The sequence below is a fragment of the Streptomyces sp. NPDC000410 genome (genome assembly GCF_040300305.1).
Taxonomy (GTDB): Bacteria; Actinomycetota; Actinomycetes; order Streptomycetales; family Streptomycetaceae; genus Streptomyces.
The window spans coordinates 1-57,035 of sequence record NZ_JBEPDM010000005.1 but is presented as its reverse complement, the minus strand read 5'-3'; the positions used below and the strand labels follow the sequence as shown (position 1 = coordinate 57,035).

The 57,035-nt window shown below is 72.2% G+C and carries 52 protein-coding genes, 2 pseudogenes and 1 riboswitch (1 of these 55 running past the window's edge); of the genes and pseudogenes, 41 read left to right on the top strand and 13 right to left on the bottom strand.

Features of this window, described 5'->3' with window-relative positions:
- The 9 genes from carB to ABT342_RS08625 all read left to right on the top strand — a co-directional run.
- A protein-coding gene (carB, locus tag ABT342_RS08665; RefSeq protein WP_351569047.1) for a carbamoyl-phosphate synthase large subunit crosses the window boundary here: on the top strand, positions 1-406 show its 3' portion. Its footprint begins 2,903 nt before the window's first position; only the last 406 of its 3,309 coding nucleotides appear in the window; its start codon lies off the left edge, out of view; the stop codon is at positions 404-406.
- Positions 407-475: 69 nt separating this feature from the next.
- On the top strand, positions 476-1,573 hold the full coding sequence (locus ABT342_RS08660) for a quinone-dependent dihydroorotate dehydrogenase (RefSeq protein WP_351569044.1): 1,098 nt from the start codon (positions 476-478) through the stop codon (positions 1,571-1,573).
- A 38-nt stretch (positions 1,574-1,611) separates the two neighbouring features.
- Positions 1,612-2,457, top strand: a complete 846-nt coding sequence (gene pyrF / locus ABT342_RS08655) for an orotidine-5'-phosphate decarboxylase (protein WP_351569041.1) — start codon at positions 1,612-1,614, stop codon at positions 2,455-2,457.
- A 252-nt stretch (positions 2,458-2,709) separates the two neighbouring features.
- The gene (locus ABT342_RS08650; protein WP_026246651.1) at positions 2,710-3,033 is read left to right on the top strand and encodes an integration host factor; all 324 of its coding nucleotides are present in this window, start codon (positions 2,710-2,712) and stop codon (positions 3,031-3,033) included.
- 37 nt (positions 3,034-3,070) lie between these two features.
- Positions 3,071-3,634: a guanylate kinase gene (gmk, locus tag ABT342_RS08645; RefSeq protein ID WP_351569038.1), complete on the top strand. Its 564-nt coding sequence runs from the start codon at positions 3,071-3,073 to the stop codon at positions 3,632-3,634.
- Between the two features lie 44 nt (positions 3,635-3,678).
- Complete coding sequence (rpoZ, locus tag ABT342_RS08640) at positions 3,679-3,951, top strand: DNA-directed RNA polymerase subunit omega (protein ID WP_005319902.1); 273 nt, start codon at positions 3,679-3,681, stop codon at positions 3,949-3,951.
- 90 nt (positions 3,952-4,041) lie between these two features.
- Positions 4,042-5,244, top strand: coding sequence for a bifunctional phosphopantothenoylcysteine decarboxylase/phosphopantothenate--cysteine ligase CoaBC (gene coaBC / locus ABT342_RS08635; protein ID WP_351569035.1), 1,203 nt, complete (start codon positions 4,042-4,044; stop codon positions 5,242-5,244).
- 266 nt (positions 5,245-5,510) lie between these two features.
- The gene (metK, locus tag ABT342_RS08630; RefSeq protein WP_351569032.1) at positions 5,511-6,719 is read left to right on the top strand and encodes a methionine adenosyltransferase; all 1,209 of its coding nucleotides are present in this window, start codon (positions 5,511-5,513) and stop codon (positions 6,717-6,719) included.
- An 88-nt stretch (positions 6,720-6,807) separates the two neighbouring features.
- The gene (locus tag ABT342_RS08625; RefSeq protein ID WP_351569030.1) at positions 6,808-8,970 is read left to right on the top strand and encodes a primosomal protein N'; all 2,163 of its coding nucleotides are present in this window, start codon (positions 6,808-6,810) and stop codon (positions 8,968-8,970) included.
- A 174-nt stretch (positions 8,971-9,144) separates the two neighbouring features.
- On the opposite strand, the gene ABT342_RS08620 is transcribed toward ABT342_RS08625, so the two are convergent.
- A complete protein-coding gene (locus tag ABT342_RS08620; RefSeq protein WP_351569027.1) occupies positions 9,145-9,684 on the bottom strand; it encodes a hypothetical protein in 540 nt (179 codons plus the stop codon).
- A gap of 221 nt (positions 9,685-9,905) precedes the next feature.
- Here ABT342_RS08620 and fmt point away from each other — a divergent pair, with 221 nt between their 5' ends.
- The 4 genes from fmt to ABT342_RS08600 all read left to right on the top strand — a co-directional run bounded on the left by fmt (position 9,906) and on the right by ABT342_RS08600 (position 14,303).
- A complete protein-coding gene (gene fmt / locus ABT342_RS08615) occupies positions 9,906-10,850 on the top strand; it encodes a methionyl-tRNA formyltransferase (RefSeq protein WP_351569025.1) in 945 nt (314 codons plus the stop codon).
- Between the two features lie 33 nt (positions 10,851-10,883).
- Positions 10,884-12,320 carry an RsmB/NOP family class I SAM-dependent RNA methyltransferase gene (locus ABT342_RS08610; protein WP_351569024.1) on the top strand — a complete coding sequence of 479 codons (1,437 nt, stop codon included), beginning with the start codon at positions 10,884-10,886 and terminating at the stop codon, positions 12,318-12,320.
- Positions 12,321-12,485: 165 nt separating this feature from the next.
- Positions 12,486-13,169, top strand: coding sequence for a ribulose-phosphate 3-epimerase (gene rpe / locus ABT342_RS08605; RefSeq protein ID WP_351569022.1), 684 nt, complete (start codon positions 12,486-12,488; stop codon positions 13,167-13,169).
- Positions 13,170-13,244: 75 nt separating this feature from the next.
- Positions 13,245-14,303, top strand: coding sequence for a sugar-binding transcriptional regulator (locus tag ABT342_RS08600; protein ID WP_351569019.1), 1,059 nt, complete (start codon positions 13,245-13,247; stop codon positions 14,301-14,303).
- A 45-nt stretch (positions 14,304-14,348) separates the two neighbouring features.
- Here the strand turns inward: ABT342_RS08600 and ABT342_RS08595 are convergent, their stop codons facing one another.
- Together ABT342_RS08595 and ABT342_RS08590 are read right to left on the bottom strand one after the other, a co-directional pair.
- Positions 14,349-15,467: an amidohydrolase family protein gene (locus ABT342_RS08595; protein WP_351569016.1), complete on the bottom strand. Its 1,119-nt coding sequence runs from the start codon at positions 15,465-15,467 to the stop codon at positions 14,349-14,351.
- A gap of 1,412 nt (positions 15,468-16,879) precedes the next feature.
- Positions 16,880-18,037 (bottom strand): annotated as a pseudogene (locus ABT342_RS08590) (type I glutamate--ammonia ligase); the annotation flags it as partial.
- A gap of 79 nt (positions 18,038-18,116) precedes the next feature.
- Between ABT342_RS08590 and ABT342_RS08585 the strand changes: the two are divergent.
- From ABT342_RS08585 to ABT342_RS08575, 3 genes are all read left to right on the top strand, one after another.
- Positions 18,117-18,503: a guanyl-specific ribonuclease gene (locus ABT342_RS08585; protein ID WP_351569013.1), complete on the top strand. Its 387-nt coding sequence runs from the start codon at positions 18,117-18,119 to the stop codon at positions 18,501-18,503.
- Positions 18,500-18,862, top strand: a complete 363-nt coding sequence (locus tag ABT342_RS08580) for a barstar family protein (RefSeq protein ID WP_351569010.1) — start codon at positions 18,500-18,502, stop codon at positions 18,860-18,862. Before ABT342_RS08585 ends, ABT342_RS08580 begins: the two co-directional genes overlap by 4 nt.
- Positions 18,863-18,966: 104 nt before the next feature.
- Positions 18,967-20,409, top strand: coding sequence for a GuaB1 family IMP dehydrogenase-related protein (locus ABT342_RS08575; RefSeq protein WP_351569008.1), 1,443 nt, complete (start codon positions 18,967-18,969; stop codon positions 20,407-20,409).
- Positions 20,410-20,467: 58 nt separating this feature from the next.
- Here the strand turns inward: ABT342_RS08575 and ABT342_RS08570 are convergent, their stop codons facing one another.
- Positions 20,468-21,463, bottom strand: a complete 996-nt coding sequence (locus ABT342_RS08570) for a GDSL-type esterase/lipase family protein (protein WP_351569005.1) — start codon at positions 21,461-21,463, stop codon at positions 20,468-20,470.
- Positions 21,464-21,658: 195 nt separating this feature from the next.
- Here ABT342_RS08570 and ABT342_RS08565 point away from each other — a divergent pair, with 195 nt between their 5' ends.
- The 7 genes and pseudogenes from ABT342_RS08565 (at position 21,659) to ABT342_RS08535 (ending at position 30,098) form a co-directional block, all read left to right on the top strand.
- Positions 21,659-24,205: a sensor histidine kinase gene (locus ABT342_RS08565; protein ID WP_351569002.1), complete on the top strand. Its 2,547-nt coding sequence runs from the start codon at positions 21,659-21,661 to the stop codon at positions 24,203-24,205.
- Positions 24,198-24,611, top strand: a pseudogene (locus tag ABT342_RS08560) (roadblock/LC7 domain-containing protein); the annotation flags it as partial. The gene ABT342_RS08565 and the pseudogene ABT342_RS08560, both read left to right, overlap by 8 nt.
- 105 nt (positions 24,612-24,716) lie before the next feature.
- A complete protein-coding gene (locus tag ABT342_RS08555) occupies positions 24,717-25,100 on the top strand; it encodes a DUF742 domain-containing protein (protein ID WP_351569000.1) in 384 nt (127 codons plus the stop codon).
- Positions 25,101-25,387: 287 nt separating this feature from the next.
- Entirely contained in the window at positions 25,388-26,869 is a 1,482-nt protein-coding gene (locus ABT342_RS08550) for an amino acid permease (RefSeq protein ID WP_351568997.1), read from the top strand.
- Between the two features lie 10 nt (positions 26,870-26,879).
- Positions 26,880-27,335, top strand: coding sequence for an Lrp/AsnC family transcriptional regulator (locus ABT342_RS08545; RefSeq protein WP_351568994.1), 456 nt, complete (start codon positions 26,880-26,882; stop codon positions 27,333-27,335).
- 189 nt (positions 27,336-27,524) lie between these two features.
- On the top strand, positions 27,525-28,337 hold the full coding sequence (locus tag ABT342_RS08540; protein ID WP_351568991.1) for a carbon-nitrogen hydrolase family protein: 813 nt from the start codon (positions 27,525-27,527) through the stop codon (positions 28,335-28,337).
- 45 nt (positions 28,338-28,382) lie between these two features.
- Positions 28,383-30,098 carry a flavin monoamine oxidase family protein gene (locus ABT342_RS08535; RefSeq protein ID WP_351568988.1) on the top strand — a complete coding sequence of 572 codons (1,716 nt, stop codon included), beginning with the start codon at positions 28,383-28,385 and terminating at the stop codon, positions 30,096-30,098.
- Between the two features lie 272 nt (positions 30,099-30,370).
- Here ABT342_RS08535 and ABT342_RS08530 read toward each other — a convergent pair whose 3' ends face one another.
- The 4 genes from ABT342_RS08530 to ABT342_RS08515 form a co-directional block, all read right to left on the bottom strand.
- Positions 30,371-31,300, bottom strand: coding sequence for an LLM class F420-dependent oxidoreductase (locus ABT342_RS08530; RefSeq protein ID WP_351568985.1), 930 nt, complete (start codon positions 31,298-31,300; stop codon positions 30,371-30,373).
- Between the two features lie 79 nt (positions 31,301-31,379).
- Positions 31,380-32,084, bottom strand: coding sequence for a DUF5995 family protein (locus ABT342_RS08525; protein ID WP_351568982.1), 705 nt, complete (start codon positions 32,082-32,084; stop codon positions 31,380-31,382).
- 171 nt (positions 32,085-32,255) lie between these two features.
- Positions 32,256-33,653 carry a uracil-xanthine permease family protein gene (locus tag ABT342_RS08520; RefSeq protein WP_351568979.1) on the bottom strand — a complete coding sequence of 466 codons (1,398 nt, stop codon included), beginning with the start codon at positions 33,651-33,653 and terminating at the stop codon, positions 32,256-32,258.
- 292 nt (positions 33,654-33,945) lie between these two features.
- Positions 33,946-35,178, bottom strand: a complete 1,233-nt coding sequence (locus ABT342_RS08515; RefSeq protein WP_351568977.1) for an MFS transporter — start codon at positions 35,176-35,178, stop codon at positions 33,946-33,948.
- 71 nt (positions 35,179-35,249) lie between these two features.
- Between ABT342_RS08515 and ABT342_RS08510 the strand changes: the two genes are divergently transcribed.
- The 13 genes from ABT342_RS08510 (at position 35,250) to ABT342_RS08450 (ending at position 46,917) form a co-directional block, all read left to right on the top strand.
- Positions 35,250-36,638: an ROK family transcriptional regulator gene (locus tag ABT342_RS08510; RefSeq protein ID WP_351568975.1), complete on the top strand. Its 1,389-nt coding sequence runs from the start codon at positions 35,250-35,252 to the stop codon at positions 36,636-36,638.
- Between the two features lie 251 nt (positions 36,639-36,889).
- Positions 36,890-37,384: a hypothetical protein gene (locus ABT342_RS08505; protein ID WP_351568972.1), complete on the top strand. Its 495-nt coding sequence runs from the start codon at positions 36,890-36,892 to the stop codon at positions 37,382-37,384.
- 30 nt (positions 37,385-37,414) lie between these two features.
- Positions 37,415-37,711: a hypothetical protein gene (locus ABT342_RS08500; RefSeq protein WP_351568969.1), complete on the top strand. Its 297-nt coding sequence runs from the start codon at positions 37,415-37,417 to the stop codon at positions 37,709-37,711.
- Between the two features lie 432 nt (positions 37,712-38,143).
- Positions 38,144-38,274: riboswitch (FMN riboswitch) on the top strand.
- A 197-nt stretch (positions 38,275-38,471) separates the two neighbouring features.
- A complete protein-coding gene (ribD, locus tag ABT342_RS08495) occupies positions 38,472-39,530 on the top strand; it encodes a bifunctional diaminohydroxyphosphoribosylaminopyrimidine deaminase/5-amino-6-(5-phosphoribosylamino)uracil reductase RibD (RefSeq protein ID WP_351569625.1) in 1,059 nt (352 codons plus the stop codon).
- The gene (locus tag ABT342_RS08490; protein WP_351568966.1) at positions 39,531-40,139 is read left to right on the top strand and encodes a riboflavin synthase; all 609 of its coding nucleotides are present in this window, start codon (positions 39,531-39,533) and stop codon (positions 40,137-40,139) included. It begins immediately after the preceding gene.
- Entirely contained in the window at positions 40,136-40,780 is a 645-nt protein-coding gene (locus ABT342_RS08485; RefSeq protein ID WP_351568963.1) for a nicotinamide mononucleotide transporter family protein, read from the top strand. Before ABT342_RS08490 ends, ABT342_RS08485 begins: the two co-directional genes overlap by 4 nt.
- Positions 40,777-42,057: a bifunctional 3,4-dihydroxy-2-butanone-4-phosphate synthase/GTP cyclohydrolase II gene (locus tag ABT342_RS08480; protein ID WP_351568960.1), complete on the top strand. Its 1,281-nt coding sequence runs from the start codon at positions 40,777-40,779 to the stop codon at positions 42,055-42,057. Before ABT342_RS08485 ends, ABT342_RS08480 begins: the two co-directional genes overlap by 4 nt.
- A gap of 58 nt (positions 42,058-42,115) precedes the next feature.
- Positions 42,116-42,601, top strand: coding sequence for a 6,7-dimethyl-8-ribityllumazine synthase (ribH, locus tag ABT342_RS08475; protein ID WP_351568957.1), 486 nt, complete (start codon positions 42,116-42,118; stop codon positions 42,599-42,601).
- Between the two features lie 33 nt (positions 42,602-42,634).
- Positions 42,635-42,907 (top strand): phosphoribosyl-ATP diphosphatase, encoded by a 273-nt coding sequence (locus tag ABT342_RS08470; RefSeq protein WP_030951748.1) that lies wholly within the window; start codon positions 42,635-42,637, stop codon positions 42,905-42,907.
- A gap of 67 nt (positions 42,908-42,974) precedes the next feature.
- Positions 42,975-43,823, top strand: coding sequence for an ATP phosphoribosyltransferase (hisG, locus tag ABT342_RS08465; protein WP_351568954.1), 849 nt, complete (start codon positions 42,975-42,977; stop codon positions 43,821-43,823).
- Positions 43,824-43,838: 15 nt separating this feature from the next.
- A complete protein-coding gene (locus ABT342_RS08460; protein WP_351568951.1) occupies positions 43,839-44,297 on the top strand; it encodes a PH domain-containing protein in 459 nt (152 codons plus the stop codon).
- 197 nt (positions 44,298-44,494) lie between these two features.
- Positions 44,495-45,835, top strand: a complete 1,341-nt coding sequence (locus ABT342_RS08455; RefSeq protein WP_351568948.1) for a hemolysin family protein — start codon at positions 44,495-44,497, stop codon at positions 45,833-45,835.
- Entirely contained in the window at positions 45,832-46,917 is a 1,086-nt protein-coding gene (locus ABT342_RS08450) for a hemolysin family protein (RefSeq protein ID WP_351568945.1), read from the top strand. Before ABT342_RS08455 ends, ABT342_RS08450 begins: the two co-directional genes overlap by 4 nt.
- A 46-nt stretch (positions 46,918-46,963) precedes the next feature.
- Here ABT342_RS08450 and ABT342_RS08445 read toward each other — a convergent pair whose 3' ends face one another.
- Positions 46,964-48,871, bottom strand: coding sequence for an AAA family ATPase (locus ABT342_RS08445; RefSeq protein ID WP_351568942.1), 1,908 nt, complete (start codon positions 48,869-48,871; stop codon positions 46,964-46,966).
- Between the two features lie 358 nt (positions 48,872-49,229).
- On the bottom strand, positions 49,230-49,874 hold the full coding sequence (locus tag ABT342_RS08440; RefSeq protein ID WP_351568939.1) for a uridine kinase family protein: 645 nt from the start codon (positions 49,872-49,874) through the stop codon (positions 49,230-49,232).
- Positions 49,875-50,035: 161 nt separating this feature from the next.
- On the opposite strand from ABT342_RS08440, the gene ABT342_RS08435 reads away from it, so the two are divergent.
- The gene (locus ABT342_RS08435) at positions 50,036-51,388 is read left to right on the top strand and encodes a C39 family peptidase (RefSeq protein WP_351568936.1); all 1,353 of its coding nucleotides are present in this window, start codon (positions 50,036-50,038) and stop codon (positions 51,386-51,388) included.
- Positions 51,389-51,463: 75 nt separating this feature from the next.
- Positions 51,464-51,604 carry an SCO1431 family membrane protein gene (locus ABT342_RS08430; RefSeq protein ID WP_351568933.1) on the top strand — a complete coding sequence of 47 codons (141 nt, stop codon included), beginning with the start codon at positions 51,464-51,466 and terminating at the stop codon, positions 51,602-51,604.
- On the opposite strand, the gene ABT342_RS08425 is transcribed toward ABT342_RS08430, so the two are convergent.
- Positions 51,582-52,616, bottom strand: coding sequence for a DUF6114 domain-containing protein (locus ABT342_RS08425; RefSeq protein WP_351568930.1), 1,035 nt, complete (start codon positions 52,614-52,616; stop codon positions 51,582-51,584). The genes ABT342_RS08430 and ABT342_RS08425 overlap by 23 nt on opposite strands.
- The gene (locus tag ABT342_RS08420; protein WP_351569622.1) at positions 52,607-53,155 is read right to left on the bottom strand and encodes a DUF6230 family protein; all 549 of its coding nucleotides are present in this window, start codon (positions 53,153-53,155) and stop codon (positions 52,607-52,609) included. The genes ABT342_RS08425 and ABT342_RS08420 overlap by 10 nt, the downstream gene beginning before the upstream one ends.
- Positions 53,156-53,327: 172 nt before the next feature.
- On the opposite strand from ABT342_RS08420, the gene ABT342_RS08415 reads away from it, so the two are divergent.
- Entirely contained in the window at positions 53,328-53,975 is a 648-nt protein-coding gene (locus ABT342_RS08415) for a TetR/AcrR family transcriptional regulator (RefSeq protein ID WP_351568927.1), read from the top strand.
- A gap of 188 nt (positions 53,976-54,163) precedes the next feature.
- Positions 54,164-55,336, top strand: a complete 1,173-nt coding sequence (locus ABT342_RS08410) for an acyl-CoA dehydrogenase family protein (RefSeq protein WP_351568924.1) — start codon at positions 54,164-54,166, stop codon at positions 55,334-55,336.
- Here ABT342_RS08410 and ABT342_RS08405 read toward each other — a convergent pair.
- Positions 55,299-55,649 (bottom strand): hypothetical protein, encoded by a 351-nt coding sequence (locus ABT342_RS08405; protein ID WP_351568921.1) that lies wholly within the window; start codon positions 55,647-55,649, stop codon positions 55,299-55,301. The genes ABT342_RS08410 and ABT342_RS08405 overlap by 38 nt on opposite strands.
- A 186-nt stretch (positions 55,650-55,835) precedes the next feature.
- On the opposite strand from ABT342_RS08405, the gene ABT342_RS08400 reads away from it, so the two are divergent.
- The gene (locus ABT342_RS08400; RefSeq protein ID WP_502965493.1) at positions 55,836-56,939 is read left to right on the top strand and encodes an Rv3169 family protein; all 1,104 of its coding nucleotides are present in this window, start codon (positions 55,836-55,838) and stop codon (positions 56,937-56,939) included.
- Positions 56,940-57,035 lie beyond the last annotated feature (96 nt).

Here is a 57,035-nt window from a genome sequence, read left to right as displayed (position 1 = left end):
CAACCGTGACAAGCGCTCGATGATCTTCCCCGCGCGCGAACTGGTCGCCCACGGCTTCGAGCTGCTGGCCACCTCCGGCACCGCCGAGGTGCTCAAGCGCAACGGAATCAACGCCACCGTCGTGCGCAAGCAGTCCGAGGGCGAGGGCCCGAACGGCGAGAAGACCATCGTCCAGCTCATCCACGACGGCCAGGTCGACCTCATCGTCAACACCCCGTACGGCACCGGTGGCCGCCTCGACGGCTACGACATCCGTACGGCGGCCGTGGCCCGCTCCGTGCCGTGCCTGACGACGGTCCAGGCGCTCGCCGCCGCCGTCCAGGGCATCGACGCGCTCAACCACGGTGACGTGGGCGTCCGTTCCCTCCAGGAACACGCCGAACACCTGACCGCGGCCCGCGCCTAGCAGCCCACGAGGGGGACACCGTCGAAACGGTGTCCCCCTCTTCGTGAGGACACACAGGACACCACTGAGATGTACAAATTCTTCTTCAACCTGGTCTTCAAGCGGATGGACCCGGAAGAGGCCCACTACCTGGCCTTCCGCTGGATCCGCCTGGCGGCCCGCGTCCCCGTACTGCGTACGTTCGTCGCCGCCGTCCTGGCCCCCCGCCACAAGGAGCTGCGCACCGAGGCGCTCGGCCTGCGCATGCACGGCCCCTTCGGGCTCGCGGCCGGCTTCGACAAGAACGCCGTCGCCATCGACGGCATGAGCATGCTCGGCTTCGACCACGTCGAGATCGGTACGGTCACCGCGCAGGCCCAGCCCGGCAACCCCAAGAAGCGCCTCTTCCGGCTCGTACCGGACCGTGCGCTGATCAACCGCATGGGCTTCAACAACGAGGGCTCGGCGGCCGTGGCCGCCCGTCTCGCCGCCCGTCGCGCGGTCTTCAGGACCGTCGTCGGCGTCAACATCGGCAAGACCAAGGTCGTACCGGAGTCCGAGGCCGCCGCCGACTACGTCACCTCGACCGAGCGCCTCGCCGCGCACGCCGACTACCTCGTGGTCAACGTCTCGTCCCCGAACACCCCCGGCCTGCGCAACCTCCAGGCCACCGAATCGCTGCGCCCGCTGCTCACCGCCGTACGCGAAGCCGCCGACCGCACGGTCACCGACCGCCGCGTCCCGCTCCTCGTCAAGATCGCGCCCGACCTCGCCGACGAGGACGTGGACGCCGTCGCCGATCTCGCGCTGGAGCTGGGGCTCGACGGGATCATCGCCACCAACACCACCATCGCCCGCGACGGCCTCGGCCTGAAGTCCTCTCCGGAGCTGGTCAAGGAGACCGGCGGACTGTCCGGCGCCCCGGTCAAGGAGCGCTCCCTGGAGGTGCTGCGCCGCCTGTACGCGCGCGTGGGCGACCGGCTCGTGCTCGTCGGCGTCGGCGGCATCGAGACCGCCGACGACGCCTGGCAGCGCATCCTGGCGGGCGCCACGCTCATCCAGGGCTACAGCGCCTTCATCTACGAGGGCCCGTTCTACGCCCGCGCCATCCACAAGGGCCTGGCCGAGCGCCTCGCCGCAAGCCCCTACGCCACCCTCGCCGAGGCGGTCGGCGCCGAAGCCGCGTGAGCCGAAGCCGCGTGAACACACCACGGAGGAATTCCCCCATGAGCGACACTCCCGAGCCCTTCGGCACCCGGCTTCGCCACGCCATGGACACACGCGGGCCGCTCTGCGTCGGCATCGACCCGCACGCCTCGCTGCTCACCGCGTGGGGCCTGGACGACGACATCGCCGGGCTTGAGCGCTTCACCCGTACGGTCGTCGAGGCGCTCGCCGACCGGGTCGCCGTCCTCAAGCCGCAGTCGGCGTTCTTCGAGCGCTTCGGCTCGCGCGGCATCGCGGTCCTGGAGAAGGCCGTCGAGGAGGCGCGGGCCGCGGGCGCGCTGGTGCTGATGGACGCCAAGCGCGGCGACATCGGTTCGACCATGGGCGCGTACGCCGCCACCTACCTCGACCCGCGCAGCCCGCTGTTCTCCGACGCCGTCACCGTCAGCCCGTACCTGGGCTTCGGCTCGCTGCGCCCCGCCCTGGACGCGGCCGTCCTGAACGGCTGCGGCGTCTTCGTGCTGGCCCTGACCTCCAACCCGGAGGGCGCCGAGGTCCAGCGCTCGGTGGCGAGCGGGGGTGTCTCGCTGGCCCAGCTCATGCTGAACCACATGGCCGACGAGAACGCGGGCGCCTCGCCGCTCGGCTCCGTCGGAGCGGTCGTGGGCGCCACCCTGGGGGACGCCGGCGTCGACCTGGCCATCAACGGTCCGCTGCTGGCCCCCGGGATCGGAGCCCAGGGCGCGACCCCGGCCGATCTGCCGGGTGTCTTCGGCTCGGCGGTGGGCAACGTGGTGCCGAGCGTCAGCCGAGGCGTACTGCGGCACGGTCCGGACATCGCGGCGCTGCGCGACTCGGCGGCACGCTTCGCCGACGAGGTGCGGGCAGCGGTCGAGGGCGCGTAGCCGGCGTCCCGCGGTCCTCACCGACGACTTCTTGACAGAAATCATGGTCGATCTGTCTGATATATCCAGGTCGGTCGATCCTGACCAGGACTTTTCCGCTGTTCTCGCTGACTGGAGCGGTCTTGGCCGCTAGTCTCCGACGAGAGTCAGCGTTGCAGCGGAGATTGCGTTGCTCGTTGCTCGCCTGGTGTGGGGCGACTAGGTTCCTCACCGGTCCGTATCCGACAGTTCGACATCCGAGGTGACGTAGGCGTGGCTCTTCCGCCCCTTACCCCTGAACAGCGCGCAGCCGCGCTCGAAAAGGCCGCCGCGGCTCGCCGGGAGCGGGCCGAGGTCAAGAATCGACTCAAGCACTCCGGCGCCAGCCTCCACGAGGTCATCAAGCAGGGCCAGGAGAACGACGTCATCGGGAAGATGAAGGTCTCCGCCCTGCTCGAGTCCCTGCCCGGCGTCGGCAAGGTCCGCGCCAAGCAGATCATGGAGCGGCTCGGTATTTCCGAGAGCCGCCGAGTCCGGGGTCTCGGCTCCAACCAGATCGCCTCTCTTGAGCGCGAGTTCGGCAGCACCGGCGCCTGAGTCGGGGGCACTGCCGAGAAACTGGAATAATCGCTGCATGGCAGCAGAGGTACGTCCGCGGCTGACCGTGCTCTCCGGCCCCTCCGGGGTGGGCAAGAGCACGGTCGTCGCCCATATGCGCAAGGTCCACCCCGAGGTCTGGCTCTCGGTGTCGGCCACCACCCGAAAGCCGCGCCCCGGCGAGCGCCACGGAGTCCAGTACTTCTTCGTCACCGACGAGGAATTCGACAAGCTGGTCGCCAACGGTGAGCTGCTGGAATGGGCAGAATTCGCGGGCAATCGCTACGGCACCCCACGCCGTGCGGTGCTGGAGCACCTGGAAGCGGGTGAGCCGGTGCTCCTGGAGATCGACCTCCAGGGCGCCCGGCAGGTCAAGGAGTCCATGCCGGACTCACAGCTGGTCTTCCTCGCCCCGCCGAGCTGGGAGGAGCTGGTCCGCCGGCTCACCGGGCGGGGCACGGAGCCCCCCGAGGTCATCGAGCGCAGGCTCGAGGCCGCAAAGGTCGAACTCGCGGCTGAATCGGAGTTCGACGTCACCCTGGTCAACACCTCCGTCGAGGACGTGGCACGTGAGCTGCTAGCCTTGATGTCAGTTGTTTGATCTTTTTCCTGTTTGATCTTTTCCCACCTTTCGGAAGGTAGAGCGTGTCCTCTTCCATCACCGCGCCCGAGGGCATCATCAACCCGCCGATCGACGAGCTGCTCGAGGCAACCGACTCGAAGTACAGCCTCGTGATCTACGCGGCCAAGCGCGCGCGTCAGATCAACGCGTACTACTCGCAGCTCGGCGAGGGTCTGCTCGAGTACGTCGGTCCGCTCGTTGACACCCACGTCCACGAGAAGCCGCTCTCGATCGCCCTGCGCGAGATCAACGCGGGTCTGCTGACCTCCGAGGCCATCGAGGGCCCGGCGCAGTAGGCGCCTTTGCACGTCAGTCCAGGCCCGGCGGAGCACCCGCCGGGCCTGTGGTGTGTCATGGATACCGAGTCGAGAGTGCGGGGAGAGGCTGTGGACAAGCCGAAGGTCGTTCTGGGGGTCACCGGCGGCATCGCCGCGTACAAGGCCTGTGAGCTGCTGCGGCGGCTGACCGAGTCGGGTCATGACGTGCGCGTCGTCCCCACCGCGTCCGCGCTGCAGTTCGTGGGCGCCCCGACCTGGTCGGCGCTGTCCGGGCACCCGGTCTCCACCGAGGTCTGGTCCGACGTCCACGAGGTCCCGCACGTACGGATCGGGCAGAGCGCCGACCTCGTCGTCGTCGCCCCCGCCACCGCCGACATGCTCGCCAAGGCCGCCCACGGCCTCGCCGACGACCTCCTCACCAACACGCTGCTCACCGCCCGCTGCCCCGTGGTCTTCGCCCCCGCGATGCACACCGAGATGTGGGAGCACCCCGCCACCCAGGAGAACGTCGCCACGCTGCGCCGGCGCGGCGCCGTCGTCATCGAGCCCGCCGTCGGCCGGCTCACGGGCGTCGACACCGGCAAGGGGCGGCTGCCCGACCCCGGGGAGATCTTCGAGATCTGCCGCAGGGTGCTGGCCCGCGGCGTCGCCGCTCCCGACCTCGCCGGACGCCACGTCGTCATCAGCGCGGGCGGCACCCGTGAGCCGCTCGACCCCGTCCGCTACCTGGGCAACCGCTCCTCCGGCAAGCAGGGGTACGCCCTCGCGCGCACCGCCGCGGCCCGGGGAGCCAGGGTCACTCTGATCGAGGCGAACACCGGCATGGCCGACCCGGCCGGCGTCGACGTGGTCCACGTCGGCACGGCCGTACAGCTGCGTGAGGCCGTGCTCAAGGCCGCCTCCGACGCCGACGCGGTGGTCATGGCCGCGGCCGTCGCGGACTTCCGCCCCGCCGCGTACGCCGAAGGCAAGATCAAGAAGAAGGACGGGCAGGAGCCCGCGCCGATCACCCTGATACGCAATCCGGACATCCTCGCCGAGATCTCCGCCGACCGGGCCCGCCCCGGACAGGTCGTCGTCGGCTTCGCCGCCGAAACCGACGACGTCCTCGCCAACGGCCGAGCCAAACTCCGCCGCAAGGGCTGTGACCTGCTCGTCGTCAACGAGGTCGGCGAGCGCAAGACCTTCGGCTCCGAGGAGAACGAGGCCGTGATCCTGGCGGCCGACGGCGGCGAGACACCGGTGCCGTACGGTCCGAAGGAAGCCCTCGCGGAGACGGTCTGGGATCTGGTGGCCCCGCGCCTGGCCTGATGTCGGTGCGTGAAGCTGGGATGAATTTCTCATTCATCCCGGCGGCGCCGCCAAAAGCCCGGAAAACCGGCCTTCCGTCCGCAGGGGAGGCCTCATCCGTGTGTCCGCGCGGGTACTTTCTGTCCAAGCGTGACTCCCACTTGGCGAGACACGTGGTCCAACCGTCGAATACGCCCGATAAACTGTTCTCGGAACGACGCGGGGCGCAGCCCCCCGGCCGGTCCGCCAATGATCAGCCAGCAGCCGCTGCAACCCCAGGGAGCGATGTGTCCCGCCGCCTGTTCACCTCGGAGTCCGTGACCGAAGGTCACCCCGACAAGATCGCTGACCAGATCAGCGACACGATCCTCGACGCACTGCTGCGCGAGGACCCGACCTCCCGCGTCGCCGTGGAGACCTTGATCACCACCGGTCTTGTGCATGTCGCCGGCGAGGTGACCACCAAGGCCTGGGCCGACATCCCGACCCTGGTGCGCAACAAGATCCTCGAGATCGGTTACGACTCCTCGAAGAAGGGCTTCGACGGCGCCTCCTGCGGTGTCTCGGTGTCCATCGGAGCGCAGTCCCCGGACATCGCGCAGGGCGTCGACACGGCGTACGAGAACCGGGTCGAGGGTGACGACGACGAGCTGGACCGGCAGGGCGCCGGCGACCAGGGCCTGATGTTCGGCTACGCGTGCGACGAGACCCCCGAGCTCATGCCGCTGCCGATCTACCTCGCGCACCGCCTCTCGCGCCGTCTCTCCGAGGTCCGCAAGAACGGGACCATCCCGTACCTGCGTCCGGACGGCAAGACCCAGGTCACCATCGAGTACGACGGCGACAAGGCCGTCCGCCTCGACACGGTCGTGGTCTCCTCGCAGCACGCGAGCGACATCGACCTGGACTCGCTGCTCGCGCCCGACATCCGTGAGTTCGTCGTCGAGCACGTCCTGGCGCAGCTCGTCGAGGACGGCATCAAGCTCGACACCGAGGGTTACCGCCTGCTGGTGAACCCGACCGGCCGCTTCGAGATCGGCGGCCCGATGGGCGACGCCGGCCTCACCGGCCGCAAGATCATCATCGACACCTACGGCGGCATGGCCCGCCACGGCGGCGGCGCCTTCTCCGGCAAGGACCCGTCCAAGGTCGACCGCTCGGCCGCCTACGCCATGCGCTGGGTCGCCAAGAACGTGGTGGCCGCCGGCCTCGCCTCGCGCTGCGAGGTCCAGGTCGCGTACGCGATCGGCAAGGCCGAGCCGGTCGGTCTGTTCGTGGAGACCTTCGGCACCGCCGCGGTCGACACCGAGAAGATCGAGACCGCCATCTCCGAGGTCTTCGACCTCCGCCCGGCCGCGATCATCCGCGACCTCGACCTGCTCCGCCCGATCTACGCCCAGAGCGCGGCGTACGGGCACTTCGGCCGCGAGCTCCCCGACTTCACCTGGGAGCGCACGGACCGCGTGGACGCGCTGCGCGCGGCGGCGGGTCTGTAGACCAGTCGCTCCGCTGTGCACGAGGGCCCCGGACCGGGATGGTCCGGGGCCTTCGGCGCTGTCAGTGCGGTTTGGTAAGAATGCAGCTGTGAGCAGCGACAACGAATCCGAGGCAGCGGGCGGACCGCCGGAGCAGCTCGCGCTCATCCGGGGGATGGTCGCCGAGGCGAAGGCGAAGGCGCCCAAGGCCAGGCCGCGCACGTGGCGTGGCGCACGGCTCGCCAAGCACCTGCCGGTCGCCAAGATCCTGGTCAACAAGGGAGTCCTGCACCTCGACCAGACGTGGGACTACGCCGTCCCCGAACAACTCGACGAGCAGGCTCAGCCGGGCGTCCGGGTCCGGGTGCGCTTCGGGGCGGGCGACCGCAACGTGCGTGACGGACGGCGCGAGGGCGGCGGCCTGATCGACGGCTTCGTGATCGAACGGGTCGCCGAGACGGACTACCACGGTCCGCTGGCAGCCCTGGCCCAGGTGGTGTCGCCCGAGCGCGTGCTGAGCCCGCAGATGCTGGCCCTCACCAGGGCTGTCGCCAACCGGTACGCGGGCAGCCTCGCCGACGTCCTGCAACTGGCCATCCCGCCCCGGCACGGCAAGGCCGAAGAGCGTCCCTCGCCGGACCCCCTGCCGCGACCGGCCGCGCCGGACCCCGGCGGCTGGGCGCGCTACCCGGCCGGGCCCGCCTTCCTGCGGGAGCTGGCCTCCGGCGCCGGTGCGCGCGCGGTGTGGACCGCGCTGCCGGGACCGGGCTGGCCCGACGAGCTGGCCCGCGCGATGGCGGCGACGCTGTCCGCGGGCCGCGGCGCACTCGCCGTCCTCCCGGACGGACGGGCGGTGGACCGGGCGAGCCGGGCGCTCACCGCACTGCTGGGACCGGGGCACCACGCGCTGTTGACCGCCGAGTCCGGTCCCGAGACGCGGTACGCGCAGTGGCTCGCCGTGCACCGGGGATCGGTCCGGGCGGTCATAGGCACCCGGGCCGCGATGTTCGCCCCGGTCCGGGACCTGGGCCTGGTGGCTCTCTGGGACGACGGCGATTCCAGTCACAGCGACGACCGCGCGCCTTTCCCGCATGCCCGGGAGGTGCTGGAGCTGCGCTCGATGACCGAGGGCTGCGGATTCCTCCTGGGCGGTACGAGCTGCACGGTGGAGGCGGCCCAGCTGGTCGAGACCGGCTGGGCGCGACCACTGATCGCGGACCGGGCGACCGTACGGGAGGCCGCGCCCCGGATCCGGACCGTAGGCGACGAACTGCTGGCCCGGGACGAGGCGGCGCGGGTCGCCCGGCTGCCGAGCCTGGCCTGGGAGACCGTACGGGACGGGCTGAAGACCGGCCCGGTGCTCGTGCAGGTGCCCCGGCGCGGCTATGTGCCACGGCTGGCGTGTGAGAGGTGCCGGACGCCTGCCCGCTGCCGGGAGTGCTCCGGGCCCCTGGAGGCGCCGGACGAGCGGGAGCTCGCATGCGGCTGGTGCGCGCGGTCGGAGCCGTCGTGGCACTGCGAGGAATGCGGGTCGTTCCGGCTGCGGGCGAGCGTGGTCGGGGCCCGGCGGACCGCCGAGGAGCTGGGGCGGGCGTTCCCGGCGGTGCCGGTGCGGACGTCCGGCCGCGACCATGTGCTGGAGCGGGTGCCGGACAGCCCGGCGCTCGTGGTCGCCACGCCCGGAGCGGAGCCGGTGGCCGACGGCCCGGGCTATGCGGCGGCGCTGCTGCTGGACGGCTGGGCGATGCTCGGCTTCCCCGACCTGCGGGCCGGTGAGCAGGCCCTGCGGCGCTGGATCGGCGCGGCTTCGCTGGTCCGGGGGGAGGGCCAGGTGGCGGTCATGGCCGAGCCGACCCTGCGGCCGGTTCAGGCACTGGTGCGGTGGGATCCGGTGGGGCACGCGCTGAGAGAGCTCTCCGAGCGTGCGGAGCTGCGGTTCCCGCCGGTGTCGCGGATGGCGTCGGTGGAGGGCAGAGAGGAGGCGCTGGCGTCGTTCCTCGCCGCGGCGGACCTGCCGGGGGACGCGGAGATCCTCGGCCCGGTGCCGCTGCCGCCGCCTTCCCCCGGGCGGCCCCGGAGAGCCGGGGACCCTCCCCTGGCTGCGCATGGGGGACCCCAGGCGGGGGAGCGGTGGGAGCGAGCCCTGCTGAGGGTCCCGCCGGGGAGCGGGGCGGCGCTGGCGACCGCGCTGAAGTCGGCGCAGGCCGCACGGCTGGCCCGGGGCGGCCCGGACCCGGTCCGCATCCGGGTGGACCCGCTGGACATCGGCTGAGTGGGCGCCTGCGAGGTGCGGGGCAGGCGGTGGTGGACCACCATCCGGGTGGCCCGGATCCCGTCCGCATCCGGGTGGACCCGCTGGACATCGGCTGAGCCGACGCATCCGAGGTGCCCGGCGTGCGGCCGCCCCGGCGTACCCGGTGGTACGGCGGGGCGGCCTGGGCGGAGGTCAGCCGTTGCGGGGGCCGGGGAAGGCGCTCGGGCGGACCTCGTCGCGCAGGGACGCGGCGCTCGACGTCGGCTGGGGCGGCATCGAGCGGGCCGCGGGGACGGCGGGCACCACCGGCACGGCCGGCGCGGCGACCGGCATCGTGCGGGTCGTGCCGGGCTCGGCCTCCGCCGCGACGGCGGGCTGCGGGGTCGCCCGCCGCGACCCGTACCGGCGGTGCACGGCCTGCTTCGTGACGCCCAGCGCCGAGCCCACCGCGTCCCACGAGAAGCCCAGCGAACGGTCGAAGTCCACCGCCGCGGTCACCAATGTCTCGACGCTGTCCCGCAGTTCCTGCGCGAGGCGGACGGTCGGGGCCGGAGCCCTTCCGTAGACGACGAAGCCCGTGGACGGGCCGGAGCGACGCGGACGGTAGACGTTGCCCAACTGGGCCGTGAGCGTGCGCAGTGCGTCCACCTGCCGGCGGACCCGCTCGATGTCCCGCACCAACAGATGCAGGCTTGCCCGGGCTTGGGCGTCGTGGGTTGCGTGGTCGGCCATGAACAAGCCTCTCGAACCGGCGTTGAAAAGGATCGGGCCGCACCGGGGCGGCCCGTTTCGGTCAATCTCTCTTGACCAACGCGCCACCCGGCGTTGTGGTCACGGTGCAGAGGTGCAAGGGCATATGCGCAGGGCGCGCGGACGTCTGTGCGCCCCCTGTCGGTGCGGCCAAATAGACTGGTGCGTCGCGCGTCCCCGGCATACAGAGCGAGGTATCTCCAGTGAAACTTGTCTTCGCAGGCACCCCCGAGGTCGCCGTACCCGCCCTGGACGCCCTGATCGCCTCGGACCGGCACGAGGTCGCCGCCGTCGTCACGCGGCCGGACGCTCCCGCCGGTCGCGGACGCCGGCTGGTGGCGAGTCCGGTCGCGCAGCGCGCCGAGGAAGCCGGGATCGAGGTCCTCAAGCCCGTCAAGCCCCGCGACGAGGAGTTCCTGGCCCGGTTGCGGGAGATCGGCCCCGACTGCTGCCCGGTCGTCGCGTACGGCGCGCTTCTGCCCAAGGTCGCGCTGGACATCCCCGCGAACGGCTGGGTCAACCTCCACTTCTCGCTGCTCCCCGCCTGGCGCGGCGCCGCGCCCGTACAGCACGCGGTCCTCGCCGGGGACGAGATGACCGGCGCGTCGACCTTCCAGATCGAGGAGGGGCTGGACTCCGGCCCGGTGTACGGGGTGATCACCGAGCAGGTGCGGCCGACCGACACGAGCGGTGACCTGCTCACCCGCCTCGCGTTCGCCGGGGCGGGGCTGCTCGTCGCGACGATGGACGGGATCGAGGACGGCACGCTCAAGGCCGTGCCGCAGCCCGTCGACGGCATCACCCTCGCCCCGAAGATCAACGTCGAGGACGCGCACGTGGACTGGGCGGCTCCGGCCCTGCGGGTCGACCGGGTGGTGCGGGGCTGCACGCCCGCGCCCGGTGCCTGGACGGTGTTCCGCGGCGAGCGGCTGAAGCTCGTTCAGGTCGCCCTGGTCCCCGACCGCACGGACCTCGCCCCCGGCGAACTCGCCGTCGGCAAGAACAACGTGTACGTCGGCACCGGCTCGCACGCCGTCGAGCTGCTCTGGGTCCAGCCGCAGGGCAAGAAGCCGATGCGTGCCGCCGACTGGGCCCGCGGGGTGCGGATCGCCCCCGGTGAGAAGCTCGCGGGCCCCGACGTAGGCTGAAAGGGCTGAACCCTTTCGAACGCGGAGCACCTTTTGAGCGAGCAGACCAGTCGCCGTCCCCACAAGCCGTACCGCCGCCCGAAGAAGGACGCCGTGCGGATCCTCGCCTTCGACGTGCTGCGGGCCGTCGACGAGCGGGACGCGTACGCCAACCTCGTACTGCCGCCGCTGCTGAAGAAGGCGCGCGAGCAGGGGGACTTCGACGGCCGCGACGCCGCGCTGGCGACAGAGCTGGTGTACGGGACGCTGCGGCGGCAGGGGACGTACGACGCGGTCATCAGCGCGTGCGTCGACCGGCCGCTGCGTGAGGTCGACCCGCCGGTGCTCGATGTGCTGTCGCTCGGGGCGCATCAGCTGCTGGGGACGCGGATCCCCACGCACGCGGCCGTTTCCGCGACGGTCGAACTGGCGCGGGTGGTCCTCGGGGACGGACGTGCGAAGTTCGTCAACGCGGTGCTCAGGAAGATCTCGGCGCATGATCTCGACGGGTGGCTGGAACAGGTCGCTCCGCCGTACGAGGACGACGCCGAGGACCACCTGGCCGTGGTGCACTCGCATCCGCGGTGGATCGTCTCCGCGCTGTGGGACGCGCTGGGCGGCGGCCGGGCCGGCATCGAGGACCTGCTGGAGGCCGACAACGAACGGCCGGAGGTGACGCTCGTCGCCCGCCCCGGCCGGGCGACGACCGCGGAGCTGCTGGAACTGCTCGGGGAAGAGGGCGGGCTGCCGGGGCGCTGGTCCCCGTACGCGGTCCGGCTCGTCGAGGGCGGCGAACCGGGCGCGCTCGACCCCGTGCGCGAGGGCCGCGTCGGCGTCCAGGACGAGGGCAGCCAGCTCGTGGCGATCGCCCTGGCCAACGCACCGGTGGACGGCCCCGACAAGCGCTGGCTCGACGGCTGCGCGGGCCCCGGCGGCAAGGCGGCCCTCCTCGGCGCGCTCGCCGCCGACCGCGGCGCCTTCCTGCTCGCCTCCGAGAAGCAGCCCCACCGTGCCCGCCTCGTCGACCGCGCGCTGGCCGGCAACCCCGGCCCGTACCAGGTCATCACGGCGGACGGCACCCGTCCGCCGTGGCGCCCCGGCTCCTTCGACCGGGTCCTCGTCGACGTCCCCTGCTCCGGCCTCGGCGCACTGCGCCGCCGCCCCGAAGCCCGCTGGCGCCGCCGCCTCGCGGACCTGGACGGCTTCGCCCCGCTCCAGCGCGCGCTGCTGCGCGAGGCGCTGGCGGCGGTCCGGGTCGGCGGCGTCGTCGGCTACGCGACGTGCTCGCCGCATCTCGCGGAGACCCGCATCGTCGTGGAGGACGTCCTGAAGGGCCGCGGCGGCGCGTCGCCGGTGGAGGCCGAGTGGATCGACGCCCGGCCGCTCATGCCGGGCGTACCGGCGCTGGGCGACGGTCCCGACGTCCAGCTGTGGCCGCATCTGCACGGCACGGACGCGATGTATCTGGCGCTGCTGCGACGGACGGGCTGACGGGCCGGCGTACAGGGCTGTGGGGAAGCGGGGCGCGCGTCGCGTGGCCGTGGACGGGGTGACCCACCGGTGGTGGCCGGATCCGTGGGCCCCCGCCCGCCCGCTGACCGGATCGTGATCCGGCCCGGGGAGGGGAAGCGGTCGCGGGCATGGCAGTCTTGGCACATGGCCCAGATCAACCCCAGCATCCTGTCCGCCGACTTCGCCCGCCTCGCCGAGGAGGCGAAGGCCGTCGAAGGTGCCGACTGGCTCCACGTCGACGTCATGGACAACCACTTCGTGCCCAATCTGACGCTGGGTGTTCCGGTCGTCGAGTCGCTGAGCCGCGCGACGGACACCCCGCTGGACTGCCATCTCATGATCGAGAACCCGGACCGCTGGGCCCCGCAGTACGTCGAGGCGGGCGCCGGCTCCGTCACCTTCCACGTGGAGGCGGCGGCGGCGCCCGTGCGGCTGGCGCGGGAGATCCGGGCCAAGGGCGCGCGCGCCTCGATGGCGCTCAGGCCCGCGACGCCCGTCGAGCCCTACGAGGACCTGCTTCCCGAGCTCGACATGCTGCTGATCATGACGGTGGAGCCGGGCTTCGGCGGCCAGGCGTTCCTGGACATCATGCTGCCGAAGATCCGGCGCACCAGGGAGCTGATCTCCAAGCACGGACTGGAACTGTGGCTTCAGGTCGACGGCGGTGTCTCCGAGGCCACGATCGAACAGTGCGCGGAGGCGGGCGCGGATGTCTTCGTCGCCGGCTCCGCCGTATACGGAGCCGAGGACCCGGCCGAGGCGGTGCGCTCGCTGCGCGAGAAGGCGGCCCGGACGATCGCCTCGGCACCCTGGGCATGCGACCACTGAGCCACAGCCAAGTGAACGGCCCCCGACAGGGCTGATCGATCACCCCGGAATCTGACAGGATGACGGTTCCGGAGTGTGAACAGCAGTGAGGAGATCGCGGTGTCTGGTATGTCGGCGGGACGACCAGCCCTGCGGATGGGACCCGCGGAACTGGTGCAGGCGGCGGCCATGGCCCGTCGCTTCTATCTCGAGGGCAAGTCCAAGATCCAGATCGCGGAGGAGTTCGGCGTCAGCCGCTTCAAGGTCGCGCGGGTCCTGGAGACCGCGCTCGAACGCGATCTCGTACGCATCGAGATCCGCGTCCCCGCGGAACTGGACGCGGAGCGCTCCGACGCGCTCCGCGCCCGCTACGGCCTGCGCCACGCGGTGGTCGTCGAGTCCCCGTCGTCCGAGGCCGGCGGCGAGGACGAGTCGTCCCCCGACCCGGAGAACCTGGGCGAGGTCGCCGCGGATCTGCTCGGCGAGCTGGTGGCCGAGGGGGACGTGCTCGGGCTGGCGTGGGGCCGCTCGACGATCCACATGGCGGCGGCGCTGGACCGGCTGCCGCCCTGCACGGTCGTCCAGCTGACCGGGGTGTACGACGCCGGTACCGCGGAGCGCGGCTCCGTGGAGGCGGTCCGGCGGGCCGCCCAGGTCTCCGGCGGTGAGGCGCACCCCATCTACGCGCCGATGCTGCTGCCGGACCCGGCGACCGCGGCGGCCCTGCGCAACCAGACCGGCATCGCCCGCGCCTTCGAGTACTTCGACAAGGTGACGGTGGCCTGCGTCTCCATCGGCTCCTGGGAGCCGGGTATCTCGACGGTGCACGACATGCTGACGGACGAGGAGCGGGCGCACTACGCCTCGCTCGGCGTCGCCGCCGAGATGTCTGCCCATCTCTTCGACTCGGAGGGCCGACGGGTCGGCCGTGACCTCGGGGAACGCTGCATCACGGTCGAGGCCGACAGGCTGCGGCGCATCCCGGAGGTCGTGGCGATCGCGGGTGGCCAGCGCAAGGCGGCGGCGATCGGGGCGGTGCTGCGGTCCGGGCTGGTGACCAGCCTGGTCACGGACACGGCGGCCGCGGACTTCCTCCTGACCGAGTCGGCGCCGGGCCCGCGCCCGGCGCTTGAGCGGTCCGACCCGGACGACTGACCGGGCGGACGGGCTGACCGAGGGCCGGGGCTGCGGTCCTGCTCCTCAGTCGGCCGTGAGTCCGTACAGACGGGTCGCGTTGCCTGCCGCGAGCAGGTGCGCGACCCGTTCCGCGTCCTGCGGCGACCAGGCGCCCGAGGACGTCCAGCCGTCGAGCAGACGGCCGAGCGCGTCCTCGAAGACCCGGGCGCCGACGACGTACAGCTCCGGAAGTCCGTACGCGTCGCTCGAGTACAGCAGCTTCCCGAACGGGGTCAGCTCCAGCGCCTCGGCCAGGACGGCCTCGGCCCGGGCACCCGTATGGGACAGCGCCAGGCCGACATCCGCGTACACATGTGTGAACACGTTGGCGAGGTACGCCGCGTGCCGGTGGTACGGGTAGCCGTGCAGCAGGACGAGGGGCGAGCCGCCGGGCCCCACGGCCCGGATGAAGTCCGTCAGCAGCAGCGGATCGCAGTGGTCCAGGCGCAGATCCGGATCGCCGAAGCCGGTGTGCAGCTGGAGGGGCAGCCCGGTGCCGACCGCCGACCAGAGGAGATGCCGCAGCAGCACGGGGTCGGTGAGCCGGCCGCCCGGCGGGCGGTCCTCGAGCCAGCGCTCGGCGGCGGCGTGGACCTCGCCCGCCGTGGGCGGGTCCGGCTCCAGGGCCAGGCCGTAGCGGTACGCGGCGATCGACTTGAACCCGGCCGCGGTCCGCGCGGAGGCTATGAAGGCCGTGCCGAACGTTTCGAGGAAGCCGTCGGGGTCGGGGGTCGCGTCCGCCGTCCGCTCGGCGAGCGACTCCAGCCGTACGATCACCCGCGCGGACCCGCCGCCGAGCTCCGCGAGCTCGCCGGGACCGGTGAGATCGCCCGGCAGGCCGGTGTCGACCAGATATGTGCCGGTCCCGCTCGCCCGCAGCAGCAGCCGGGCCGCTTCGGCGGACCCCAGTTCACGACGGCGCGCCAGATAGCGCTCCGGCGGGCAGTGCGGGTCGAGCCCGAGGAGCGGCGGGCACCAGCGGCGCACGGCGAAGCCCAGCTGGGTGTCGAAGAAGCTGGTGCCGGGGGCCGGCGGGGCGTTCGACTCCGTGAGGTAGGAGGTGAACGCCCCGTCGTCCTCCAGACCGTGACGCACGACGCCGTGGCAGTGGTGGTCGACCAGCGGTGGCAGGGCGAGCCGCATCAGTACCGCCCGCGGGTCGCGTCGGCGATCTCCTGCGGGGTGCGCCCCGCGAAGAGCTCGCTCTCCGCCCGGCGTACGGCGATGACCGCCTCGAACAGCGCCTCCCCGAGGGCCTCTCGCAGCACCTCCGAGCGGCTGAAGTGCGCCAGGGCCTCCGGCAGGGACCGGGGGAGCCGGGGCGGGCCGCCGCCGGTCGGAGGTTCGGCGGCGGTCCGGGTTCCATAGCCCGGTACGGGCTCGCCGGCGGACCTGTCCGACGTCGGTGCGTGGTCCGGGGCGGCCTCGCTGCCGGGTGCGGGGACGTTGTGCGCGGCGCCTGCGGGCGGGGTGGCTTCGCCGCCCGGTGCGGGCACGCTGCCGGAGACCGGGGCGGGGCCCGGCTGCGGCTCGTCGGCCGCCCGGGGAGCGGTCCTGTGTCCGTTGGCCGACGCCGCGTCCGGGGCGTTCGTGGGTTCGCCGCCCGGCGCGGGGACGGCCGCCGGGGCCGCGGCCTGCGGTGGTGTCGGCCCGCCTGCCGTTCCTGTGGAGAGGCTGGCGCGGGCCAGGGGCGGCGGTTCGGCCTCCTCGGGCGCCGGGCTTCCCTGGCGCGAGGCACCCTTGTTACGCGACCCCTTGCGGCCGGGCTCGATACGGGCGGTGACCTGGGCCGGGTGGCCTTCACCGGGCGCGGCGGCCGCGCTGACGGCCGCGTGCCCTCTGTCGGGGACCGGGTGAGGCTCTGCCGGTTCGGACGCGGCGCCCGCAGCCGGGTCGCCGGGGCCGAGTGGTGCGGCCGAGATGGCCGCCGGGTCGATCCCGGCCATCGAGACGGCCGCCGGGGCAGGCGCGCGCCCGGCTCCGGAGAGGTGGCTCGGCTCCGCCGGTCCGGGTACGTCACCCGCCGGCGCCATCGGGTCGCTCAGGACCGCCGGGCCGTCCGCGCCCGGCCGTGGCGCGCCACTCGCCGCAGCGCCCGACCCCGAGCCGCGGTGGGTCTGCCCCGTCGGGGCACCCGAACCCGTCTCGCGGTCCAGGCCCCCGGCGGAGCGGGCCTGACCCGCCGTGGCGGCGTCTGCGGCCGCCAGGGCCCCCGAAGCCGTCTCGCGGTCGGCCTCAGCCGCCCGGCCACCCAGGCCCACGACCGAGTTGCCCCGACCCGCCGGGGCGCCTGAACCCGTCTCGCGGTCGGCCTCACCCTCCAGCGCGCCCAGGCCCACGGCGGAGCGGGCCCGACCCGCCGCAGCGCCCGGCCCCGAGTCGCGGTGGGCCTGCCCCGCTGCGGCAGCGCCCGTGCCCGTCGGGACTCCCGAGCCCAGCTCGCGGTCGGCCTCGGCTGCCAGGGCGCCCAGGCCCGCGACCGAGTTGGCCCGGCCCGACGGGGTGTCGGGGTCCGAGGGGTGGTCGGTGGCGGCCGGCAGGGCGTCCGCGCTCGCCCCCGGGTCGCCCTGGACCGGGGGTGGCAGGGGTGGGCGGGAGTCGAGTCCCGCCAGGCCCGCCGCGATGACCGCGCCCGTGACGAGGTACGGGTTCGCCGCCGCGTCGAAGCACTTGACCTCGGCGTTGGCGGCGTCGGGGTCGTCGGGGGCGCCAGTGATGAAGCGCAGGGCGGCCTCGCGGTTCTCCAGGCCCCAACACTGGAAGGCACCCGCCCAGCGTGAGGGCTCCAGACGCAGGTAGCTCGCCGGGGACGGGGCGCCGATGGCCAGCAGGGCGGGCAGTGCCTCCAGCACCCCGGCCAGGAAGTCCTGGCAGTCGACGGTCATCCCGAACGGGCCCGAACCGCCCCGGCACAGGTTGCGGCCGTCGCGCCACAGGCTCAGATGCAGGTGTCCGCCGTTGCCGACGCTGCCCGCCACCACAGCGGGGCCGAACAGCGCCGTCAGACCGTGCCGCGACGACACCGCGCGGATCGTCTCGCGGACCAGCACCACGAGGTCCGCCGCGCCGACCGGGTCGGACGGCGCCACCGACACCTCGAACTGCCCGGGTGCGTACTCGGGATGGATCTGCAGGACGTCGACGCCCTGCGCGACCAGGCTCCGCAGCACCTCGTCCAGGTAGTCCGACAGCTCGACGACCCGGGCCATCCCGTACGCGGCCCCGGAGCCCGCGGGCTCCCCGTCCCGCAGCACGGTCCATTCGGTCTCGAAGCCCATCCTCAGCTCGATACCGCGCTCCGCCGCGCGCTGCGCCATCCGCCGCGCGAACAGCCGCTGACAGGCCGCGTACGGCTGTCCCGACTGGTCGAAGCGGTCGACGGGCGCCCACGCCCAGCCCGGCTGCGCCGCCAGGACCGTCAGCCGGTCCAGGTCCGGTACGAGCCGGAGGTCGCCGTCCGGGCCACCGATGTGACGGCTGGTGGTGATCGAGTCGTCCACCAGGAAGACGTCGAAGACGGGCGACATGCCGACGCCGCGCGTCGCGGCCTGCGGCAGTCGGTCGACGGGGATGGCCTTGACCCGGGTGATGCCCGCGTTGTCCACCCAGGTCAGCGCGACCCCGTGCACGCCCTCGGCAGTGAGCCGTGCCGCCTCGTGCCGCGCGGTCTGTTGTGTTTGCTGATGCGTCTGATCAATTTGCTGCACGGGCATTCCCTACCCATGGCCCCCCGCGTTCATCACGCGTGTGCCCCGTTCGCGCGTCCGGGCACCCGGTGGCACCATCGGCGCCATGCCGTACCGGCCCGTCCGCCTCGCCGCCCTGGTGCTCCTCGCCTGCCTGGGGATCATGCTGACCGGCTGCGCCACCGCCACCGACGCGCCGAGCACCCGCACCCGGGCCACGGCGACCGTCGGCGCGTCCGAGCTGCCCGCCGAGGCCCGCGAGACCCTGCGGCTGATCGACCGCGGCGGACCGTTCCCGTACGAGAAGGACGGCGCGGTCTTCGGGAACTTCGAGGGGCGTCTGCCGAAGCGGGAGCGCGGCCACTACCGCGAGTACACCGTCCCCACGCCCGGCGAGAGCGACCGTGGAGCACGCCGCATTGTCACGGGACGCGACGGCGAGATCTACTACACCGACGACCACTACGAGACGTTCAGGGAAGTGCTCCGATGAGGAACGGTCCCCTCGCCGCGCTGTTCGGTGCCGTCCCCGGCCGGAACGTCGTCGTGCTCGACCTCCACGGGGTCACGGACAAGGCGTCCCTCATGGACCGCTGCGCGAGCGACCTGGAGCTCCCGGCCTGGTTCGGCCGCAACTGGGACGCGCTCGCGGACTGCCTCACCGATCTGCCGGGCGACGAGGGCACGCTCGTCCTCGTGTCCCGCTGGCAGGGCTTCGCCGCCGCCCGCCCCCACGACTGGTCGATCGCCCAGGAAGTCTTCGCCCAGGCCGTCGACACGCTCCCGGGACGACTGGCCGTACTGATCGCCCTTGGAGGAACCGACGAAGGCAAGCCGCACGGTCCTGGATGAATGGCCGGGGTCGTTCCATCCCCCCGTCATGGGACAATGAAGTACGTGCGTTTTCCCCCGGATGAACTTCCGGGACCCCTCCGATCGACTGGGATGTACAGCACGTGCGTTTCCTCAATGACCTCAAGCCGCCGTACGACCTGACGTACGACGATGTGTTCATGGTGCCGAGCCGCTCGGCCGTGGGCTCCCGCCAGGGGGTCGACCTTTCCGCCCCGGACGGCACGGGTACCACCATCCCGCTGGTCGTCGCCAACATGACGGCGATCGCCGGCCGACGGATGGCCGAGACCGTGGCCCGCCGCGGCGGTCTCGTCGTCATCCCGCAGGACATTCCGATCGAGGTCGTCACCGACGTCATCTCCTGGGTGAAGACGCGTCACCTCGTGCTCGACACCCCGATCGTGCTGACCCCGCACCAGACCGTCGCGGACGCGCTCTCGCTGCTGCCCAAGCGGGCGCACAACGCGGGCGTCGTCGTCGACGCCGAGCAGCGCCCGGTCGGCGTCGTCACGGAGCACGACCTGTCCGGTGTGGACCGCTTCACGCAGCTGTCCGAGGTCATGTCCAAGGACCTGCTGCTGATCGACGCGGACATCGACCCGCGCGAGGCGTTCACGACCCTCGACAACGCCAACCGCAAGATCGCCCCGGCGGTCGACAAGGACGGCAGGCTCGCGGGCCTCCTCACCCGCAAGGGCGCCCTGCGCGCCACGCTCTACACGCCGGCCACCGACGCGAACGGCAAGCTGCGGATCGCCGCCGCCGTGGGCATCAACGGCGACTTCGTCGGCAAGGCCAAGCAGCTGCTCGACGCGGGCGTGGACACGCTCGTGATCGACACGGCGCACGGCCACCAGGAGTCGATGATCAGCGCGATCAAGGCCGTGCGGGCGCTCGACCCGCACGTCCCGATCGTCGCGGGCAACATCGTGGCCGCCGAGGGCGTCAAGGACCTCATCGAGGCCGGCGCGGACATCATCAAGGTCGGTGTGGGCCCCGGCGCCATGTGCACCACCCGCATGATGACCGGCGTGGGCCGCCCGCAGTTCTCCGCCGTCCTGGAGTGCGCCGCCGAGGCGAAGAAGTACGGCAAGCACGTGTGGGCCGACGGCGGTGTCCGTCACCCGCGCGACGTGGCCATGGCCCTCGCCGCCGGTGCGTCCAACGTGATGATCGGTTCCTGGTTCGCGGGTACGTACGAGTCCCCGGGCGACCTCCAGCACACCGCCGACGGGCGTCCGTACAAGGAGTCGTTCGGCATGGCCTCCGCACGCGCCGTGCAGAACCGTACGAGCGAGGAGTCGGCGTACGACCGGGCCCGCAAGGCGCTCTTCGAGGAGGGCATCTCCACCTCGCGCATGTTCCTCGACCCGCAGCGTCCGGGCGTCGAGGACCTGATCGACTCGATCATCGCGGGCGTCCGCTCCTCCTGCACGTACGCGGGCGCGGGCTCGCTGGAGGAGTTCGCCGCGAGGGCGGTCGTCGGCATCCAGAGCGCCGCCGGTTACGCCGAGGGCAAGCCGCTGCACGCCAGCTGGAGCTAGTCTCCATCGCTCTTTTGAACGGCCCCCGGGATGTCTTCCCGGGGGCCGTTCCCGTGCCTCAGGGCCTGACGAACCCCGCGGCGCGCAGGGCGTCCGCCACCGCCGACGCCAGCACGGCATGGCCCGCGTCGTTCGGATGGAGACCGTCCGCCAGGTGCTCCGCCGTCAGCAGGCCCCGGCCCGACAGCACCGCCAGCCGTGCGTCGCCCGCCGCGACCAGGTCCCGGGCCGCCTCCTCCATCGCCGTACGCAGCTCGGCGAGCGTGGCACCCAGCGCGTTGGGCGTCGACTCGGCCTCGGGGCGCGGCACGGGGGAGAGCAGCAACAGGGGCGTGCGCGGGTGTCCCTGCCGTACGAGCGTGACGAAGGCGCGGGTCGTCTCGTACAGCAGCGGGGCCGAGTACGGGATCCCGGACCAGCAGTTGGTGCCGAAGGCGAGGGTGAGCAGTTCGGCGGGGAGGGTCGCCAGCTGCTGTGCCACGGGGAGTTCACCGCGCGCCGCACCGGCGTAGCCGAGGTTGACCGGGTCCAGGCCGAGGGCGCGGCCGGCGGTCGCGGGCCAGGAGTGGGCGGGGCGGGTGGACCACCAGCCCTCCGTGATGGAGTCGCCGTGCACCAGCCAGCGGGGCCGTGCCGGCGCGGGCAGCACGCTCCCGCCCACCCCGCGCAGACCGAGGATCACGGGCGCGTGCGACTCGGGCGGATGGAGGGTGAACGGGCCCTCGTCGGGAGGGAGCTGGATCGTGACGGCCGTCTCCTCGGCGGGTGCGGCGAACGATTCGCCGACGCAGTGCCCGCCCCGCCACAGCGCGAAGCCGTGCGCGAGTTCGCGCAGCGCGTCGCCCGGTCCGGGCAGCCGGGCCCGGTAGCGCACCTCGATCGCCCGCGCCCCGTCCGGCACGGTGAACTCCAGCCGTACGCCTATGGGCAGTGCCGCCCGCTCGCAGATGTCCCACGCCAGCCGGCCCGCATCGGCGGGGTCGGCCCGCACCACGCGGTCGCCGTCCCGCCAGGCCACGCCGCGCAGGAAGGGTCCGGGATCGAGCCAGGTCATCTCGTGGGTCCTCCGATCGTTCGGCCGGTGGTGACGCGCGGACTTCACTCCTACCCCTCCCTCGCGCAGGAAGGGAGGTGCACGGTCCGGGTTACCGGCGGAAGCGTTGCGTCCGCGTGGCCGGATCGCGTAGCTTGACTGCCCCTACCGCGCGGTAACCACCCTGGTCAGCCGTCACTAACCTGTGGGGAGCCCATGCGCCGGCGATTGCGCCGTCCCACGATCCGTGGCCGGATCGTGGCCCTCACCGTGCTGCCGGTGATCGCCCTGGTGACGCTGTGGAGCTTCGCCATGGTGTCCGTGACCGGCGATCTGCGGGCCCTGTTCCGGCTCCAGGGCGTGTACGAGAGTTTCGGCACCCCCGTCGACACGGCCGTCGGGCAGATCCAGATCGAGCGCAGGCTCGCCGCCGCGTATCTGGGCGGAGGGGGGCACGCCGACCTCGCCGCGCTCCTGGAGCAGCAGCGTGCGACCGACCGCGCCGTCCGGGCCATGCGGGACGCGATCGGCGACCAGGACCTGCGCGAGGACCTCTCCGACCGGCAGCGCGAGTCCCTGGACGCCATGGCCGGGGCGGCCGGGGACCTTGAGGGGCTGCGGGAGCGGGTGCTCGCCCGGACGGTCTCCTGGAGCGGGGCGGTGGACGCGTACACGGAGATCGTCGAGCCGACGTTCGACGTACAGTCCACGCTCACGGCGCTGCAGGCCGGGCAACTGGCCCGGGAGGCGCAGGTCGTGGTGGAGCTGGTCCGGGTGCGGGAGTTCGTGTCCCGCGAGGACGCGCTCGTGGCCGGGGCGCGTGCCTCCGGTGGCCTCACCGACCGCGAGTACGACATGCTCACCGCGACGATCGAGGACCGGCGGGTCTTTCACCGTACGTACGTCCCCGACCTGCCGGCCGACTCCCGCGGCCTGTTCACGGACTTCCAGCGCGGCGCCGAGTACCGGGCCCTGACCTCGGGCGAGGACGCCCTGCTGCGCGCCGGTGCGTCAGGTGCGGGGGAGGCGGTCGCGGCGGACTCCTGGCGGACGACGACGGACCGGGCGGTGCGGCGCTACATGCTGCTGTGCACCCAGTCCGCGATCAACGCGGCGGACCGGGGGAAGGCGTTCGCGTACCGCGAGATGGTCAAGGCGGCGGTCGTCGGCGTCGTCGGGCTCGTCGCCGTCGTCCTGTCCATCTGGCTCTCGGTCTCGGCCGGACGGCGGATCGCGCGGCGGCTGGAGGAACTGCGCGACGCCGCCGACCTGCTGGCCACCCGTCAGCTCCCCGATGTGATGGAGCGGCTCGGCGCGGGCGAGGAGGTCGACGCGGCCGCCGTCGCACCGCCGCTGGACTTCGGCGACGACGAGCGCGGGGCGGACGAGATCGCCCAGGTCGGCCGGGCCCTCAACGCGGCGCGCCGGGCCGCGGTCGAGGCCGCCGTCAAGCAGGCGACCCTGCGCCGCGGGATCTTCGCGGTGCTGCTCAACATCGCCCGGCGCAACCAGGCGCTCGTGCACCGGCAGTCGAAGCTGGTCGACACCCTGGAGCGGCGCACCAGCGACCCGGACACGCTGGAGGACCTGTTCCGGATCGACCACCTGACCACGCGTATGCGCCGCCACGCCGAGGGCCTGATCATCCTCTCCGGTGCCGCGCCGGGCCGGCGGTGGCGGGGCCCCGTGCCGCTCGTCGACGTCGTGTCCGCGGCGGCCGGCGAGATCGAGGACTACACCCGGGTCGAGATCCCGCCGATGCCGCCCGTGGGTGTCGCCGCCGAGGCGGTGGCGGACGTGGTCCACCTCGTCGCCGAACTCGTCGAGAACGCCACCGTCTTCTCCCCGCCGCACACCCAGGTGACCCTGCGCACCGGGCCGGCCCGCAACGGCTTCGTCCTGGAGATCGACGACCGCGGCCTCGGCATGGACGCGGACGAACTCGCCCGCGCGCGCCGGACCCTCGCCCGCCCCGGCGACTTCGACCCGGTCCAGGACCAGCGCCTGGGCCTCTACATCGTCGGCCGTCTGGCCGGCCGCCACGGCATCACCGTCTCCCTCACCCGCTCCGCGTACGGCGGCACCACGGCCGTGGTCCTCCTCCCGCACACGATCACGGCCCCGGTGGCGCCCGCCGACGACGACGCGGTCGTCCGCACCCTGCCGATACGGGGCCGCCGGTCCCGGTCCGGCGGGGGTGCCACGGCGGTGCGGCCGGGCGCCGGTGCGCACGGCGGCGGGCGTGCCCCGCTCGCGCTCGGGCCCGCGGTGCCCCGGGCCACCGAGGCGGCTGTCGAGACGGCTGTCGGCACGAGCTATGACACGGCTGTCGAGACGAGCGTCGCGACGGACACCGGGGCGGGCACCGGGACCGGCACCGCGACGGACACCGGGGCGGACACCGGGACCGGGACCGGCGCCGAGGCGCACACCGGGACCCGCACCGGGGCGGACACCCGCGGGGACGTCGAGCCGTCCGTGCCGGGGGCGGTCCCCCCGGCCGCCGGGCCGCGCGCGCTGCCGAAGCGCGTACGGCAGGCGTCGCTGGCCGAGCCGTTGCGGGAGGCGCCGCCGAGGGAAGAGCCGGTCGAGGCAGGGCGGGGGGAGCCCGATCGGGAGGTCGGCCCGGAGGAGATGAGGGCGATCTTCGGGGCGTTCCAGCGGGGGCTGGACCGAGGCCGCAGGGCCGACCGGCCGGGACCGGCCGGTGACGACGCGCCCAGGACCCGTACGACCGACGAAGGGACGGGCCACGATGACTGACCCGAGCGACGACGACTACCCCGGTGGCCTCGGCTGGCTGCTCGACGACCTCGTGGCCAGGACGGACCACGTCCGCCAGGCCGTGCTGCTGACGGCCGACGGGCTGGTCACCTGCGCGTCCCGGGGGATGCCCATGCGGGACATCGAGCATCTGTCCGCCGTGTGCGCGGGCTTCCACGGCCTCGCCAAGGAGACCGGCGCGCGTTTCGGGGCGGGGAAGGTGCGGCAGACCATGGTCATGCTCGATCGTGGCTATCTGTTCATCACCCCCGCGGGCGACGGCAGCCGCCTCGCCGTGCTCAGCGATGTCGAGACCGACGTCGGACAGCTCGCCCACGAGATGACGCTGCTGGTCAGGCGCGTGGGCCGGCACATGTCCGTCCCGGCGCGCTCGGCATCCGAGGCCACGAAGGCGACTGAGACGGCTGAGACGGCTGAGGCGACCGCGGCGACCGCGGAAGCGGAGGCGACCGACGTGACCGACGTATCCGACGCGACCGACGCCTGACCCGTGAGTGAGCAGCACTGGTACGAGGACGAAACCGGGTCGATGGTGCGGCCGTACACCGTGACCCGGGGCCGGACCCGTCCCGCCGCGGAGCACCACATCGACCTGATGTCGCAGGTCACAGCCGTCGCGCCGGAGGGTCCCGAGCAATCGGCACCGAGGCTCGGCCATGCCTGCGCCCTGCTGCTGGAGCTGGTGCGCCGAGGAGGCGTCCGGCCGGTCGCGGAGATCGCCGCCGACGCTGATCTGCCCCTCACGGTCGTCCGGGTGCTGCTCGTCGACCTGGTCGAGGCGGGGCTGGTCAGGGTCGTGCCCCCGGCGCTTCGCACGGGGCCGGGGGAGCCGGCGCTGCTGCGTGAGATCGCCGACCGGCTCCGCGAGATCTGAGCGGGATCCGGGCGGAGATCCGGGCCAGATCTGAACGGTTTTGCGTGGCTGTGCAACATTCCTCTGCCACCGCCCGAATGACGCAACGATCTTACGCAGGTGCGCAAAGCTCGTGCATTACGGTCGGGAACCCCCACCTCGTAGGGTCGCTCCCTGTACGTGGAGTGGCGGGGACCGCCTGCTCGGCGAATCCCACCGCTCAGGCCTGCTCAGCCATGCCCGCGCAACCGCACAGGAGATTCGCCCGGTCGCCGCCTCCCGATAGGCAGCGATAAGGAGCCTCCCCAGTGTTGGATCATGGCGCAGCGCCACCCGTCACTCCCCAGCCGCAGCGCGCCCCCGGGCTCGGCAGCCGCCTGATGCGACGCAAGCCCGTCGAGACACTCGTCGCCGAGGGCGGCCAGGGTGACGGCGGCAGTCTGCGCCGCTCGCTCTCGATGTGGCAGCTGACCATGATCAGCATCGGTGCCACGCTCGGCACCGGCATCTTCGTCGTCCTCGGCGAAGCCACCCCGCTGGCCGGCCCGGCCGTGGCGATCTCCTTCGTCGTCGCGGGCCTGACCGCCCTGTTCTCGGCCCTCTCGTACGCCGAGCTCGCCGGAGCCGTCCCCGTGTCCGGCTCCTCGTACTCGTATTCGTACGCGACGATGGGCGAGCTCATCGCCTGGATCTGCGGCTGGTGCCTCGTCCTCGAGTACGGCGTCTCGGTCGCCGCCGTGGCGGTCGGCTGGGGTGAGTACCTCAACGAGCTGCTCGACGGCACCATCGGCGTGACCATCCCGGGCTCCATATCGGCCCCGCTCGGCGAGGGCGGTTACATCAACCTCCCCGCACTCGTCGTCGTGCTCCTGGCCATGGTCTTCCTGATGGGCGGCGCCAAGGAGAGCGCCCGCGTCAACTCGATCATGGTCGGCGTCAAGATCGTCACGCTGCTGCTCTTCATCGGCATCGGCTTCATGGGCATCAAGGCCGGCAACTACGCCCCGCTCGCCCCCCTCGGCGTCACCGGCATCAGCGCGGCCGCGGCCAGCCTCTTCTTCTCGTACATCGGCTTCGACGCCGCCTCCACCGCCGGTGAAGAGGCCAAGAACCCCAAGCGGGACCTGCCGCGCGCGATCATGCTGTCGCTGCTCGTCGTCACCGTGCTCTACTGCCTCGTCGCCCTGGTCGCCGTCGGCGCCATGCCGTGGGAGGACTTCGAGGGCACCGAGGCGGCACTCGCCCAGATCATGACCGACGTCACCGGCCAGAGCTTCTGGGGCGTCGTGCTCGCCGCCGGCGCGGTCGTGGCCATCGCCAGCGTCGTCTTCGCCGTGCTGTACGGCCAGACGCGCATCCTCTTCGCCATGTCCCGCGACGGACTCGTGCCCAAGGTGTTCGCCAAGGTGAACCCGCGCACCGGCGCCCCGCGTGCCAACACCGTGATCGTCTCGGTCTTCTGCGGCGCCCTCGCGGCCTTCATCCCGCTGGGTGAACTGGCCAACGCCACCAGCATCGGCACGCTCTTCGCGTTCGCCCTGGTCAACGTGGCCGTGATCATCCTGCGCTACACGCGGCCCGACATGAACCGCACCTTCCGCGTGCTGCTGTTCCCGGTCACCCCGATCCTGGGCTTCGGGTTCTGCGCGTACATGATGTTCAGCCTTCCGCCCGCCACCTGGATGTACTTCGGTGGCTGGATGGTCGCCGGGCTCGTGTTCTACTTCCTGTACGGCCTGCGCCGTTCCCGACTGGCAACGCCGGAGACACCGGTATCAGCAGAGAAGTGATCCACCCCCTGTGCGACTGAACGATCTCGACGAACGCATCGTGCACGCCCTCGCCGAGGACGCGCGTCGTTCCTACGCCGACATCGGCTCGCTCGTCGGCCTGTCCGCGCCCGCCGTGAAGCGGCGCGTGGACAGGCTGCGGGCGGACGGAGTCATCACCGGCTTCACCGTCCGCGTCGACCCGGCCGCGATGGGCTGGGAGACCGAGGGCTACATCGAGATCTACGCACGCAGCAACACCTCGCCCGAGACCATCCGACGTGGTCTCGAGCGGTACCCGGAAGTCGCGTCCGCCTCCACCGTCACCGGTGAGGCGGACGCGATCGTTCAGGTCTTCGCCTCCGACATGCGCCACTTCGAGCGCGTCCTGGAGCGCATCGCGGGCGAGCCGTACGTCGACCGCACCAAGTCCGTGCTGGTGCTGTCGCCCCTGCTGCGGCGGTTCTCGTCCGGCTCGCCCGCCTGACACCGGCCGGCCCCGGGGTGGCTGAAACCCCGCCCCGGTGGCACGCAACGAATCGCCGCCGACCCCCTGAACCACGCAATGGATCAACACTCGGTCCGCAACAGTCGCGCCTTGTCCGGGCAGAACGCCGAAACGTACCGTCTTTAGCGTCGCCCTGACACCCCCGCCACTCCCTTCCGAGGTACGTCCATGCCGCCGCTGCGCACCGCCCTGCTCCAGAGCTCCGGGACCCCCGGCGACATCGCCAAGAACCTCGAGATCCTCGACACCCACGCGGCCCGCGCCGCGGCCTGTGGCGCCGGGCTGCTCGTCTGCCCCGAGATGTTCCTCACCGGCTACGCCATCGGCGCCGACGTACCCCGCCTGGCCGAGCCCGCCGACGGTTCCTCCGCACAGGCCGTCGCCGAGATCGCCGTACGCCACGGTCTCGCCGTCCTCTACGGCTACCCCGAGCGGGGCACCGGTGAGCAGGCGGAGCTGGTCTACAACGCCGCGCAGCTCATCGGCGCCGACGGCACGCGCCTCGCGAACTACCGCAAGACGCATCTCTTCGGCTGCTTCGAGCAGGAGTGGTTCACGCCCGGCGACGAGCCCGTCGTCCAGACCGAGCTCGGCGGCCTCCGCGTCGGCATCATGATCTGCTACGACGTCGAGTTCCCCGAGAACGTACGCGGCCACGCCCTCGCCGGGACCGATCTGCTGGTGGTGCCCACCGCCCAGATGCACCCCTTCCAGTTCGTCGCCGAGAAGCTCGTCCCGGTCCGCGCCTTCGAGAGCCAGATGTACGTGGCGTACGTCAACAGGACCGGTCCCGAGGGCGAGTTCGACTTCGTCGGGCTGAGCTGCCTGGCCGGCCCCGACGGCATCGCCAGGGCCCGCGCCGGCCACGGTGAGGAGCTGGTCGTCGGCGACGCCGACCCGGACTTCCTCGCCGCTTCCCGCGCCGCCAACCCGTATCTGCGCGACCGCCGCCCCGGCCTGTACGCGTCCCTCACCCGCTGAACCGCTGAACCCGCCGCATCAGCAGAACCCAGGAGTCACAGCCCCATGACGTCCACGGTGCCCACCACCGCCGTCCCGCACGCCGACGCGCAGCAGCCGCCCATCACCATGTTCGGGCCGGACTTCCCGTACGCCTACGACGACTTCCTCGCCCACCCGGCGGGCATCGGCCAGATACCCGCGACCGAGCACGGCGCCGAGGTCGCCGTCATCGGCGGTGGCCTCTCCGGCATCATCGCCGCGTACGAGCTGATGAAGATGGGCCTCAAGCCGGTCGTCTACGAGGCGGACCAGATCGGCGGCCGGCTGCGCACCGTCGGCTTCGAGGGCACGGGCACGGACGGGCTGACCGCCGAGATGGGCGCCATGCGCTTCCCGCCCTCGTCGACCGCGCTCCAGTACTACATCGACCTGGTGGGCCTGGAGACGAAGGCGTTCCCCAACCCGCTGGCCGAGTCGACCCCCTCGACGGTCGTCGACCTCAAGGGCGAGTCGCACTACGCCGAGACCATCGACGACCTCCCGCAGGTCTACCGCGACGTGATGAACGCGTGGAACGCCTGCCTGGAGGAGGGCGCCGACTTCTCCGACATGAACCGCGCCATGCGCGAGCGGGACGTCCCGCGCATCCGCGAGATCTGGGCGAAGCTCGTCGAGAAGCTCGACAACCAGACCTTCTACGGCTTCCTCTGCGAGTCCGAGGCCTTCAAGTCCTTCCGGCACCGCGAGATCTTCGGCCAGGTCGGCTTCGGCACCGGCGGCTGGGACACCGACTTCCCCAACTCCATCCTGGAGATCCTCCGCGTCGTCTACACCGAGGCCGACGACCACCACCGCGGCATCGTCGGCGGCTCGCAGCAGCTGCCGCTGCGGCTGTGGGAGCGCGAGCCCGAGAAGATCGTGCACTGGGCCCAGGGCACGTCGCTGTCGACGCTGCACGAGGGCGCGCCGCGCCCCGCGGTGACCCGGCTGCACCGTACGGCCGGCAACCGCGTCACCGTCACGGACGCCTCCGGCGACATCCGCACGTACCAGGCGGCCATCTTCACCGCGCAGTCCTGGATGCTGCTCTCCAAGATCGCCTGCGACGACTCGCTCTTCCCCATCGACCACTGGACGGCGATGGAGCGCACGCACTACATGGAGTCGAGCAAGCTCTTCGTTCCGGTCGACCGGCCGTTCTGGCTGGACAAGGCCGTCGACGACAGGGGAAATCCGACCGGCCGTGACGTCATGTCGATGACGCTGACCGACCGGATGACGCGCGGCACGTACCTGCTGGACGAAGGCCCCGACAAGCCGGCCGTGATCTGCCTCTCGTACACGTGGTGCGACGACAGCCTCAAGTGGCTGCCGCTGTCCGCGAACGAGCGCATGGAGGTCATGCTCAAGTCGCTCGGCGAGATCTACCCGAAGGCCGACATCCGGAAGCACATCATCGGCAACCCGGTGACGGTCTCCTGGGAGAACGAGCCCTACTTCATGGGCGCGTTCAAGGCCAACCTGCCGGGTCACTACCGCTACCAGCGCCGCCTGTTCACCCACTTCATGCAGGACCGCCTCCCCGAGGACAAGCGCGGCATCTTCCTCGCGGGCGACGACATCTCCTGGACGGCGGGCTGGGCCGAGGGCGCGGTGCAGACCGCTCTCAACGCGGTGTGGGGCGTCATGCACCACTTCGGCGGCGACACGGACGCGACCAACCCCGGTCCCGGTGACGTCTTCGACGAGATCGCCCCGGTGGAGCTGCCTGAGGACTGATCCTTTTTGTGGCTCGGTTCTCCCCCTGGCCTCCGGCCGGGGGGACCCCCACCGGGGCGCTCAAGCGGCTCCCGACGGTCGATCGTGCTCGGTCGCTCGTTCCTCGCGTTCTCCCTTTCGGCAGCCGCGCGCCCCTTCGGCTCACTCGCCCCCCCCGGGGCGCCGAGCCTTATGAATTCGCCCCCGCCGCCGGCCGTGACCCGGTCGGCCCCGGGTGGTCATGGAGCCGCCGCCGGCCGGAAACCCCGGTCGGCGGCGGCTTCGTCGTGGGGTCAGATGCCCGCGGCGCGTACGCCCTCGTAGACCGCCGCCGCGGCGTCCTTCAGCTCCTCCGCGTCCCGTGCGCCGGCGGACAGATCGACGAGGAACTCGTCGAGACCGGGCGCGGCGTGGGCCGCGAGGTCCTCCACGATCTGGTCCACGCTGCCGTGGAACGGCTGACGGTCACCGCTGTCCAGCGGCTTCGCGCGGTACGCCGCGTTGGCGCGTACGACCACCTCCAGGGGCTTCTCGCGGCCCCGCTCGGCCGCCAGTTCCTGGATCTGCCGCCAGTCCTCGGCGAGCTGCTCCGGGCCCGCCGCGACCGGCATCCAGCCGTCCGCCCTGTCCACCAGCCGGCGCCGCGCACGCGGGCTGTGCCCGGGCAGCAGGACGGGGATGGGCCGGGCGGGCTTGGGGCCGACGACGGAGGGGGCGATCTTCGTCAGCGCGCCTTCGTACGTGACCGGGTCCGCGCCCCACACGGCCTGGCACACGTCCAGCAGTTCGTCCAGGACCGCGCCGCGCTTCTCGAACGGGGCGACGCCCGCGGCGGCGTACTCGTCGAGGGACCAGCCGGTGCCGAAGCCCGCCACGACCCGGCCGCCGCTCGCCGCGTCGAGCGTGGCGAGCGTACGCGCCAGCTGGAAGGGAATGTGCAGCGGCGCGATCAGCACACTCGTGCCGAGCCGCGCCCGGCTCGTCGCGGCAGCCGCCAGGGTCAGCGATACGGTCGGTTCGGCGACACCGCGGTACTGGTCGGGCCAGGGGAGGCCCGGAACTCCGTACAGTCCCTGGGTCGCGGGCTCCGGGAACAGCACCCGTTCGAACACCCACAGGCTGTCGTAGCCGGTCTCCTCGGCCGCCGCGGCCACCCCGGGGATGTCGCGGCCGATGTCGTACTGCTTCATCTGCGGGAGCCCGAGTCCGAGCCGGATCGCCATGCTGTACTCCTTCGCGTCGGTGCGCGTCAGTGCGTGGTCGGTTCGCGTGCGGTTCGCGTGCGGTTCGCGTCAGTTCGTGTCAGGGCCAGGGGGTGAGCAGGCAGCGCCCGACGAGCCCGACACCCGTGTCCAGCCTTTCGGTGAACTCATCGGCAAGCTCCGGAAATTCCTGGAGCCGCCACAGCAGCCGCGCCGCCGACCAGGCGCCGTCGCGGGCCCGCTCCAGACTCCAGGAGCCCAGCAGATGCGTGAGCGGATCGGCGATCTCCAGCAGATCGGGACCGGGCATCAGATCCTCGCGGATCCGTTCCTCCAGCATCGTGAGGATGTCGCCCACACGGTCGAACTCCCTCTCCATCGCCGGAGGTTCGCAGCCGAGCGTACGGCAGGTGTCCACGACCGCCAGCGCGAGATCGTGCCCGATGTGCGCGTTGATCCCGGCCAGCGCGAACTGCAACGGACGTACGCCGGGATGGCGGCGGTGCTGGAACAGCGGACGCCAGCAGGCGGGCGGCCGCGCGCCCCCGGCGACCGTGTCGACGGCCGTCAGATAGCGCTCGGCGAAGAGAACGGCCAGCGTGCCGGCCGCCCGCCGGTCGGGAAAGTCGCCGCGGTCGATGCGCCGGTCGAGCTCCTCGGTGACGGCCAGATAGACCCGGTTGAAGACCGCGACCCCGTCCGCCGCCGGCCAGCCGGAGTGGAGCGCCCGCATCCGCGCCACCACCGACCCGACCGAAAGGCGGAGGGGTCCGGGCCGGGCTGCGAACTCCTCGATCTGCGCCATGGGGGCAGCGTCCCAGCCCTGCGCTCGGACAGGTGCCGCCCTGCCGGGGCTTCCCCAGAACGGGGGACGGCTCCGTTACGGGCGGAGCCCCGAGCGGGCGGCGGAACGTGCGGGTGAGTTGGACGGCTGCGGGGGCGCGGCGGGCACGTTCACCCCTGCCTACGCCTACGCCTACGCCTTGACCTCTGGCCGGCTGTCGCCCTCGTCGTAGGTGGACGTACCGGCGTCCAGCAGAGGCTCCTGCCCCTTCATGTGCGCGGGCGCGAACGCGCGCAGCACGTGGTAGCCGGTGATGACGACGATCGTGCCCAGGGCGATCCCGCTGAGCTCGAAGTTCTCGGTGAACTTCAGGCTGACGCCACCGACGCCGATGATGATGCCCGCCGCCGCCGGTACCAGGTTGAGCGGATTGCGCAGATCCACCTTGGCGTTGATCCAGATCTGTGCCCCGAGCAGGCCGATCATTCCGTACAGGATGACGGTGATCCCGCCCAGCACGCCGCCGGGGATCGCGGCCACGACCGCGCCGAACTTCGGGCAGAGCCCGAAGAGGAGCGCGAAGCCCGCGGCGGCCCAGTAGGCGGCCGTCGAGTACACGCGGGTGGCGGCCATGACGCCGATGTTCTCGGAGTATGTGGTGTTGGGCGGGCCGCCCACGGCGGTGGAGAGGACGGACGCGGCGCCGTCGGCGGCGATGGCGGTGCCGAGCTTGTCGTCCTGCGGGTCGCCGGTCATCTCTCCGACGGCCTTGACGTGCCCGGCGTTCTCGGCGATCAGGGCGATGACGACGGGCAGGGCCACCAGGATCGCGGACCATTCGAAGCTCGGCGCGTGGAAGCTCGGCAGACCGATCCAGTCGGCCTTGGAGACCCCGGAGAGATCGAGGCGCCAGTGGTCCACCGCCTCGGCGCCGCCCGTCGTCGAGTGGATCTTGCCGAAGATCCGGTCGAAGACCCAGGAGACGGCGTAGCCGAAGATCAGCCCGAGGAAGATCGCGATGCGGGAGAAGAAGCCGCGCAGACAGACCACGGCCAGCCCGGTGAACAGCATCACCAGCAGCGCGGTCCACTGGTCCTGCGGCCAGTACGTGGACGCCGTGACCGGCGCCAGGTTGAAGCCGATCAGCATGACCACCGCGCCCGTGACGATCGGCGGCATGGCGGCGTGGATGATCCGCGCGCCGAAGCGCTGCACGGCGAGGCCCGCGAGGAAGAGCGCCACGCCGACGACGAGGACCGCTCCGGTGACGGTGGCACTGTCGCCGCCGGTGGCGCGGATGGTCGCGGCAACGCCGACGAAGGAGAGCGAACAGCCCAGATAGCTGGGGATGCGGCCCCGGGTCGCGAGCAAGAAGATCACGGTCGCCACGCCGGACATCATGATCGCGAGGTTGGGGTCGAGCCCCATGAGCACGGGCGCCACGAACGACGCCCCGAACATGGCCACGACGTGCTGCGCGCCGAGCCCTGCCGTACGCGGCCAGGACAGCCGCTCGTCGGGGCGGACGACGGCCCCGGGTGCGGGTGTCCGTCCGTCGCCGTGCAGGCGCCAGCGCACGCCGAGGTCCATGGATGCTCCAGTTCAGAGGGGGGGTGGGAGGGGCCGAAGATCAGCGCAATCGTACGGGGACGCCGTCGCCCGGATCCGATGCGCGCATCGCGCGAACGGCATGGTCACCGGCACCTGGCGGCCCTCCGCTCACACGGCCTCGTTCATGACGCTCACACGGCCTCGTTCATGAATCGCATCCAGGTGCCCGGTCGGAGTGCTGGAGGAGCCGCCGGGCGGGACGTATGGGCGCCGCGGCCGGAGGCGGAGCGGCTGGACTCGATCAAGGGCTGAGACTCCGCCCGCCGGGACATCAGCCCTCGCGGCGCTTGAGGAGCGGGGGCTTCGGGGCGGGCTCCCCGCCCGAGCCGGCCGCGGCCGCGCCCCGCGCACTGCCCCGCAGCACCCCCGCCCCCACCACCAGCCCGAACGCCAGCACCGTCACCAGCGCGAACGACACGACCAGCGACGTCAGATCCGCGATACCGCCGATCGCCGACGGCGCGATCAGCCCCGAGGTGTACGTGATCGTCGCGACCCCCGCGATCGACAGGCTCGGATTCGTACCGCTGCGCCCCGCCGCCGCGAACGCCAGCGGCACCACGACGGCGACACCGAGCCCGATGCACCCGAACCCCAGCATCGCCACGGCCGGATGGGTCGCCAGCACCACCGCGAGCCCGCCGGCCGTCGCCAGCACACCCCCCACCCGGACGGTGCGCACCGGCCCGAAGCGGTCCACCACCCGGTCGCCCAGGAGCCGGGCGACCGCCATCGTCAGCGCGAACGCGGTGGTGGAGGCGGCCGCGAGCCCCGCCGACGTACCCAGCTCGTTGCGCAGATACACCGCCGACCAGTCCAGGCTGGCCCCCTCCGCGAACACCCCGCAGAATCCGATCGCCCCGATGACCAGCGCGGAGCGCGGCGGCAGCGCGAAGCGCGGCGGAGGCTCCTCGTCCGGGGTGCTGCGCAGGTCCAGTACGCCCTGGCAGGCCAGCAGGCCCAGCGCGGTGAGGACGGCCGCCGCGAGGAGGTGGTGCAGGCGGGCGTCGCTGCCGAGGTGCGCGGCGAGCGTGCCGGCGGCCGAGCCGATGAGGGCGCCCGCGCTCCACATGCCGTGCAGGCTCGACATGATCGAACGGTCGAGCCGGTTCTCGACCTCGACGCCGAGCGCGTTCATGGCGACGTCGGCCATTCCGGCGGTGGCGCCGTACACGAACAGCGTGGCGCAGAGCGCGTACACGTCGGGGGAGAGGGCGGGGAGCGCGAGCGCGAGCGTCCACAGGGCGATCAGCCCGCGCAGTGCGTTGCGGGCCCCGAAGCGATGGCTGATGCGCCCGGCGAGCGGCATGGCGACGGACGCGCCGATCGCGGGGAAGGCGAGCGCGAGTCCGAGCTGGCCGGCCCCGACCCCGGCGTGGTCCTGGATCCAGGGGATTCGGGTGGCGAAGCTGCCGGTCACGGCTCCGTGCACACAGAAGACGGCGGCCACGGCGTACCGGGCTCTGGTCAGTTGTCGCTCGTCGTAGGCCACGTCGATGGGCATTCCCGTAAACTATCAGGAACCCTGCCTGATAAATAGAAGCGGCAGCAGCACGATCTGGGAGGATTCCCGGCATGCCAGCATCCCCGAGCACCGCCCGAGCCATCAACGACCGGCTCGCCCTGCGACTGCTCCAGCAGGAAGGCCCGTTGACGGCGACTCAGCTGAAGTCGCTCACCGGCCTCTCCCGCCCGACCGTCGCCGACCTCGTGGAGCGGCTCCAGGGCTCGGGGCTCGTCCAGGTCGTCGGCGAGGCGGGTGAGCAGCGCCGCGGCCCGAACGCCCGGCTGTACGGGATCGTCGCCGACCGTGCCCATCTGGCCGCCCTCGACGTCCGCACCCAGGGCGTCTCGGTCGTCGTCGCCGACCTCCTCGGCCGCACCCTCGCGGAGGCCACCCTCCCCATCGGCAGCGACACCGGCACCGGCCCGGCCGTCGAGCGGGCCGCGGCGCTCCTGGAACGCACGGCGCGCGAGGCGGGCGTCGCCCGCCTGCACAGCGTCGGGATCGGGGCGCCGGGCCTGATCGACCCCGTCACCGGCGAGCTGCGGGACTCCACGGGCCTGCCCGCCTGGCACCGCAGCCTCGTCGCGGCCCTGCAGGAACGTCTCCCCGCGACCGTGCTCGTCGAGAACGAGACCAACCTCGCGGCCGTCGCCGAACAGCGCCTCGGCGCCGCCCGCGACCGGGACGACTTCGTCCTCCTCTGGCTCGGTCAGGGGGTGGGCGCCGCCGTCGTCCTCGGCGGCAAGGTCCGCCGGGGAGCCTCCGGCGGGGCGGGCGAGGTCGGCTTCCTGCCCGTCCCCGGCACCGGCGGCCTCCCGTCGGCCACCGGTTGCGACGGCGGCTTCCACGCCCTGGCCGCAGCGGCCGCGGTCCGCGAACTCGCGGTCCGGTACGGCATCGAGGGCGACGCGGAAGCGGCGGTACGCACCGCCGCCGCCTCGGCGGGACCGGACGAGGTCGGGGAGCGGACGAACGGGCCGCAGGCGGGACCGGACGGGGGCGGGGAGCGGACGAACGGGCCGCAGGCGGGACCGGACGGGGGCGGGGCGCGGACGAACGGGCCGCAGGCGGGACCGGACGGGGGCTGCGCGGGCGCGAACGGACTGCAGGGGACTCCCGGTGAGGGTGCGAACGGACCGCGGGCGGCTCCGCTCCCGTACGCTCCATCGCCCGTCGACCGCTCCGCCGCCTTCCTCGACGCCCTCGCCGACCGCCTCGCCATCGGCGCCGCGGCCGTCGCCGCCGTACTCGACCCCGGGTGCGTGGTCCTCGGCGGCGAGATCGGCCACGCGGGCGGCCCCGCCCTCGCCACCCGCGTCGAGGCCCGCGTCGCCGCGCTCTCGCCGCTGCACACGGTGATCCGCCCGGCGGCCCTGGGCGGCCAGGCGGTCCTCCGCGGCGCGCTGCTCACCGCCCGTGACGCGGCGCAGGACGACCTGTTCGCGCCGCGGCCCTGAGGGACGACCTGTGTGCACCGCGGCCGGGAGGTGCGACCTGTTCGCACCGCGGTCCTGAGATGCGGGACGTCGTCGGCGCCCCCGAACCCCCCGGTCCGGGGGCTCGAAGCTGCTGATCGTCGGGCGGTTTTCACCTTGTACGATGCTCGGACTTCCTAGAGTTGAGGAGACGCGCACCCGTGGAAGCCCGTAGGCAGACCTCGTGGGTTTGGGTCACTGCTCTCACTTCGGCGGCCATCGCGGTTGTCGCCATGCTCGCCGTGCAGGCCAGTCACGCGACCCCGCCGCGTCCGACGGACGACAAGGCGCGGCCCTCCTCGTCCCCGGGTGCCGAGCGCTCCACCAAGCCCCGACAGCCGGCACCGGTGGCGATTCCCGCCGATTCGGGACAGGGCCGGCGCATGGTCTACTCGCTCGGGCAGCAGCGGGTGTGGCTGGTCGACGCCAACAACGGCGCTCAGCGTTCCTTCACCGTCTGGCCGGGAACACTGAGCCCGGCAAAGGGCAGCTATGCCGTCTCCTTCCGGCGCGACAAGGGCATCGGTTCCGACGGGGTGGAGATCGAGAACATCGTCTATTTCGCGACGAAGTCCGGTGTCTCCATCGGGTTCTCCCAGGCGGTGGACGGCTCGTCGCCGAAGCCCGCGCCCGGAGCCCAGACCGGCGGGATCCGCCTGCGCCCCGCCGACGGCGACGCCGTCTGGACCTTCGGCACCGCCGGCACGACCGTCACCGTGGTCGACTGAGCAGGCGGGGGCGGCCTGGTGAAACACCGCATGCTGCGCCTGTACGTGTGCGCGGTCGTCGTCATCGGCACGGCCGGATACGCGGCCACCTCATGGGTCATCTCGTCCACCCCCGCGGCCACGCCCCCGCCGGCCCCCTACGCGTCCCCCTCGGTGCCGGACTGTGATCCCCCCGAGAAGAACCCCGTCTCCTGCGACGGCGCGTACGGCATGACCTGCGAGGAGACCGCCGAGTACTACCGGCGCCTCGAGGCCACCCGGCCCGGCACCGCGCATGTCGTCGTCTGCGCCGAATCCGCCGCCAGGGCGACGACCCCGCCGTCGTGAGCAGCGCCTGATCCGGCGGCGGGGCACCCGCCGCCGGCATGCGAAACGGCCCGCCGGGTGAACCGGCGGGCCATCGCGTCAGGGCTCAGCGCGGGCTGCCGGAGTCAATGCTGATCCATTCGCTCCACCCGCTGCAGTCGTGCAGGGGGCTGAGATCGGCGGTGAGGTCGATGTGGCACACGCGCATCCTGCCGCCAGGAGAATCTTCTTGCTCACCTGTGGCTAACCCCCGTGGTGGGACGCGCATATGACGGTGCGTCAGTGAATATGCCGAGAATGCGGAGCCTGGCCTTCCGGGGGTGGTGAGCGCTCATGAGCGGGCTCCGGCCATGGCCCTCCGGTGTGCGCTTTCGCGAGCCCTGTGAGCCAGCCCACAGGTATTCACCCGCATGGCCCGCGATCGGGCGTGGCACACTGGCCCTGTATCAGCAGCAGCGCACTCCGGGGTCGGTGTAATTCCGAACCGGCGGTTACAGTCCGCGACCCGTCCGCATCCAGCGGCCGGTTGACCAGGTGAAATTCCTGGACCGACGGTGAAAGTCCGGATGGGAGGCAGTGCGCGGCGGGCGACCCTCGTGGTTCGTCGGCCGTCTGTGGCCGATCGGCGTCCTTGATGACGGCCGACCGGTTCCATCGGGCTCGGCGTTCCCGTGAGGTGTCTGTTCCGCTTTGCTCTGTCGTTCGTCGACAGCCCCGGAGTCCGTGCCCGAAGAGGCAGGAGGATCCGGTGGCCACCGAAGCCGCAGTCGACGCAGACGCCATGCGCCGAGCCATCGCGCTCGCCGCCCGCGGACTCGGCTCCACCAGCCCCAACCCGGTCGTCGGGTGCGTCATCACCGACGCCGCCGGACGGACCGTGGGCGCCGGGTTCCACCAGCGCGCCGGAGGGCCGCACGCCGAGGTCCACGCACTGCGCGAGGCCGGCGGGAGCGCCCGTGGCGGCACCGCGTACGTCACGCTCGAACCCTGCAATCACACCGGTCGCACCGGCCCCTGCGCGCAGGCGCTCATCGATGCCGGGATCACCCGGGTCGTGTACGCCGTCGCCGACCCGACCCCGCAGGCCACCGGCGGTGCGGACGCACTCCGCGCGGCCGGCGTCCAGGTCGAGCGGGGCCTCCTCGCCGACGAGGCCGAGGCCGGGAACATCGCCTGGCTCAGCTCCGTCCGCCTCGGCCGGCCCTACGTCCTGTGGAAGTACGCCGCCACCCTCGACGGCCGTATCGCCGCCGCCGACGGCACCAGCCGCTGGATCAGCTCCCCCGAGTCCCGTGCCGACGTCCACCGGCTGCGCGCCGAGGCCGACGCCGTGATCGTCGGCTCCGGCACGGCCCGCGCCGACGACCCGCACCTGGCGGTCCGGGGCATCGAAGGCGCCGTACAGCCCCTCCGGGTCGTCGTCGACACCGAGGCGACCGCCGTCAAGCCCGGCGCCCGGGTCCTCGACGACGCCGCGCCGACCCTGATCGCGATCGCCGAGGACGCCGCGACGGACCTCACGGACGTCGTACGGCTCCCCAGGGACGGCCACGGCCTCTCCGTGCCCGCGCTGCTGGCAGCCCTGTACGAGCGCGGCGTCCGCTCCGTACTCCTCGAAGGCGGCCCGGCGCTCGCCGGCTCGTTCGTCGAAGCGGGTGCCGTCGACACGGTCGTCGGATACCTCGCCCCCGTACTCCTCGGCGCGGGCCGCCCCGCCCTCGCCGACGCCGGAATCACCACCATCACCGAGGCGTTGCGGCTCGACATGACCGAGGCCGTACGCATCGGCCCCGATCTGCGGGTCACCGCCACCGTCAGCACAACCAGCAGGGGAGCTTGAGTGTTCACCGGAATCGTCGAAGAGCTGGGCGAGGTCACGGCCGTCGAGGAACTCGACGACTCCTCCCGCTTCCGCCTGCGCGGCCCCGTCGTCACGGAAGGCGCCAAGCACGGCGACTCGATCGCCGTCAACGGCGTCTGCCTCACCGTGGTGGAGACCGGTGAGGGCGAGTTCACCGCCGATGTGATGGCCGAGACGCTGAAGCGCTCCAGCCTCGGGGCGCTCACCGTCGGCTCCCGCGTCAACCTGGAGCGGCCCATGGTGGCCGACGGCCGGTTCGGCGGGCACATCGTGCAGGGACACGTCGACGGCACCGGCACGATCGCCGAGCGCACGCCGTCCGAGAACTGGGAGCTCGTCAAGATCTCCCTCCCCGCCGGCCTGAGCCGCTACGTCGTCGAGAAGGGCTCCATCACCGTCGACGGAGTCAGCCTCACCGTGGTCGACGCCGGGCGCGACCACTTCACCATCAGCCTGATCCCCACCACCCTCGCGCTGACCACGCTCGGCATCAAGCAGCCCGGCGACCCGGTCAACCTCGAGGTCGATGTCATCGCCAAGTACGTCGAGCGGCTGCTCGGCGCCGACGCCGAGGAGAGCGCCAAGTGAGCGCCGTCAGCTGGCTCAACTCCGAGGCGTTCACGGCCTTCGGACAGCACGTCATCTGGTCCGACATGATCGGCAACATCATCGGCCTGGCCGCCCTCGCCCTCGGCTGGCGGCGCTCGATATGGACCTGGCCCGCCCAGTTCCTGGCCGGTGTCATCCTGTTCATCGCGTTCGCCCCGCACCTGACCGGCAGCGCCGGCAAGCAGGTCGTCGTCATGGCAGTGGCAGCCTGGGGCTTCTGGCAGTGGAGCCGCGGCCGGCAGCAGGCCCAGGACGGCTCGATCGGCGTACGGTTCGCCACCTGGCGCGAGCGCGGCATCATGGTCGCCGCGGCCGCCCTCGGCACCGTCGCCGTCGCCCTCCTCTTCACCGCGTACCCGAAGCTGTCGTGGGACCCCTGGCCCGACGCGTACATCTTCGTCGGCACCCTGGTCGCCATGTACGCCCAGGCCCGCGGCATGGTCGAGTTCTGGTTCGCCTGGCTGCTCGTCGACCTGGTCGGCGTCCCGCTGAACTTCGCCAACGGTTACGCCTTCTCCGGATTCGTCTACGTCATCTACGGCGCGCTCGTCCTGTGGGGCATGCGCGACTGGTGGCTCCGGTCCCGTACGTCCCCAGCCCTGGAAGGAGCGGCAGCATGAGCGCACTGCCCACCTGGTACGCGGAGGAGGACCTCTCCCTCGACCCCGTCGAGCAGGCCATCCGCGACATCGCCGCCGGCCGGCCCGTCGTCGTCGTCGACGACGAGGACCGCGAGAACGAGGGCGACCTCGTCATCGCGGCCGAGAAGGCCACCCCCGAGGTCATCGCCTTCATGATGAGCGAGTGCCGCGGAATGATCTGCGCGCCCATGGAGAGCGACGAACTGGAGCGGCTCCAGCTGCCCCAGATGGTCGAGAACAACACCGAGTCGATGCGCACGGCCTTCACCGTCACGGTGGACGCCGCCCCCGTGCACGGTGTGACCACCGGAATCTCCGCCGCCGACCGTGCCACCACCCTCCAGCTGCTGGCGAGCGGCCGCGCCGAGGCGACCGACTTCGTCCGCCCCGGCCACATCTTCCCGCTGCGCGCCAAGCCCGGCGGGGTCCTCGTGCGCAACGGCCACACGGAGGCCGCCGTCGACCTCGCCCGGCTCGCTGGCCTGCGCCCCGCCGGGGCGATCGTCGAGATCGCCGGCGAGGACGGCGTCATGCTGCGGCTGCCCGAGCTGATCCCGTTCGCCCGCAAGCACGGCCTGACGATCATCTCCATCGAGGACCTGATCGCCTACCGCCGCAGCTCCGAGCCGACCGTCCGGCGCGAGGCCGAGGTCAACCTGCCGACCGCGCACGGTGCGTTCACCGCGTACGGCTACCGGTCCACCGTCGACGGCGTCGAGCACGTCGCCCTCGTCCACGGCGACATCGGCGACGGCGAGGACGTGCTCGTCCGGGTCCACTCCGAGTGCCTGACCGGCGACATCTTCCACTCGCTGCGCTGCGACTGCGGCCCCCAGCTCCAGGCCTCCATGGAGCGCATCACCGAGGCGGGCCGCGGTGTGGTCGTCTACCTGCGCGGGCACGAGGGCCGCGGCATCGGCCTGCTGTCCAAACTGCGGGCGTACGAGCTCCAGGAACGCGGCCGTGACACGCTGGACGCCAATCTGGAGCTCGGCCTGCCCGCCGACGCCCGGGACTACGCCGCGGGCGCGCAGATCCTCGTCGACCTCGGCGTACGCAGCCTGCGGCTGATGACCAACAACCCCGAGAAGATCAGCGCGCTGGTGCGGTACGGCCTGAAGGTCGAGGGCCGCGAGCCCATGCCGGTCCAGGCGGGCGAGCACAACCTGCGTTACCTGCGGACCAAGCGGGACCGTATGGGACACGACCTGCCCTGGCTGGACGGCTCCACCGCGTCCACCTGCGGCAACCAGTAAGCACATCCGTCAGGCAATCGGTAAAGCAAACGGTCGAAGAAAGACCCGAGGAGAGAACGTGAGCGGCAAGGGCGCGCCAGAACTGTCCGTACGTAACTGCGGAGACCTCCGCGTGGCCGTCATCGCGGCCCAGTGGCACGAGAAGATCATGGACGGCCTCGTCGACGGTGCCCTGCGTGCGCTGCACGAGCTGGGCATCGACGAGCCGACCCTGCTGCGGGTCCCCGGCAGCTTCGAGCTCCCCGTCGTCGCCAAGGTGCTGGCGGGGCGCGGCTACGACGCGATCGTCGCGCTCGGCGTCGTCATCCGCGGCGGCACCCCGCACTTCGAGTACGTGTGTCAGGGCGTCACCCAGGGCCTCACCCAGGTCTCCGTCGACACGGGCGTTCCCGTCGGCTTCGGCGTACTGACCGTCGACACCGAGGAGCAGGCCCTCGACCGGGCCGGCCTGGAGGGCTCGAACGAGGACAAGGGACACGAGGCGGTCACCGCCGCCGTGGCCACCGCGGCGACGCTGCGTTCAGTATCTGAACCCTGGCGCTGAGGAGGAGCCACTTCCGCGTAGGGTGGGACCACCATGTCCAAGAAGACTTTCGAGGAGCTCTTCACCGAGCTCCAGCACAAGGCCGCCAACGGCGACCCCGCCACCTCCCGCACCGCCGAGCTGGTGGACAAGGGGGTCCATGCCATCGGCAAGAAGGTTGTCGAAGAGGCCGCCGAAGTCTGGATGGCGGCCGAGTACGAGGGCAAGGAAGCCGCCGCCGAGGAGATCTCGCAGCTGCTGTACCACGTCCAGGTGATGATGGTCGCGCGCGGGATCTCCCTCGACGACGTCTACGCACACCTCTGAGCCGTCGAGCCCCGACCCGCACCCCCCCCGCAAGCCCGCACCCTCCCAAGCGAAGGAAGCCCACCTCATGCTGCGCATCGCCGTCCCCAACAAGGGTTCACTGTCCGGACCTGCGGGGGAGATGCTCCATGAGGCGGGCTACCAGCAGCGCAAGGACTCCAAGGAACTCGTTCTGGTCGACCCGGAGAACGAGGTCGAGTTCTTCTATCTGCGCCCGCGCGACATCGCGATCTACGTCAGCTCGGGCCGGCTCGACATCGGCATCACCGGCCGCGACCTGCTGCTGGACTCCGGCGCCAACGCCGAGGAGATCCTCCAGCTCGGCTTCGCCCGCTCCACGTTCCGCTACGCCACCAAGCCCGGCACCGCCACCGGAGTCGAGGACTTCGGCGGGCTGACGATCGCCACCTCCTACGAGGGCATCGTCGCCAAGCACCTCGCGGACAACGGCATCGACGCCTCCGTCGTCCACCTCGACGGCGCCGTCGAGACGGCGATCGAGCTCGGTGTGGCCCAGGTCATCGCCGACGTCGTGGAGACCGGCACCAGCCTGCGCAACGCCGGCCTCGGCGTGATCGGCGAGCCGATCCTGACCTCCGAGGCCGTCGTCATCCGCCGCACGGGCGCGAAGGCGGACGACCCGAAGGTGCAGCAGTTCCTGCGCCGCCTCCAGGGCGTCCTCGTCGCCCGGTCCTACGTGATGATGGACTACGACTGCCGGGTCGAGAACCTGGAGCAGGCCGTCGCCCTCACCCCGGGACTGGAGTCGCCGACCGTCTCCCCGCTGCACAACGAGGGCTGGGTCGCCGTCCGCGCGATGGTTCCGGCCAAGGAGGCGCAGCGGATCATGGACGATCTGTACGAGCTGGGCGCCCGCGCGATCCTGACGACGGCGATCCACGCCTGCCGTCTCTGATCGGCGGACCGGATCATGTCTGTGGAGCAGCAGGAACTGCCCGCCCTTCCCGTCACCTTCCGGCCGACCCGCACCCGGGCCGTCCTGCTGACCGTCGGAACGGCGATGCTCGCCGTCATCACGGCCGTCGCCCTGGCACTGGAGAAGCTGAACCCCGGGGAGCGGATCAGCTTCATCCTGACCGCGCTGTTGTTCTTCGGTGTGCTGGCCCTGCTCAGCCGCCCCAAGGTCGACGCCGACGACCAGGGCGTCACCGTGGTCAATCTCACCCGCAGCCGGCGGCTGGAATGGGCGGAGATCCTCCGGGTGAACCTCCGTCCGGGTGACCCCTGGGTCTTCCTCGATCTGAGTGACGGCACCAGCCTCCCGGTCCTCGGCATCCAGCCGGGGATCGCCCGGCAGCACGCCGTCCGCGACGCACGGGCGCTGCGCGCGCTCGTCGAAACCCGGGGCACCGGCACGGATCACCGCTGAAAGTCGGGCCCTGTGCCCCTGCCCCGCGAGGCGGGGTCGTGATTACTCTTGAGGCGGAGGCGCCGGGTGCGCCTCCGCCTCACACCCGCGCGGCCACGGTGGCCCGTGAGGCACCTGCGAACCGAGGAGTGACTCCCTCCGGCAATGGACGGATCGTCCGGTAGTACCTGCGCCGCCCCCTCCCAGGAGGCGGCGGCATGATCATCCCGCTACTGCTGCTCTTCGCGGCATTCCTTCTCATCCTGGCGAACGGCTTCTTCGTGGCGGCCGAGTTCGGCCTCGTCACCGTCGAACGCGCGAACGCCGAGCGCGCCGCGGCCGAGGGCGACCGCCGCGCCCGGGGTGTCGTACGAGCCCTGCGCGAGCTGTCGTTCCAGCTCTCCGGCACCCAGCTCGGAATCACCATCACCTCGCTCGTCGTCGGCATGCTCGCCGAGCCCGCGCTCGCCCAGCTGCTCGATGCCCCGCTCACCGCGGTGGGCATACCGGAGGGGATCGTCCCCGGCGTGGCCGTGGTCATCGGCATGCTGCTCGCCTCCGCCGTCCAGATGGTGATCGGCGAGCTCGTCCCGAAGAACTGGGCGGTATCGCGTCCGTTGCAGGTCGCCCGGTTCGTGGCCGGACCGCAGCACCGCTTCTCGGTCGTCTTCCGGCCCGTGATCGCGGTGCTCAACGCCGTCGCCAACCGGCTCGTGCGGGCGTTCGGCGTCGAGCCCACGGAGGAGCTGGCCTCCGCCCGTACCCCCGGCGAACTGGTCTCCCTGGCCCGCCATTCGGCGCGCGCGGGAGCCCTGGAGCAGGACACGGCCGATCTGTTCGTACGGACCCTGTCACTCGGCCGGCTCACCGCCCAGCACGTGATGACCCCGCGCGTGAAGATGAGCGCCCTGCAGTCCGACGCGACCGCGGCGGACGTCCTCAACCTCACCCGGGCCACCGGCCTCTCGCGCTTCCCCGTCTACCGCGACCGCATCGACGAGATCGTCGGCATGGTCCACCTCAAGGACGCGCTGGCCGTACAGAGCCATCAGCGGCTGCGTACCCCGGTCGGCCGCATCGCCGTCCCGCCGCTGCTGGTGCCCGAGACCCTGCCGGTGCGGCAGCTGCTGGCACGGCTGCGCAGCGAGCAGCCCATCGCCGTCGTCGTCGACGAGTACGGCGGCACGGCAGGCGTCGTCACCCTGGAGGACATCGTCGAGGAGCTCGTCGGCGAGGTCCGCGACGAGCACGACGCCGAGGCCGACGGGCGGCCGGAACTGGCCGCGATCGCACCCGAGGACGGGAAGCCCGCCTGGGAGGCCGACGGCAGCTGCCGGGTCCTGACGCTGCGGCGGATAGGCCTCGACGTGCCCGACGGTCCGTACGAGACCGTCGCCGGGCTCGTCGCCGACCTGCTCGGCCGGATCCCGGCCCCCGGCGACCGGGCCGAGCTGCCCGGCTGGCGGCTGTCCGTGCGCCAGGTGGACCGCTACCGGGCGGAACGGGTCAAGCTGGTACGTACCGCCGATGTGACGAACCGTGCGGAGGCGGCCCGATGAGCGTCCTCCAACTGCTGTTCGCGCTGCTCCTCGTGCTCGCCAACGGCTTCTTCGTCGGCGCCGAGTTCGCCCTCGTGTCGGTACGCCGCAGCCAGATCGAGCCGCTCGCCGCCGGTGGCTCCTCGCGGGCCCGCCAGGTGCTGCACGGTCTGGAGAACCTGCCGCAGATGATGGCCGCCGCGCAGTTCGGCATCACCGTCTGCTCGCTGACCCTCGGCGCGGTGGCCGAGCCGACCGTGGCGCACCTGCTGGAGCCGGTGTTCCACGCCGTCCACGTCCCCGGGGCACTGATCCACCCGCTCGGGTACGTGATCGCGCTGGCCGTCGTCGTCTTCCTGCACCTCGTCATCGGCGAGATGCTCCCGAAGAACCTCGCGATGGCCGCACCGGAGAAGACCGCGCTCTGGCTCAGCCCGGCGCTCGTCGGCTTCGCCCGGCTGTGCCGCCCGGTGACCGTGTCGCTGGGCGCCTGCGCCCGGCTGGTGCTCAAGCTGTTCCGCGTCGAGCCGAAGGACGAGGTGGAGGCCGTCTTCACCAGCGACCAGCTCGGGCAGCTCGTCGAGGACGCGGGGCAGGCGGGGCTGCTCGACCGGGAGGAGCAGGAGCGTCTGGAGGACGCGCTGGAGCTGGGCAGCCGCCCGGTGACGGACGTCCTCATCGCCCGTTCGGCCCTGGTGACCGTGCCCCCGTCGGTCACGCCCCGGCAGATCGAGGAGCTGACGGTACGCACCGGTTACTCCCGCTTCCCGGTCCGGGGCGAGGGCAACGGCCCGTTCATGGGCTTCCTTCACGTCAAGGACGTCCTGGACCTGGAGGACCGCGAGCGGGCCGTACCGCAGCACATCTGGCGCCCCCTGTCCACGCTGCGGGCCGAGCTCCCCCTCGACGACGCCCTCACGGTGATGCGCCGCGCGGCCACCCACCTGGCCCAGGTCGCCGACGCGTCGGGCCGCGTGCTCGGGCTCGTGGCCCTGGAGGACGTCCTGGAAATGCTGGTGGGCGAGGTGAGGGACCCGTCCCACCGGGGGGCTCCGGCCCCGGGACCCCGCCGTGCTCCCGCGGAGGGTGCGCTCACGGGGTGACCGCCCGCCCTCCGTGCCCGTCCGGCGCCGGACCGTGTGTCCGTCCTCAGGCGCCGGGCGGGCGGGGAGGGTCCACGGGCCCCCGGCCCGAGAGGACCTCCCCGTAGGCCTGCATCAGATCGGCGAGCCGCAGCGTCGCCAGATCGTCCCGCGTCGGCGTACCGGGGTACCCCGACAGCCGCAGATCCCGGTACGCGCAGCTCTTCTCGTACAGCGTGCGCAGAAACCGCCCGTTGCCCAGCTCGTCGATCCACCCCTGGTCCACGACGTGCCCGCTGATCGAGCGCAGCTCGTCCAGCGCCTCCTCGTCCCACAGGTCACCGTTGGCCGCCGCCAGCACCTCGCCTATCGAGGTCAGCTCCAGCGGGCGGTACGAGGGGAAGTCGACCCGAGTGGTGAACCGCGAGGACAGCCCCGGGTTGGTGGCGAGCAGCCGGTCCATGCCCTCCGGGTAGCCCGCCAGGATGACCACCAGATGGTCACGGTTGTCCTCGGCGCGCTTCAACAGCACCTGAAGGGCCTCGTCGCCGTACGCGTCGCCCTTGCTGTACCCCGTGTTCGACAGCGAATACGCCTCGTCCACGAACAGCACCCCGCCCAGTGCCGAGTCGATCAGCTCGTTCGCCTTCACCGCCGTCTGGCCGAGGAACTCACCCACCAGATCGGATCGCTGCGCCTCCACCAGATGGTCGCCGCCGAGCAGCCCGAGCGCGTAGAACACCCGCCCGAGGATCCGCGCCACGGTGGTCTTCCCGGTGCCGGACGGGCCGGAGAAGACGAAGTGCCGCTTCGGAGGCTGCACCGGGAGTCCCTGGGCCGCCCGCAGCCGGGCCATGTTGAGCTGTGCGGAGAGCGCCTTGACCTGCCGTTTCACCGGCTCCAGGCCGACCATCCGCTCCAGCTCCGCGAGCGCGTCGGCGAGCAGCACCGGATCGGTCGGGCCGCCCGGGAACGACGCGGGCGTCGGCTGGGACGGCACGGCCGCCTTCTCCCGTACGCCGTCGGCCGGGGCGGCGGGCGCGGCCGGGCCCGCCGCGCCGAACGGCGGCGTCTGGGGGTCCGGCCCGAACCGCGGCTCCGGCGTGGGCGGCGCCTCCGCATCGGCCTGGGAGTCCACCGCGTCCTGCCCCACGCCGGCCCCGGCCAGCGACACCGCCGCGAGCCCGGCCGGCTCGTCGGGCCCGTCGATCCCGTCGTACTCCGCGATCGCGGCGAGCCGGGCCGAGGTGTCCATGAACGCCGGATCGACCCGGTGCACCGCGCGGTACAGCGGCAGCGCGGCGGCGCTGCGCCCGGTGCCCTCGTGGGCGCGGGCCAGCCAGTACCGCAGCTCCTTGCGCTGCGGCTGCTCACTGCGGCAGCGCATCAGCGCCGTCGACAGCAGCGGCTCGGCGTGCCCGTACATCTCCAGCCTGACCCGCGCCATCCCGCCGAAGAGCCCGGCCTCGATGCCGAGCAGCGGATCGTCGACGAGCGCTTCGGTGTGCCGTACGAGCTGCTCCCAGTCCTTGACCAGATACGCGCGGCACGCGTGCAGGAACCGCACCTGCGGATCGGTGTCGATGGGGGGCAGTCCGGCGAGCGCCTGGTCCAGCTCGGGCACATGCCGGCCGTCCAGCCAGTGCGAGGCGTGCGCGAGCAGCAGATCGCGCGGGCTCTCCAGCACCGGCTGCACCCACCAGCCGAGCCAGTACCAGGAGTTCAGCGTGCGCCGGTGGCGGGCCCGCTGTTCGCCGAAGCGCTCCCGGCCCCGGAACATCCGCAGCAGCGCGGTCGTCGTGTCGACGCGCAGCGCGTGCAGGCCGAGCCAGCCGTCGGCCATCCCGGGGTCGAGCCGGACGGCGGCTCTGAACTCCTCTTCCGCCTGTGGATACGCGCCCATCGTGTAGGCGTCCACACCGCGCACCCAGGCGAGGTCGGCCGGGGCGAGCGCGCCCTGCGTGCCGATATCCATCGGGTCCCCCACAAAACGTGCCCCCGTGGCCTCCCGCCGGGCGGGCGCCCGTCGGAGCGTGCTGAACCACCTTGCCGCGGACGGGTTTTGACCGCACCGAGAGGCATCGTACCTGCGCGGCAGTGGCTGCTTAAGGGTGTCGTGAGCGTCCCGCAGACGGTGACCGAGGGTGAGCGCGGGGGGCCGGATCGACGCCGGGGGAGGGGAAAGAGGGCAGAACGAAGCCCCCGATCACGGGGGAACAACCGGGGGCTTCGCGTCCGGGCGGCTCCGAAAAGCCGCACATTGAGAACGTAAGACCTGTATGGCCCTTGGGTCAAGCAGAGTTGAGGCACTTATGGGGCTGATTTCCGACTGCTCAGTACGGAGGGCTGAGCTGGTCACGTTCCGTGAGGAAGTGGTGCGATCCCGCCGTCTCGTACCGCCCCGGGAGCCACTCGTACCCCTCAGGACACTCCCGTACCAGGGTGTCGGCGAAAGGCCGGGACGGATCATCCGCGAAATGGCGAGTCTCCGCCACGGTCCAGCCGTCCCAGAAGTCGGAGAGCGCCGGACCGTCGCGATGGCGCCCGCGCGCCCAGGACGCCGGAGCCTCGCGCTCCATCCAGAGCAGCCCGGCGAGATGCGGCCGCAGCACCCGGCGGCCCGCCCCGACCCCCTCCATGAGGACGACCGGCGCGGCGGGCAGCGGGCGCGGGGCGGCGAAGCGGCGCAGATTCCAGTCGTACGGGTCGTACAGGGCCCTCTCGCCGCGCGACAGCGGCCCGATCACCTGGTCGAGCATCCGGTCCGTCCACTCGAACAGTTCATCGTGCGTGGCCAGATCGTCGAGATGGAGTACAGGAGCGCCGCCGAGCGCCCCGGCGAGCCGGGCCGCGAACGTGCTCTTCCCGGAGCCCGCGTGACCGTCGACCGCGATCAGCCGGACCGGTCCGCAGGACGGCGGCAGGGCGCGCAGTGCGGCGGCGGCACGGTCGAGATCGAGGGGGGCGGCGTGGCTCATACGGGTCACCCTAAAGGCGCCCGCAGGTCACGCCAGTGGTCGAGACCAATATTGGTGGCGCGACGCGGGCCCGGTGTCTGGCCGAAGGCGTACGCGGCCCGGGATAGTTGCCTCATTCGTGCCTCATCCACGTGTCCCGCGCTGCCCGATACGGAGGTCTCATGACCAGACCCGCTTCGCGCCGAACCGTACTGACCGCCGCCGTCGCCGCCGTGGCCGGCGGCAGCGCACTGTCCTCCACCGCCACGGCCGCGGGCGTGCCCCGCCACGCCGTGAGTGCGCTCGTCGACAACCGCTTCTGGACCTCGTACGCCGACTGGCGGAGCGGCGCGCTCGCCGGTACCCGCGCCGTCGCCGGCCGCCGCCCCGGCCTGGTCATCGCCACCCCCGCGGGCCGCACGGAGTACGCCGACCCGCACACCGGGAAGACCGCGGCCTGGGAGTACGCGACCTGGACCTCTCCGCTGCACCGCTCCCGCGTCCCCGCGACCGAGGTCATCGCCTCCTGGAACGCCGCCACCCCTGCGGGTACCTGGCTGCAGGTGGCACTGTCCGGAACGTACTCGGACGGCACCGCCACCCCCTGGTTCGTCATGGGCCGCTGGTCCTCCGGCGACGGGGCCTCCGACATCCGCCGCACCTCCGTGGACGACCAGACCGACGGGAAGAGCACGATCTGGACGGACACCTTCTCCGTCGACGACCCGGCGAGCGGGCTGCGCCTCAGCGCGTACCGGCTGCGCCTCACCTTGTACCGGGCGCCCGGGAGCAAGCTCACCCCCACCGTGTGGCGGGCGGGAGCCATGGCCTCCGACATCCCGGACCGCTTCACCGTGCCCGCCTCCGCACCCCGGCTCGCCGTGGAACTGCCCGTACCGCGCTACTCGCAGAACACCCACATCGGCCAGTACCCCGAGTACGACAACGGCGGCGAGGCCTGGTGCAGCCCCACCTCCTCGCAGATGATCATCGAGTACCACGGGCGCAAGCCGACGGCCGAGGACCTCGCCTGGGTCAATCCCGACTTCGCCGATCCGCAGGTCTGCCACGCCGCCCGGTACACCTTCGACTACCAGTACAACGGCTGCGGCAACTGGCCCTTCAACGCCGCCTACGCCGCCACGTACCGGGACATGAACGCCGTCGTCACCCGGCTACGGTCCCTCGGGGAACTGGAGACCCTGATCAAGGCGGGCATCCCGGCCATAACGTCTCAGTCGTTCCTCAAGGAGGAACTGACCGGCGCCGGGTACGGCACGTCCGGTCATCTGATGACGGTCGTCGGCTTCACGGCCGAGGGCGATGTGATCGCGAACGATCCGGCGTCCGACAGCAACGAGGCCGTACGACGGGTGTACCGCCGCCGGGAGTGGGAGAACATCTGGCTCCGTACCAAGCGGTACAACGCGAGCGGGAAAGTGGTCTCCGGCACAGGAGGCGTCTGTTACCTCTACTGGCCCGAGAGCCCGACGGCCGCGCAGCGCAAGGCGCTGGCCGCCCTCGGCATCCGCTAGCCGGCCCGGGGCCCGTGCGGGGCCGTGACGAACGTCTCGCCCGCGCGGGCCGCCGCGGCTGGCACTGTGGAAGCCATGACCGCGAGCACTCTCACCGCGACCCGGGCCGGCACCGGGGGCCCCAAGGACGACGGCCCGAAGATCGTCGAGCACATCATGGGCTGGATCCTCGTCGTCGTCATCGCCATGTTCGTCACCCGGACCGGCCTGCTCTGACCCCCAGGGTCAGCCCGTCCGCGACGATCAGGTCGGACGTGACCAGGGCCTGCTCCGCGCGTACGTCCGTCATGAACACGAACGGCGGGACGACGGGCGGCACCGGCAGCCCGTCCGGGGTGAAGGTCAGACAGAGCACGCCTTCCAGGCATCCGCTGAACTTCGTCAGATAGAGCGTGACGTCCCCGCTCAGATCGAGTGAGTCGGCGCCGAGGGAGAGTTCGTCGCCGCCGTCGCGCGTGATGAGCCGGTAGTCCGTGAGCGAGGCGGCGCGCATCCGCAGCACCATCACCTTCACGGGACCGGCCACGCTCGGCACCTCCGTGACCCCGGCGAGGGTGAAGCCCCGCGGGGCGAAGAGCGTCGTGGTCACGGTCGGCGCGGCCCGGGGGACGGTGACCGGACCCGTCCGCGTCTGCGAGGGAGGTCCGCTCATCGTGGCGAGCAGGACGACCGGCAGTGCGGCGGCGAGCGTCTTCGGCCGGCCGGGAGTGTCCCTGACCGGCGTCCAGCCGAAGCCCATCGCACTGCCGGCGATGCCCAGTGCCATGCCGACCAGGAACCCGCCGAGGTTGGTCGCTGCGAACGACAGCACCGACAGGATCAGCGCGTGCACGGAGACGTAATGGTGCGTGTGCGGCAGGAACCAGAGGAACAGCCCAGCGGTGATCAGCCCGAGCCCGATACCGATCGCCGCCAGCCCGCCGATCCCCAGGCTGACCAGCACGGTCAGCGGCGACAGCGGCACCAGCAGGAGCTCGGCCCCGCCGAGCACGAGCAGCAGCCCGCCCCAGAACGGCCGGGTCCGCCGCCACGCGCGGAACGCCGCCCGCCACCGCGCGAAGCGCGGCCCGTGCCCGTCGGCCGCCCCCTCGGCGGCCGAGGACCGGGCCGGGCGACCGGATTTCCACACGCTCCGGCCCCCGGCATCCTCGCGCCCGTCGGCATCCTCGCGCCCGTCGGCATCCTCGCGCCCGTCGGCGCCCTCGCGACCGCCGCCGCTCAGAAGCACTTCTTGCCGTCCAGGCTGACGTCGACCCGCAGCCCCTTCAGCCGGAAGTTGCCGCCGGTCGCCGACCAGGCGTGCGACCGCACGCCCACCACCTCGATGTCCCCGGCCTGGAGACCGAACTTCCCCGCCGGCCCCTTGACCCCGTCCACCGAGTCGAGCGTCGAGGCGTCCCGGCCGATCTGGGCCGTGCCGAAGCGGGCGTCGCCGACGAGGTCCTCCCCGTCGATGATCAGATTGCTCGCGGTCACCTCGCCGGCCTTGCCGCCCGCCGTCAGCTTGAACACCACCTTGCCCACCGGGGTGTCCACCTCCGCGGCCTGGCAGATGTCGCTGAGGCGGGCCTCACCGATGCCCAGCAGGGCGACCGGATGCCCCTTGCCGTCGACCGAGCGGTCCGTCTGGACGTACGACGCCAGCCCCTGGCTGCTCAGCTTTCCCGACGCGACCTGGAAGTTCGTCCCGGAGACGGCGAAGGACGCGGCCAGCGCGCCCTCGGCCATCACCCCCGCCATCACCCCGACCGCCAGCACCGCGGGCATCGCCACCGCGGCGGACTTCTTCCAGGAGGTGCGGCCCTCGCGGGGCGGCCGTGACGCCGGTAACGGCCCTGTGGATGTGCTCACTTGATCCTCCCGTGGTGTCCATGGGCGGCTGCGCCGCGTGGCTGCCATACTGCGGGGATTCTGTGGCAGTGGGAGAGTAGGGCCGGATTTGAATAATAGTCAACAACGCGGCGGGGCGACCTCCGGCAGGACCGAAAGGTCCCAGCTCCGGCGGGCCGAACTCATCGCGATCGGACGCAAGTTGTTCGCCGACACCTCCTACGACGCCCTGTCGATGGACGACATCGCCCGGCACGCGGGTGTGGCCAAGGGGCTGATCTACTACTACTTCCGGAGCAAACGCGGCTACTACCTCGCCATCGTCGAGGAATCCGTCGCCGACCTCGTCGCCCGCGCGGCCGACGGCACCGACCTGCCCCGCCGCGAACGCGTCCAGCGCACCGTCGACGGCTACCTCCGCTACGCCCAGAACCACCAGGCCGCCTACCGCACCATCGTCACCGGCGGCGTCGGCTTCGACACCCAGGTGCAGTCGATCCGGGACGCGGTGCGCGAGGAGCTGATCGCGACCATCGCCGAGGGCGCGTACGGCCGTCGCGACATCCCGCTGCTCGCCCGGCTCGCGCTGCTGGGCTGGCTCAGCAGTGTGGAGGGCATGACGCTCGACTGGCTGGGGCACCAGGAGCCGGCCCGCGAGACCCTGTGCGCCCTGCTGGTCCGGATGCTGCGCGCCACGCTCGACACGATCGGGGAATTCGAGCCGGACTGGCCGGCGCCCGACCCCGCCGAAACCTGACAGTGGACCTGTGGATCTTGACCCCGTGACGGACGCGCTCCGATCGGGCATACTCAACCCGCCACAGCCGCTGGTCAGCCACTTCCGTGATCCGGGAGGGCAGCATCGGCGCATCAGGTGAGACCCGGCGGCGCCGCAAAACCCTTCGCGCGCGCCGCCGCAGCGCCCGACAGGGAGGAGAGCGCCCCATGCCCGACCGCGCCCCGCAGCCGGTGGACCGTGAGCTGCCCACCGAGGAGGCCAGGGATCTGATCGCCCTGGTCCGCGACATCGTCCAGCGGGAGATCGCTCCCGGCGCGGCCGAGGAGGAGGAAGCGGGCCGCTTCCCCCGTGACACCTTCTCGCTGCTGTCCGAGTCCGGCCTGCTCGGCCTGCCGTACGACTCCGCCCACGGCGGCGGGGACCAGCCGTACGCCGTCTATCTCCAGGTCCTCGAAGAACTCGCCGCCGCCCGCCTCACCGTCGGCCTCGGCGTCAGCGTCCATTCCCTCGCCTGCCACGCCCTGGCCACGTACGGCACCAAGGAGCAGCAGGCCGAGCATCTGCCCGCGATGCTCGGCGGCGGGCTGCTCGGCGCGTACTGCCTCTCCGAGCCGTCCTCCGGTTCGGACGCCGCGTCCCTGCGGACGAAGGCCGTGCGCGACGGCGACGACTGGGTGATCACCGGCACCAAGGCCTGGATCACCCACGGCGGGATCGCCGACTTCTACACCGTCCTCGCCCGCACCGGCGACGACGGGCCGCGCGGCATCACCGCCTTCCTCGTGCCCGGCGACATCGAGGGACTGAGCGCCGCCGCGCCCGAGAAGAAGATGGGCATGAAGGGCTCGCCCACCGCCCAGCTGCACTTCGACGGGGTACGCGTACCGGACGCGCGGCGGATCGGCGAGGAGGGGCAGGGGTTCGCCATCGCGCTCGCGGCGCTGGACTCGGGGCGCCTCGGCATCGCGGCCTGTGCCGTCGGCGTCGCCCAGGCGGCGCTCGACGCGGCCGTCGAGTACGCCACCGGCAGGAAGCAGTTCGGGCGCCCCATCGCGGACTTCCAGGGGCTGCGCTTCATGCTCGCCGACATGGCGACGCAGATCGAGGCGGGGCGTTCGCTGTATCTGGCGGCCGCACGGCTGCGCGACGCGGGCCGGCCGTTCTCCCGGCAGGCCGCCATGGCGAAGCTCTTCTGCACGGACGCGGCGATGAGGGTGACGACGGACGCCGTGCAGATCCTCGGCGGCTACGGCTACACCGCCGACTTCCCGGTCGAGCGCCTCATGCGCGAGGCCAAGGTGCTGCAGATCGTCGAGGGCACCAATCAGATCCAGCGCATGGTCATCGCCCGTCACCTCGCGGGACCAGAGTCCCGCTGACCCAGCCCGTCCGGTCCGTCCACACCGGCGCCGCCGTGAGCCTGTTCCACTCCTGGTCGCGGCGGCCCGGCAGGGTTTTGCCCTTGCTCGCCCAGGAGTGCAGCAGGGCGCGGTAGATGGGCGGGTCCGCCGAATGCCCGCCCTGCTGCGCACCGTGATGCGGAACCGATTCTTCGACGTGCGGAGTCGTGAAGCGACGGCGTCCTGTGCCGCCGACCGGGACGGAGCCGACCGGGACGGAGCCGACCTGGTCGTCCGCGCCGGCTGCGCTGTACGTCCCGGCCGTGCCGGTCGTGGGGTACTGCAGGGTCATGACCGGCCAACGCCCGGTGGCCGTAAGGGGTCACCGCCGTACTGATTCGAGCGCCAGTTCGGCATGTACCCGGGAATGTCCCCAGGCGCCCCCGGGGTGCCTCCATGCGCTCTTCGCTGACACGAGTATGGCCCTCCGCAGGGTTTCTGACGTACCGTCAACTCCCTTGCCGACCAGGAGGCCAGCGTGTCCGACGACCGCCCGATCGGGCTCGACGAATACCCGATCCACCAGGCTCCGCTCTCGATGAAGCACGTCGTCACCGGCGACCGCAACGCCTACGACCGGTGCATCTTCCACGTCCTCGACCACCAGGGCCGCGCCCTGCTCATCGCCGGACTCGGCGTCTACCCCAACACCGGGGTGATCGACGCCTACGCCACTCTGCGTATCGGCGATCAGCTGCACGCCGTACGGGCGTCCGACGCCCTCGGCGACGACCGCATGCGGCTGTCGGTCGGCCCGCTGAGCATCACGGTGGAGGAGCCGCTGCGCCGGCTGCGGCTGCGCTGCCAGGCGGACGACTTCTCCTACGACATCGTCTGGGAGGCCGACTTCCCGGCCGTCTGGGAACCCCACCACGTCCAGCGACGCGGCGACCGGCTCACCCTGGAGGGGCGCCGCTTCGTCCAGGCGGGCCACTGCACGGGCACCATCCGCGCGGGCGACGAGGTCCTGGCCGTGACGGCGGGGGAGTGGACCGGCACCCGCGACCGCAGCTGGGGCGTGCGCCCCATCCCCGGCGAGGACCCCGGCCGCGGGGACGAGTTCCGCCCGGAGGGCTTCCACTGGCTCTGGGTCCCCGTCCGCTTCGACGACCGTTTCGTGATGGTCATCGCGCAGGAGGACGCCGACGGCCACCGCACGCTGAACGAGGCGGTGCTCGTGCGCGAGGGCGCGCGCGACGTCCAGCTCGGCTGGCCGCAGACCGACATCCGCTACCGTCCCGGCACCCGCCACCCCGAGCGGGCCGTCATCCATCTCACGGACCCCACGCGCAAGCCGCTGGAACTGGGCGTGGAGACCCTCTGCTCCTCCCCGCTCGCGGTCGGCGCGGGCTACCCGCCGGCCACCGACTGGCAGCACGGCACGTGGCGGGGGCGGGGCTGGACCGACCGGCAGACGTACGACCTCTCGGATCCGGCGGCGCATCCCATGGCCGCGTACGGCGTCACCGACCACGCGGCTCGCTTCACGCTGGAGGGGCGGACGGGGTACGGGATCTTCGAGCACGGCAGTTTCGGCCGCCACGATCCGAGCGGCTTCACCGGTTACGACTCGGTGGGGTGAGAGGGCGACGCCCGATGGATCGGTACGGGCTAACCTGAACCGCACAAACCACCACATAAGCCACGTGAGGAGGCGTACGACATGCCGGCAGGCGCC

Bases quoted from the DNA above. Each gene is read 5' to 3' on its own strand.
- ABT342_RS08530 (WP_351568985.1), bottom strand. From the start codon at position 31,300: ATGGCGATCCGGCTCGGACTCGGGCTCCCGCAGATGAAGCAGTACGAC.
- ABT342_RS08510 (WP_351568975.1), top strand. From the start codon at position 35,250: ATGCCAGCATCCCCGAGCACCGCCCGAGCCATCAACGACCGGCTCGCC.
- ABT342_RS08595 (WP_351569016.1), bottom strand. From the start codon at position 15,467: ATGCGGCTCGCCCTGCCACCGCTGGTCGACCACCACTGCCACGGCGTC.
- ABT342_RS08420 (WP_351569622.1), bottom strand. From the start codon at position 53,155: ATGCCCGCGGTGCTGGCGGTCGGGGTGATGGCGGGGGTGATGGCCGAG.
- ABT342_RS08500 (WP_351568969.1), top strand. From the start codon at position 37,415: ATGCTGCGCCTGTACGTGTGCGCGGTCGTCGTCATCGGCACGGCCGGA.
- ABT342_RS08460 (WP_351568951.1), top strand. From the start codon at position 43,839: ATGTCTGTGGAGCAGCAGGAACTGCCCGCCCTTCCCGTCACCTTCCGG.
- ABT342_RS08430 (WP_351568933.1), top strand. From the start codon at position 51,464: ATGACCGCGAGCACTCTCACCGCGACCCGGGCCGGCACCGGGGGCCCC.
- ABT342_RS08410 (WP_351568924.1), top strand. From the start codon at position 54,164: ATGCCCGACCGCGCCCCGCAGCCGGTGGACCGTGAGCTGCCCACCGAG.
- ABT342_RS08505 (WP_351568972.1), top strand. From the start codon at position 36,890: ATGCTCGCCGTGCAGGCCAGTCACGCGACCCCGCCGCGTCCGACGGAC.
- ABT342_RS08435 (WP_351568936.1), top strand. From the start codon at position 50,036: ATGACCAGACCCGCTTCGCGCCGAACCGTACTGACCGCCGCCGTCGCC.
- ABT342_RS08525 (WP_351568982.1), bottom strand. From the start codon at position 32,084: ATGGCGCAGATCGAGGAGTTCGCAGCCCGGCCCGGACCCCTCCGCCTT.
- ABT342_RS08520 (WP_351568979.1), bottom strand. From the start codon at position 33,653: ATGGACCTCGGCGTGCGCTGGCGCCTGCACGGCGACGGACGGACACCC.
- ABT342_RS08470 (WP_030951748.1), top strand. From the start codon at position 42,635: ATGTCCAAGAAGACTTTCGAGGAGCTCTTCACCGAGCTCCAGCACAAG.
- ABT342_RS08515 (WP_351568977.1), bottom strand. From the start codon at position 35,178: ATGCCCATCGACGTGGCCTACGACGAGCGACAACTGACCAGAGCCCGG.
- ABT342_RS08620 (WP_351569027.1), bottom strand. From the start codon at position 9,684: ATGGCCGACCACGCAACCCACGACGCCCAAGCCCGGGCAAGCCTGCAT.
- ABT342_RS08445 (WP_351568942.1), bottom strand. From the start codon at position 48,871: ATGGATATCGGCACGCAGGGCGCGCTCGCCCCGGCCGACCTCGCCTGG.
- ABT342_RS08450 (WP_351568945.1), top strand. From the start codon at position 45,832: ATGAGCGTCCTCCAACTGCTGTTCGCGCTGCTCCTCGTGCTCGCCAAC.
- ABT342_RS08660 (WP_351569044.1), top strand. From the start codon at position 476: ATGTACAAATTCTTCTTCAACCTGGTCTTCAAGCGGATGGACCCGGAA.
- ribD (WP_351569625.1), top strand. From the start codon at position 38,472: ATGCGCCGAGCCATCGCGCTCGCCGCCCGCGGACTCGGCTCCACCAGC.
- ABT342_RS08405 (WP_351568921.1), bottom strand. From the start codon at position 55,649: ATGACCCTGCAGTACCCCACGACCGGCACGGCCGGGACGTACAGCGCA.
- ABT342_RS08580 (WP_351569010.1), top strand. From the start codon at position 18,500: ATGAGGAACGGTCCCCTCGCCGCGCTGTTCGGTGCCGTCCCCGGCCGG.
- ABT342_RS08570 (WP_351569005.1), bottom strand. From the start codon at position 21,463: ATGACCTGGCTCGATCCCGGACCCTTCCTGCGCGGCGTGGCCTGGCGG.
- ABT342_RS08480 (WP_351568960.1), top strand. From the start codon at position 40,777: ATGAGCGCACTGCCCACCTGGTACGCGGAGGAGGACCTCTCCCTCGAC.
- rpe (WP_351569022.1), top strand. From the start codon at position 12,486: ATGGCCCAGATCAACCCCAGCATCCTGTCCGCCGACTTCGCCCGCCTC.
- ABT342_RS08540 (WP_351568991.1), top strand. From the start codon at position 27,525: ATGCCGCCGCTGCGCACCGCCCTGCTCCAGAGCTCCGGGACCCCCGGC.
- pyrF (WP_351569041.1), top strand. From the start codon at position 1,612: ATGAGCGACACTCCCGAGCCCTTCGGCACCCGGCTTCGCCACGCCATG.
- ABT342_RS08455 (WP_351568948.1), top strand. From the start codon at position 44,495: ATGATCATCCCGCTACTGCTGCTCTTCGCGGCATTCCTTCTCATCCTG.
- ABT342_RS08565 (WP_351569002.1), top strand. From the start codon at position 21,659: ATGCGCCGGCGATTGCGCCGTCCCACGATCCGTGGCCGGATCGTGGCC.
- ABT342_RS08585 (WP_351569013.1), top strand. From the start codon at position 18,117: ATGCCGTACCGGCCCGTCCGCCTCGCCGCCCTGGTGCTCCTCGCCTGC.
- hisG (WP_351568954.1), top strand. From the start codon at position 42,975: ATGCTGCGCATCGCCGTCCCCAACAAGGGTTCACTGTCCGGACCTGCG.
- ABT342_RS08535 (WP_351568988.1), top strand. From the start codon at position 28,383: ATGACGTCCACGGTGCCCACCACCGCCGTCCCGCACGCCGACGCGCAG.
- ABT342_RS08440 (WP_351568939.1), bottom strand. From the start codon at position 49,874: ATGAGCCACGCCGCCCCCCTCGATCTCGACCGTGCCGCCGCCGCACTG.
- gmk (WP_351569038.1), top strand. From the start codon at position 3,071: ATGGCAGCAGAGGTACGTCCGCGGCTGACCGTGCTCTCCGGCCCCTCC.